The organism is Corynebacterium pseudodiphtheriticum, assembly GCF_023509295.1.
In the GTDB taxonomy this organism is placed as follows: Bacteria; Actinomycetota; Actinomycetes; order Mycobacteriales; family Mycobacteriaceae; genus Corynebacterium; species Corynebacterium pseudodiphtheriticum.
On record NZ_CP091864.1, the window covers coordinates 2,133,847 to 2,191,517 of the forward strand.

43 protein-coding genes (2 of these 43 only partly in view) are annotated in these 57,671 nt (G+C 55.8%); 16 read left to right on the plus strand and 27 right to left on the minus strand.

The genetic code is table 11. The features are described 5' to 3' along the window. A protein-coding gene (gene rarD / locus L9H78_RS09580) for an EamA family transporter RarD (protein WP_249617805.1) crosses the window boundary here: on the minus strand, window positions 1–107 show its start. Its footprint begins 862 nt before the window's first position; only the first 107 of its 969 coding nucleotides appear in the window; the start codon lies at window positions 105–107; its stop codon lies off the left edge, out of view. Between the two features lie 195 nt (window positions 108–302). Here rarD and L9H78_RS09585 point away from each other — a divergent pair, with 195 nt between their 5' ends. Genes L9H78_RS09585 through L9H78_RS09595 form a run of 3 tightly spaced genes read left to right on the plus strand, consistent with a single transcriptional unit; the run spans window position 303 to window position 10,185 of the window. Continuing rightward, window positions 303–3,896, plus strand: a complete 3,594-nt coding sequence (locus tag L9H78_RS09585; RefSeq protein ID WP_249619949.1) for a helicase-related protein — start codon at window positions 303–305, stop codon at window positions 3,894–3,896. 51 nt (window positions 3,897–3,947) lie between these two features. Then, window positions 3,948–6,767 (plus strand): DUF1156 domain-containing protein, encoded by a 2,820-nt coding sequence (locus L9H78_RS09590; protein ID WP_249619950.1) that lies wholly within the window; start codon window positions 3,948–3,950, stop codon window positions 6,765–6,767. A 43-nt stretch (window positions 6,768–6,810) separates the two neighbouring features. Beyond that, a complete protein-coding gene (locus L9H78_RS09595; RefSeq protein ID WP_249619951.1) occupies window positions 6,811–10,185 on the plus strand; it encodes a DUF499 family protein in 3,375 nt (1,124 codons plus the stop codon). Window positions 10,186–10,212: 27 nt separating this feature from the next. Here the strand turns inward: L9H78_RS09595 and L9H78_RS09600 are convergent, their stop codons facing one another. From L9H78_RS09600 to glf, 11 genes are all read right to left on the minus strand, one after another. Next, window positions 10,213–11,757 carry an acyl-CoA carboxylase subunit beta gene (locus tag L9H78_RS09600; RefSeq protein ID WP_249619952.1) on the minus strand — a complete coding sequence of 515 codons (1,545 nt, stop codon included), beginning with the start codon at window positions 11,755–11,757 and terminating at the stop codon, window positions 10,213–10,215. Next, window positions 11,758–16,812, minus strand: a complete 5,055-nt coding sequence (pks13, locus tag L9H78_RS09605; protein WP_249619953.1) for a polyketide synthase Pks13 — start codon at window positions 16,810–16,812, stop codon at window positions 11,758–11,760. Beyond that, the gene (locus tag L9H78_RS09610; RefSeq protein WP_249619954.1) at window positions 16,813–18,657 is read right to left on the minus strand and encodes a FadD32-like long-chain-fatty-acid--AMP ligase; all 1,845 of its coding nucleotides are present in this window, start codon (window positions 18,655–18,657) and stop codon (window positions 16,813–16,815) included. Window positions 18,658–18,929: 272 nt separating this feature from the next. Next, the gene (locus L9H78_RS09615) at window positions 18,930–19,841 is read right to left on the minus strand and encodes a cutinase family protein (protein WP_249617811.1); all 912 of its coding nucleotides are present in this window, start codon (window positions 19,839–19,841) and stop codon (window positions 18,930–18,932) included. A 64-nt stretch (window positions 19,842–19,905) separates the two neighbouring features. Beyond that, window positions 19,906–20,532: a hypothetical protein gene (locus tag L9H78_RS09620; RefSeq protein ID WP_249617812.1), complete on the minus strand. Its 627-nt coding sequence runs from the start codon at window positions 20,530–20,532 to the stop codon at window positions 19,906–19,908. Beyond that, a complete protein-coding gene (locus L9H78_RS09625; RefSeq protein ID WP_249617813.1) occupies window positions 20,532–22,529 on the minus strand; it encodes an alpha/beta hydrolase-fold protein in 1,998 nt (665 codons plus the stop codon). Before L9H78_RS09625 ends, L9H78_RS09620 begins: the two co-directional genes overlap by 1 nt. Window positions 22,530–22,858: 329 nt before the next feature. Beyond that, window positions 22,859–23,881, minus strand: coding sequence for an alpha/beta hydrolase (locus L9H78_RS09630; RefSeq protein ID WP_021353473.1), 1,023 nt, complete (start codon window positions 23,879–23,881; stop codon window positions 22,859–22,861). Between the two features lie 205 nt (window positions 23,882–24,086). After that, complete coding sequence (locus tag L9H78_RS09635; RefSeq protein WP_027017423.1) at window positions 24,087–25,070, minus strand: decaprenyl-phosphate phosphoribosyltransferase; 984 nt, start codon at window positions 25,068–25,070, stop codon at window positions 24,087–24,089. Next, window positions 25,071–25,601 (minus strand): phosphatase PAP2 family protein, encoded by a 531-nt coding sequence (locus L9H78_RS09640; RefSeq protein WP_023018795.1) that lies wholly within the window; start codon window positions 25,599–25,601, stop codon window positions 25,071–25,073. Further along, window positions 25,591–27,525: a glycosyltransferase gene (locus L9H78_RS09645; RefSeq protein WP_249617814.1), complete on the minus strand. Its 1,935-nt coding sequence runs from the start codon at window positions 27,523–27,525 to the stop codon at window positions 25,591–25,593. Before L9H78_RS09645 ends, L9H78_RS09640 begins: the two co-directional genes overlap by 11 nt. Window positions 27,526–27,619: 94 nt before the next feature. Next, on the minus strand, window positions 27,620–28,810 hold the full coding sequence (glf, locus tag L9H78_RS09650; protein ID WP_249617815.1) for a UDP-galactopyranose mutase: 1,191 nt from the start codon (window positions 28,808–28,810) through the stop codon (window positions 27,620–27,622). Window positions 28,811–29,026: 216 nt separating this feature from the next. On the opposite strand from glf, the gene L9H78_RS09655 reads away from it, so the two are divergent. Then, window positions 29,027–31,213, plus strand: coding sequence for an N-acetylmuramoyl-L-alanine amidase (locus L9H78_RS09655; RefSeq protein WP_249617816.1), 2,187 nt, complete (start codon window positions 29,027–29,029; stop codon window positions 31,211–31,213). On the opposite strand, the gene glpK is transcribed toward L9H78_RS09655, so the two are convergent. The 4 genes from glpK to serS are packed head-to-tail and all read right to left on the minus strand — an operon-like array spanning window position 31,210 to window position 35,753. Next, on the minus strand, window positions 31,210–32,769 hold the full coding sequence (glpK, locus tag L9H78_RS09660; protein ID WP_249617817.1) for a glycerol kinase GlpK: 1,560 nt from the start codon (window positions 32,767–32,769) through the stop codon (window positions 31,210–31,212). The two genes, L9H78_RS09655 and glpK, sit on opposite strands and share 4 nt — an antisense overlap. Window positions 32,770–32,776: 7 nt before the next feature. After that, window positions 32,777–33,610 (minus strand): HAD family hydrolase, encoded by an 834-nt coding sequence (locus L9H78_RS09665; RefSeq protein ID WP_249620789.1) that lies wholly within the window; start codon window positions 33,608–33,610, stop codon window positions 32,777–32,779. Between the two features lie 17 nt (window positions 33,611–33,627). Further along, window positions 33,628–34,506 (minus strand): lysophospholipid acyltransferase family protein, encoded by an 879-nt coding sequence (locus tag L9H78_RS09670; RefSeq protein ID WP_249617818.1) that lies wholly within the window; start codon window positions 34,504–34,506, stop codon window positions 33,628–33,630. After that, on the minus strand, window positions 34,503–35,753 hold the full coding sequence (gene serS, locus L9H78_RS09675; protein ID WP_024272848.1) for a serine--tRNA ligase: 1,251 nt from the start codon (window positions 35,751–35,753) through the stop codon (window positions 34,503–34,505). Before serS ends, L9H78_RS09670 begins: the two co-directional genes overlap by 4 nt. A 44-nt stretch (window positions 35,754–35,797) precedes the next feature. Here serS and L9H78_RS09680 point away from each other — a divergent pair, with 44 nt between their 5' ends. Together L9H78_RS09680 and L9H78_RS09685 are read left to right on the plus strand one after the other, a co-directional pair. Beyond that, window positions 35,798–36,820, plus strand: coding sequence for a septum formation family protein (locus L9H78_RS09680; protein ID WP_024272847.1), 1,023 nt, complete (start codon window positions 35,798–35,800; stop codon window positions 36,818–36,820). A 67-nt stretch (window positions 36,821–36,887) separates the two neighbouring features. Further along, window positions 36,888–37,235: a metallopeptidase family protein gene (locus L9H78_RS09685; RefSeq protein WP_023018787.1), complete on the plus strand. Its 348-nt coding sequence runs from the start codon at window positions 36,888–36,890 to the stop codon at window positions 37,233–37,235. Between the two features lie 46 nt (window positions 37,236–37,281). Here the strand turns inward: L9H78_RS09685 and L9H78_RS09690 are convergent, their stop codons facing one another. Further along, entirely contained in the window at window positions 37,282–37,935 is a 654-nt protein-coding gene (locus L9H78_RS09690; RefSeq protein ID WP_249617819.1) for a histidine phosphatase family protein, read from the minus strand. Window positions 37,936–37,973: 38 nt separating this feature from the next. Further along, window positions 37,974–38,894: a prephenate dehydratase gene (pheA, locus tag L9H78_RS09695; protein WP_249617820.1), complete on the minus strand. Its 921-nt coding sequence runs from the start codon at window positions 38,892–38,894 to the stop codon at window positions 37,974–37,976. 114 nt (window positions 38,895–39,008) lie between these two features. Between pheA and L9H78_RS09700 the strand changes: the two genes are divergently transcribed. From L9H78_RS09700 to L9H78_RS09715, 4 genes are all read left to right on the plus strand, one after another. After that, window positions 39,009–39,254 (plus strand): ribbon-helix-helix domain-containing protein, encoded by a 246-nt coding sequence (locus L9H78_RS09700; protein WP_018121569.1) that lies wholly within the window; start codon window positions 39,009–39,011, stop codon window positions 39,252–39,254. Continuing rightward, window positions 39,251–39,505: a toxin gene (locus L9H78_RS09705; protein ID WP_249617821.1), complete on the plus strand. Its 255-nt coding sequence runs from the start codon at window positions 39,251–39,253 to the stop codon at window positions 39,503–39,505. Before L9H78_RS09700 ends, L9H78_RS09705 begins: the two co-directional genes overlap by 4 nt. Next, complete coding sequence (locus L9H78_RS09710; protein ID WP_249619955.1) at window positions 39,506–40,621, plus strand: amidase family protein; 1,116 nt, start codon at window positions 39,506–39,508, stop codon at window positions 40,619–40,621. A 630-nt stretch (window positions 40,622–41,251) separates the two neighbouring features. Next, window positions 41,252–42,517: an LCP family protein gene (locus L9H78_RS09715; protein ID WP_430622753.1), complete on the plus strand. Its 1,266-nt coding sequence runs from the start codon at window positions 41,252–41,254 to the stop codon at window positions 42,515–42,517. Window positions 42,518–42,564: 47 nt separating this feature from the next. Here the strand turns inward: L9H78_RS09715 and L9H78_RS09720 are convergent, their stop codons facing one another. From L9H78_RS09720 to msrA, 4 genes are all read right to left on the minus strand, one after another. Continuing rightward, window positions 42,565–43,653 carry an alkene reductase gene (locus L9H78_RS09720; RefSeq protein WP_249619956.1) on the minus strand — a complete coding sequence of 363 codons (1,089 nt, stop codon included), beginning with the start codon at window positions 43,651–43,653 and terminating at the stop codon, window positions 42,565–42,567. A 119-nt stretch (window positions 43,654–43,772) separates the two neighbouring features. Then, on the minus strand, window positions 43,773–44,693 hold the full coding sequence (locus L9H78_RS09725) for a DUF5926 family protein (RefSeq protein ID WP_249619957.1): 921 nt from the start codon (window positions 44,691–44,693) through the stop codon (window positions 43,773–43,775). A gap of 10 nt (window positions 44,694–44,703) precedes the next feature. Next, on the minus strand, window positions 44,704–45,441 hold the full coding sequence (locus tag L9H78_RS09730; RefSeq protein WP_249619958.1) for a glycerophosphodiester phosphodiesterase family protein: 738 nt from the start codon (window positions 45,439–45,441) through the stop codon (window positions 44,704–44,706). A gap of 45 nt (window positions 45,442–45,486) precedes the next feature. Next, window positions 45,487–46,149, minus strand: a complete 663-nt coding sequence (msrA, locus tag L9H78_RS09735) for a peptide-methionine (S)-S-oxide reductase MsrA (protein ID WP_430622735.1) — start codon at window positions 46,147–46,149, stop codon at window positions 45,487–45,489. Window positions 46,150–46,351: 202 nt separating this feature from the next. Between msrA and L9H78_RS09740 the strand changes: the two genes are divergently transcribed. Next, entirely contained in the window at window positions 46,352–46,954 is a 603-nt protein-coding gene (locus L9H78_RS09740; protein ID WP_249619959.1) for a superoxide dismutase, read from the plus strand. 127 nt (window positions 46,955–47,081) lie between these two features. Here L9H78_RS09740 and L9H78_RS09745 read toward each other — a convergent pair whose 3' ends face one another. Then, complete coding sequence (locus L9H78_RS09745) at window positions 47,082–47,483, minus strand: hypothetical protein (RefSeq protein ID WP_249619960.1); 402 nt, start codon at window positions 47,481–47,483, stop codon at window positions 47,082–47,084. Between the two features lie 166 nt (window positions 47,484–47,649). Continuing rightward, window positions 47,650–48,165 carry an IS3 family transposase gene (locus L9H78_RS09750; RefSeq protein WP_249619961.1) on the minus strand — a complete coding sequence of 172 codons (516 nt, stop codon included), beginning with the start codon at window positions 48,163–48,165 and terminating at the stop codon, window positions 47,650–47,652. An 810-nt stretch (window positions 48,166–48,975) separates the two neighbouring features. Here L9H78_RS09750 and L9H78_RS09755 point away from each other — a divergent pair. The 3 genes from L9H78_RS09755 (at window position 48,976) to L9H78_RS09765 (ending at window position 52,492) form a co-directional block, all read left to right on the plus strand. Beyond that, window positions 48,976–50,346, plus strand: coding sequence for an FtsX-like permease family protein (locus L9H78_RS09755; RefSeq protein WP_249619962.1), 1,371 nt, complete (start codon window positions 48,976–48,978; stop codon window positions 50,344–50,346). A gap of 10 nt (window positions 50,347–50,356) precedes the next feature. Further along, window positions 50,357–51,097: an ABC transporter ATP-binding protein gene (locus L9H78_RS09760; RefSeq protein ID WP_249619963.1), complete on the plus strand. Its 741-nt coding sequence runs from the start codon at window positions 50,357–50,359 to the stop codon at window positions 51,095–51,097. Between the two features lie 186 nt (window positions 51,098–51,283). Next, on the plus strand, window positions 51,284–52,492 hold the full coding sequence (locus tag L9H78_RS09765; protein ID WP_249619964.1) for an MFS transporter: 1,209 nt from the start codon (window positions 51,284–51,286) through the stop codon (window positions 52,490–52,492). On the opposite strand, the gene L9H78_RS09770 is transcribed toward L9H78_RS09765, so the two are convergent. Further along, window positions 52,489–54,147, minus strand: coding sequence for a TM0106 family RecB-like putative nuclease (locus L9H78_RS09770; protein WP_249619965.1), 1,659 nt, complete (start codon window positions 54,145–54,147; stop codon window positions 52,489–52,491). The two genes, L9H78_RS09765 and L9H78_RS09770, sit on opposite strands and share 4 nt — an antisense overlap. Before the next feature lie 86 nt (window positions 54,148–54,233). Between L9H78_RS09770 and L9H78_RS09775 the strand changes: the two genes are divergently transcribed. Further along, window positions 54,234–54,869, plus strand: a complete 636-nt coding sequence (locus L9H78_RS09775; RefSeq protein WP_249619966.1) for a DUF6474 family protein — start codon at window positions 54,234–54,236, stop codon at window positions 54,867–54,869. Between the two features lie 9 nt (window positions 54,870–54,878). Here the strand turns inward: L9H78_RS09775 and L9H78_RS09780 are convergent, their stop codons facing one another. Then, window positions 54,879–55,517 (minus strand): LuxR C-terminal-related transcriptional regulator, encoded by a 639-nt coding sequence (locus L9H78_RS09780; protein WP_021353445.1) that lies wholly within the window; start codon window positions 55,515–55,517, stop codon window positions 54,879–54,881. A 53-nt stretch (window positions 55,518–55,570) separates the two neighbouring features. Further along, on the minus strand, window positions 55,571–56,893 hold the full coding sequence (locus L9H78_RS09785) for a sensor histidine kinase (protein ID WP_249619967.1): 1,323 nt from the start codon (window positions 56,891–56,893) through the stop codon (window positions 55,571–55,573). Window positions 56,894–57,002: 109 nt separating this feature from the next. Between L9H78_RS09785 and yidC the strand changes: the two genes are divergently transcribed. Further along, window positions 57,003–57,671, plus strand: the 5' portion of a protein-coding gene (gene yidC, locus L9H78_RS09790; protein WP_249619968.1) for a membrane protein insertase YidC. 594 nt of this gene lie beyond the right edge of the window; 669 of the gene's 1,263 nt are visible here — the first part of the coding sequence; the start codon lies at window positions 57,003–57,005; its stop codon lies off the right edge, out of view.

Here is a 57,671-nt window from a genome sequence, read left to right on the forward strand (position 1 = left end):
CAGATGATGCGGTGCGCCAGAATCTCGAGCGGGCTGGCAGGATCCAACAGTGGGAAGAACGCGGGAAACACACCCCACAGCACATAAGCGGCGACGATATATTGCATTCCACTACCGTAGCCGGGAATCGATCGTGCCGACGACTAGCTGAACGAAGACTGCCAGAGACAAGTAAGCGCACTATATCTATTTAGCGATTTCCAGATCGATACCTGTCTTGGAACCCCTATACTGACGTTTAATTAACCACCGTGCGTTACGCCAGATTCACACTTACTATCCTCTGCCGCCAGGAGACTTAGATGCACAACGAAGTTTCAACGATTTCGGACCTGAAACCAGGACAGCGTTTCAACAATGTGCTCACAGGCCAGCTAGTCACGCTGAAAAGCATGAGCCTGATCGGCGATGCCGCAGAAGTTATCTATACCGATGACACCGGTACCCTCCACGAAGAAATTGTCACGGACACAGACATTCGCCAGTGGCAGTTGATGCCCGAGGGCTCTCCAAGCAATCAGTTTGACGGGGATGCGAGAGGCTTTTTGCTGTCACTCGAAGCATTGCGTATTCAAAACGCAGCTCTGTATGACCCTATGACAGCTGTGCATAGTTCAACGGTTGACCCCCTGCCCCACCAAATACGTGCGGTGTATCAAGATCTACTCCCTAAAGTCCCTCTGCGCTTTCTGCTCGCTGATGACCCCGGCGCGGGCAAAACCATCATGGCTGGTCTGTACCTTAAAGAAATGATTCTACGGTCTAATTGCGATCGTGCAATCATCGTTGCTCCAGGGGGCCTGGTTGAACAATGGTGTGAAGAATTAAAGGACAAATTCAACCTTGACTTCGCCGTTTTTAACCCTCAGGTTGCTGACACTGCAACCAGTGAAAACCCCTTCGATGACCATCCATACTTAATTGCACGCATGGATCAGTTAGCGCGCAATGAAGAGCTAACTGAGCAACTCAAATCCACGTACTGGGATATCGCGATCGTCGACGAAGCCCATAGGATGTCTGCAACGTATAACATCTGGTCGGGGCAAACGGATGAGACCAAGCGCTTCCGTCTTGGCCGTATCTTGTCCAATACCGCGCATAATTTCCTTTTGATGACGGCAACACCGCATTCCGGGAACAACGATAACTTTCAGGCGTTTATGTCCTTATTAGATCGGGATCAATTCGAAGGCCCGGCTCGTAACAACTCGGTTGCGAGCACCAGCGGACTGATGCGACGCATGGTCAAAGAAGAGTTGCTTACTTTCGACGGGAAACCACTCTTCCCTGAGCGTCACGCATACACCGTTAGTTACAGTCTTAGCCCTTTGGAGCATAAGCTTTACGACGAAGTCACCCATTACGTGCGAAAAGAAATGAATCGTGCGGCACGAATGAATGAACAAAAAAGGGGGAATACGGTTGGATTTGCACTGACTGTACTGCAGCGTCGGCTTGCCTCGAGCCCAAATGCTATTTTGAGTTCTCTGCAACGCAGACATGCCCGGCTCCAAGAGAGCTTAAGCGAAATGAACCAAATTGCGGGTACCCAAATTCCTCACTGGGCCAAGATAAATCACTCACATCGCCTGTCACTTTGGGATGATCCGGACGTAACTGCCGAAGAACTCACCGAACTAGAAGCTGAAGTAGACACAGTTGTTGATTCAGCGACTGCAGCACGCACTGTTCCTGAGCTACAAGCTGAAATCAGTCATATTGAACAGCTAATTCATCTCGCGGATCGTGTGCATCGCGCGGGAAATGATCAAAAATGGGTGCACCTGAAAGGAATTCTTAATGACGAAATTCTGCGCAAAACAGATGGTGAGATCCGTAAGATCATCGTCTTCACCGAACACAAAGACACATTAGATTACCTCCACAACAAGATCACGAAGCTTTTCCGTTCTGACAATGCAGTCCTCACCATCCACGGTGGAATCTCGAGGCACGAACGCAAGCAAATTCGGGAGGATTTCACGCATGACCCATCGTGCATTGTCTTGCTTGCTACTGATGCTGCTGGCGAAGGCCTCAACCTGCAACGTGCACATTTGATGGTGAATTACGACCTGCCATGGAACCCCAACCGCATTGAACAACGTTTCGGCCGCATACACCGTATCGGCCAACAAGAAGTTTGCCATCTGTGGAATATGATCGCGACTGGCACTCGGGAAGGCGAAGTTTTTGAGCGCCTACTAGCAAAAATCCAGCAGATGGGAGAAGCGTATAGCGGCAAGCTATTCAATGTTTTAGGTGATGGTGCTGCATTTGCCGACAAACCATTGCGTGAACTGCTACTCGACGCAATCCGATACGGTGACCAGCCAGAGGTCAAAGCCAAACTGGATCAAGTTATCGACGATTCTGTCCGTAATGGCATCGAAGAACTCATGTCCACTAACGCGCTTGACCCAAGTATGAGTGCTACAGCCACCCTCGAAGAAGCCCGCGTTGAAATGGAAAAAGCACAAGCACGCCGCTTGCAGCCGGGCTATATTGAGGCTTTTTTCATACAAGCTTTTTCAGAGCTTGGTGGCCAAATCCGGAAACGAGAAACCGGACGTTGGGAAATCACGAGAGTGCCTTCAATTGTAATCACCCAGGCTAGACAATCCCACCATAGACAGCCGATTTCGCGACGCTACGAACGCATCACATTCGATCAGCAGCACCTCCGCCCGATATCCGAAGGACGGATTCTCCCTGCTGCCGAGCTCATTGCCCCTGGGCATCCATTATTAGAGGCAACCAGTGAACTGATCATAGAGAAGTTTCACGGTGATCTTTCCCAGGGAACGATACTGATTGACAACCGCGACGACCAGTTGGATTATCCTGCAATTCTGCACGTGGTCGAGCAAAGAATTACCACGCAGGATGCCCACAAAGATACTGTCGCGCATTATTTTGATTACGTCTTGGTTTCTGAGCCAGATGCCGACTGTCAATGTTCTTTGCCCGCTGGTCACAAAGCACGCAGACATCTTCGTTTTGAGTCCTCCGATAGCCCTGTTTTCTTAGAACTCGATGCACCCCGGGCTTCTGAACTCGAACTAATTAAACAAGTCCCATCTGCAGCACGACCCCAGGGCAACTACTCAAAAGATGTCCAGGCCCACACCCTTTCGCACCAGCTGAAAGACAAGAAGACGCGATTGTCAGCTATCCGTAAGTACACAGCGGAGAAAGCGGCTGCTGAAATTAAGAAACGTCTGAAGCAAGAAATCGTCCATTGGAATCAGACTTCTGCAGAATTAGAGCTAAAAGAACGAGATGGAAAATACGGTCGTATCAAGTCAGCAGACGCCCGGGCGAAAGCGAAAGATTTAAACCAGCGTATGCATAAGCGAGTTTCAGAGCTTGCAGGCTTCGAGCGTTTAGCGATAACCCCACCTCGGGTTCGGGCAAAGGCACTCGTGATTCCATCAGCATTCTTGGCGCACCGTTCGGCAGAGAGTTCAGATGGAGAATCACGCACGCGTTACGCCAAGAATACAAAGGAAGTAGAGCGCCGTGCGGTTGACCTCGTTCTAGATACTGAACGACGCCGAGGAAACACGCCAGAAGAAATGGCATTTAATAACCCTGGCTACGACATCCAATCCCGCAATCCAGCTGGAAAATTGCGATACATTGAGGTGAAAGGACGTATCGCTGGTTCTCGGAGTTTCACTATTACGCGAAATGAGATTCTGTTTGCACGTACCCACCCTGCAGATCATATTTTGGCTCTGGTTGAGGTATCTCCTGATGGACCAGATCGCGACCGTATCGTTTATATCAACAATGCATTTTCCCATCTGGATCCATCTGATTCCACAGAATCCCAGAACGAGATGTGGGGTCAGTACTGGAGTCGGGGTGGTGCACCGTTAAATAATTAAGCCTATGTACCCTGAATTTTGAAAGAAATACCGCCATTTGGAGGATCCACCGTGACGTCTGCTGCCCCAAAAAAGAAGCTCATCGAAGTCTCTCTACCTCTAGATGCGATTAATGAGCAGGCTTCCCGCGAGAAGTCTATTCGGCACGGACACCCTTCAACGCTGCACCTGTACTGGGCTCGGCGCCCACTGGCTACATCACGTGCGGTATTGTTCGCACAGCTTGTCGACGACCCTTCTTCACATCCAGATAAATTTCCCACTGTTGAAGAGCAAGAAATCGAACGCCGACGTTTACATGCATTAATGGAACGCCTTGTTATTTGGGAAAATTCCAACGACGAAGACCTATTGAAACAGGCCCAGCAGGAAATCCGCAATTCAAACAATGGCGAGCTACCTGCGGTTCTCGACCCATTCGCCGGTGGTGGCTCCATCCCTCTAGAGGCGCAACGCCTTGGCTTAGATGCCCACGCTAGCGATCTCAACCCCGTCGCGGTGCTCATTAATAAAGCACTGATTGAAATCCCTCCGAAATTCGCAGGACAGGCTCCCGTATTCCAACCAGACGATGGCTCAAGCGACGGCAGCTTCGAAAAATTACGTTCCCAAGGCTGGGAACGAGCCGCAGGTCTTGCAAAAGACGTAGAACTGTATGGCCAGTGGATGCTGGAGAAGGCTCGCGAACGTATTGGACATTTGTATCCGACTATTAAGGATGATGACGGTGTCGAGCACACAGTCATTGCATGGATTTGGGCACGCACTGTAACCAACCCGAACCCTGCCAATCCTATTGAAGTTCCGCTGGTCCGTTCGTGGTGGCTGAGCAAGAAAAAAGGCAAGGAGGCGTGGGTCGAGGCGAAAGTAGTCAACGGCGAAGTTCACTACACCGTCCATAATGATGCCGAAGGACCAACAGACGACGATGCCGGGACGATCGGCCGTCGGGGTGGTATCTCTATAGCCGATGGCACCCCGTTGGACTATAAATATATTCGGTCAGAAGCTCGTGCGGGAAGAATGGGCGAGCATCTGATTGCCGTCGTAGCTGATGGGGGGGGGAGAGGCCGGTTTTATTCTTCGCCCTCCGGTAATCACCTATATGCGTCAGATTTACCGGTGCCAACTTCTACTCCAACTGCGCTACTTCCTAAAGTCGCACCGAGTTTCCGTGTTCAGGCCTATGGATTTGAACTTTGGGCCGACTTATTCACCAATCGCCAGCTCACTGCGCTGACGACGCTCAGTGATCTTGTTTCTGAAGTCCGCGACAAAGTTCTGTCCGACGCGCGTGCTGCGGGATTCACAGACGGAGCTCGCCTTGAAAATGACGGGTCTGGAGCTGAAGCCTACGCGGATGCGGTCGCTACGCTCCTTGGATTCGCGGTCAGCCGCACCACTGACCGGAATTCATCTCTAGCATCGTGGGATTCATCCCGCTCTGCCATTAGAAATGCTTTCGGCCGTCAGGCACTACCCATGGTGTGGGATTTTGCAGAAGCTAATCCTTTGTCAGATTCATCGGGTAGCTTTTCGAGCCAGCTTGGGTACATCGCCAAATCCATACAACATGCGCCAACAAGTACTTCGGGTAAAGCAGTTCAAGCAGATGCGGCTACTCGAGAATACGGGAATTTCGTAATCTCCACTGATCCCCCGTATTACGACAACATCGGATACTCCGATCTTTCAGATTATTTTTACGTGTGGCTACGCCGTTCACTGAGGGATATCCACCCCCAAACCGTTGCTACCATGCTCACTCCTAAAGAAGAAGAACTAGTCGCTAACCCGTATCGTCATAACGGCAAGCAGGGTGCCGAGCAGTTCTTTATCAAGGGATTCAACTCTGTCTTTGCACGAATCCGGAAAACGGCCGCTGCCGGAGCGCCGCCACTGACGGTTTATTATGCCTATAAGCAGCAGGACACACGAGATGACGGCACAGCATCAACTGGTTGGCACACTCTACTCGATGGACTCATAGCGAGCGGCTGGGAGATCACCGCAACGTGGCCACTGCACACTGAGACGAAAAACCGGCTGATTGCCAGTGGCACCAACGCACTGGCATCATCCATCGTCCTAGCCTGTCGCCCACGACCAGAAACCTCGCATGCAATCACCCGGCGTGATTTTATTCGTATGCTCAAATCTGATCTACCAGCAGCTCTTCGTGCCCTCATGTCTGGAAACGTGGCGCCCGTAGACCTTGCTCAAGCTTCTATTGGCCCCGGCATCTCAATTTTTTCACGATACTCCAGCGTACGAAATGCTGATGGCACTGATATGACCGTGCGCGAAGCACTCTCCCTGATCAACACCACGTTGGATGCAGTGCTTGGAGAGCAAGAATCCGATTTCGATCCTGACACGCGCTTCTCCGTGAAGTGGTATCGCCAATACGGCTGGACTTCTGCCCAATCTGGGGTCGCTGACCAGCTGGCACGTGCTGCAAACACCACCCTTGGGTCACTAGAGCGTGGCGGGATTTTCGAAGCAAAAGGCGGAAAAGCTCGGCTTCTCTCACCACAAACGCTCGACGAGGACTGGGATCCGAATACCGACGAGCATATCAGTGTATGGGAATCCACGGTGCGTCTCGCCGCAGTTCTATATAGCGGTGGCGCCGAAGAAGTAGCAAAGCGGTTACCAGCGATTTCTGAGAGGGTTAGCCCAGAATCTATTAAAGAACTCGCATTCTTGCTCTTCCACGAAGCCGAAAAGAAAAAGGACACCAAAGATGCAGGTTTATTTAACGCATTAGTAAGCGCCTGGCCCGATCTGATGCACCAAGCACGAGCATATGATCCTGCGCAAGCTCATGTGTACGACAGGGCTGGGCAACAAGACACCCTCGATTTCTAAGAACCATTCGCCAAACACCACAATTAACTTCTGAGGAAACCAAATGGCTATTAATAACAGAGAGAAGCTCACCCGGGCATTCGACCTACTTGCCGAAGGGCTTTTTGACGTCGTCGATGAGGCCATGACAAGCGCACTTGGGCCCGACTGGAACGAGCAACAAGCCCGGTACTATGCACAAAAACACGGGACCGAGCCACGTCCACTAGCAAAAACCGATCCTAGTACCCAACTGAAAATGATTACTGAGCGCGGACGGGATTTCAATGATGTTCTTACAAGATCACAGCAAAGCTATGCATCCGAGCTACGGGAGACCCGCAATCTATGGGCCCACAATGAACCTCTCAGTTCTGCGGACACCATCCGTGCCCTGGACACCATGGAACGATTACTCCGCGTCATTGATGCAACCGACTCAGCTGATGACATCCAAAAAATGCGGGTGGATCTCGAACGCACGGTTTTTGAAGATAGAACCCGTAAACGGGCAAAAAGCCGCCAGGTAAACGTCACTGGTAGCGGGGATACCAAACCATGGCGAGAAGTTCTCCAACCGCATGATGATGTAGCCCGTGGTGATTTCACTGCATCAGAATTCGCGGCAGACCTCTACACCGTCGCAAATCCCAGCGCGAATAATATCGCAGGCAACGAATACACCGACCCTACCGAATTCTTCGAACGAACTTACCTCACCGAAGGTCTCAGTGACCTTTTGTCTCGCACGCTTCGCAGGGTCAATGGCGATGCTAATGCCAGCGCTGTGGTCAACCTGCAAACCAATTTCGGTGGTGGAAAAACTCACTCGATGCTGGCTCTTTATCATATCCTCAGCGGCACGCCAGCTAGTCACTTCCCTCAGCACGTAACTGAAGTAGTTCACAATGCCGGAATCAATGAGTTAGAAAACCTCGGCGTCAATCGTGTCGTTATCGTCGGCACATATCTCAAACCTGGATCAGCATCCATCAAAGACGACGGCACGAAAATTCACACAATGTGGGGCGAAATTGCCTGGCAACTTGGCGGTAAAGAAGCCTATTCCAAGATCGCTGCCGACGATATTGCTGGCACGAACCCTGGCAATACTCTTCGAGAAATCATTGCAGAGCACTCACCCGCCATTATCTTGATTGACGAGTGGGTCGCCTACGCTCGCCAGTTGCTAACCGAACGGCAATTACCGGCTGGCACCTTCGATACTCAATTCTCTTTTGCCCAGACACTAACCGAAACAATCGGCACGATTCCCGGCGCGATGCTAGTAATTTCCATCCCGGCATCAGATACTGCTGATGCAGATCGTGCTGGTAATGAACTCGAAATCGGTGGCAAAAACGGACAGGCAGCGTTGGATCGCCTACAAAATGTGGTCCGCAGGGTCGCTGATCAATGGCGTCCGTCATCAAAAAACGAATCATTCGAAATCGTGCGTCGGCGGTTGTTTAAAGAACCGGATGCACAACAGCTGGAGTCCATTGCCAGTACCGCACGCAAGTACTGGCTGATGTACAAAGACAACGGAACAGCATTCCCACAACACGTACTATCTGCGGGTGACCGCTATGAATCCCGGTTGCGTGCTTCGTACCCATTGCACCCAGAACTGCTCGACCGACTCTACGAAGACTGGTCTGCACTCGAACGCTTCCAACGCACTCGCGGAGTTCTTAAGCTGGTGTCGTCGATTGTGCACGAGCTCTGGAAAGCAGGAGATTCTTCTCCAATGATCATGCCAGGCAATGTGCCTTTGGACGCAGCGACGGTGAACACCGACCTGACGCAGTACCTTGAAGATTCCTGGAAACCCATCATTGATACCGATATCGACGGTGACAGCTCGACTGCAGCAACAATCGACCAAAACCGCCCCGACCTCGGACAACGGCATATCACCCGACGTCTCGCCCGCACGATTTTTGTGGGTGCAGCACCCCGGCAACGCAGCAACCAAAAAGGCTTAGACAAAAAAGATCTGTGGTTGGGCACCGCCATCCCCGGAGATGTCTTCAACAAGTACGGCAACGCGCTAGAACAGCTTGGCCAGCGGTCGATGTACTTCTACGAGGATAGTGGAAGCTATTGGTTTGATACTCAGCCATCAGTCAGCAAAACCGCACAAGATCGCGCTGACCAGCTGCGTGAAGATCTACCGACGATCTGGAACGAAATCATAGTGCGCCTTCGCGCTTCCGAGAGGGATACTGGTTTATTCGACCGCATCTACATTTGTCCTGAATCCACTGGAGAAATTCGTGATAACGAACAAGCCAGCTTGGTAATCACACATCCGGAATATTCGCACAGTAAAAACGACGGAAAAGATACTAAGACACAGGCGTGGGTGTCAGAAGCACTGACTCATAAAGGCAGCAGCCCCCGAATCCACAGAAACAGTTTGGTCTTCCTTGTTGCTGACAAACAAGAACTCAAAGCACTTGAGGAAGCTGCAGCGATGTATATGGGCTGGAAATCCGTCGCTGATCGTGCCGCAGAACTAAATCTTTCTGCTCAACAAACCACGCAAACTACGCAAAATGTTGAGCGCTACAACGAAATTGTCCACACTCGACTTCGCGATGCCTTCTACTGGATACTCACTCCAGAGCAATTCGATCCCAAACAAGATTTCGAGTTAGAAGTGACACGGTCAAGCAGTTCCGGCAACGCAAACTTGGCGGAACGCGCAAGTGAGCAACTCAACCGCGAGGAACAGCTCATCAACAAATTCGGTGCCACGCAACTGGGTATGCTCCTCACAGGATCATTACGCCCGATCTTCGATGAGAGGGGGGAGCTATCAATCGGAGAGCTGTGGAGCTATTTCACTCGTTATCCATACATGCCGCGTTTAACTAACCGAGCAGTCTTGGACCGTGCAATCGAAGAAGCTGTCCACACCCCTCTTAATCCATACGAGCGATTCGCTATCGCATCAGGAAAGGCTGACAACCGATATATCGATCTACTCATCCCACCTGTTGATGCCAGTCTCGCGGTCACCGACCACACACTGGTAGTGCGCGATGATATTGCACAACAGCAAGCAGAGAAAGAAAAAGAAGAAAAAACCACCGCCCCTAGTGCTGATGCTCCAGACAACCCTGAGATACCTCATTCCGTCAGCGCAGAAACTCCGACCCGGTCAGCCACGCATCCCGAGCCTGCAGCTGTTGCAAAAAAGACTCGGTATTTTGGCGCAGTCACAATCAACTCTGATGAATACTCCGGCCAGTACCTGGACATTAGCCGTGAAATTCTGAGCCTGCTGGACCGTGCCGGAGCAGATATCTCTATCACCGTAGATATTCAGGCAGATAAACCCGGCGGGTTTGAAAGCCACGAGATACGGGCAATCAGCGAGAACTGGAAAACACTCAACTTCGGGCCAAATTTCGGTTTCGAAGACGAATAGCAAACTGCAGTTCCCACTGAGCTCCACCTACATAGGCGCGATCGGGTGCTTTTTCGGCAAGTCTTCCACGTGCTTAGTCGCCAACTGGCGTAGCGCTTGCCGCAGCTTCAACCGGGTCTCCGAAGGCTGGATCATGGCATCAATATAGCCGCGCTCAGCAGCCACATATGGCGAAGTCATATTCTCGTCGTAAAAGTCCATAAACAGTTTCTTCATGTACCCACGTTGTTCCGGCGGGGTTTGCTCCAACTGCTTGCCCTGGATCATGACGACGGCCGCGGCCGCACCCATCACCGCGATCTGCGCGGTCGGCCATGCAAAGTTGATATCACCGGACAAGTTCTTCGACCCCATCACCGCATACGCACCGCCATAGGCTTTGCGCACCACCAACGAAACCTTCGGCACAGTGGCCTCCACCAAAGCGAAAGCAAAACCAGCGCCACGGTGAATCAACCCGGCCTTTTCTTGCTCCACACCCGGCAAATACCCAGGGGTGTCGGCAACGAAGATCAGCGGGATGTTGTAGGCATCGCAAATGCGGATAAACCGCGCGCCCTTATCGGCAGCATCGGCGTCGATACAACCAGCAAAATGCATCGGGTTATTTGCCACAAAACCCACGGCCTGACCATCAATACGCCCAAAAGCAGTGACCATATTCGGCGCGAAGTTTGCCTGCAGCTCAATCAGCTGATCATCATCACCCAGCAACTTCAGCACATCAATGATGTCGTAACCGGCATTCGTGTCATCCGGCATGAACTCGTCGAGCTCTGGGGTGTACGCGACTTCCTCGTCACTAGGCGCCAAAAACGACGGCGCCGGATCATGACACGTCAACGGCAGGTGATCCAACAGATCACGCACCAGCTCAAAGGCATCTTCTTCGCTGTCAACAACGGCCTGCACGTTACCGTTGCGCTCCTGCTGGCGCGCGCCACCGAGTTCCGCAGAGCTGACTTCCTCGCCGGTGACTTCTTTGATCACAGCCGGGCCGGTGACATACATTTCGGCCTCGCCATCCACCGCGATAACAAAGTCCGTGGTCACCGGGGCATACACCGCACCACCAGCGGATTTACCCAACATGATGGAAATCTGCGGCGCGTACCCCGACAGCGGCATCTGCCGACGCGCGATCTCGGAATACATCGCCAGCGACGTCACCGCATCCTGAATACGCGCACCACCAGAATCCTGAATACCAATCACCGGGCAGCCGATGCGGGCAGCCATATCCATCACCTGCGTGACTTTCTGGCCAAACGTCACACCAACGGAACCGCCATAGACCGTCTTATCGTGCGCATAGATACACACCGGGCGGCCGCCGATGCGCCCATACCCAGTGACCACACCATCCGAGTACACCGCATCGTCATCGCCCGGGGTCTTACCCAGCGCGCCGACCTCCATGAAGGAGCCGTCGTCAAGCAAAGCATTAATGCGCTCCCGGGGAGTAGTACGCCCTGCCTCATCACGCTTTGCCCGCGCCCGCTCCGAACCAGGATCCTGCGCCTTTTCTAAACGACGACGCAGGTCAGCGAGTTTCTCGGCGGTATTAGTCACCTAGTGCTCCTCCCGTGCAGCGGGGATCTTGCTCTTCATCCAACGGTCCATGTGCTCTGCGACGATGCCAATCGCTGGCTCATCCGGCACCGCCAGGTGATCACCCGGCAGCTGAACGATCTCTAACTCATCGACGATAGCACCCCAGCCGCCATCCGGATCAATATCGGCGTAGCGTGGCTCCAATTCAATTGCGCCATCATGCATACGTTCCGCGCGGAACAACAGCACCGGCAGGTCCACATCCGCCCAGCGCGCAAAATCAAGCTTGCCCAGAATCATGTTGTCCACGAAGCTGGCGCGCTGGTGTTCCAAAACCCCCGCGGATAGCCCATGCTCAGAAGCATCGGAGCTAGCCAGGAACTGCTCCAGCATCTGCATCAAGGCTTCCTCACCGGCGGTTTCTAGCAGCTCATACGGTACCGGGAAGTCCAAGCCGTAGGTACGTTCCGCGAATGCGGCGTAGCGCTCCCAGCGGGCCTTGGTCTCATCCAAGGTGTCCGGAATCGGCTCAGACGGCTGGGTGGTATCCAACAACGCAATATAGGCGAGGTCGACGCCGTGAGTGGAGTCGTCGGCGTTATCAGCATTGTCAGTGTTGCCAGCGTCGGCAAGCAACTGCGAAGCCGCCTCATACGCCAACGCTCCACCAAAGGACCAACCGCCCAGGATGACCGGGCGTCCCTTCGCATACTTGCGGATATCGCCCAGGTAATCCGCCACGCGCTCTTCCAAGCTGCCCTCGCGACGCTCCACGCCATAGACCGAAACCTCTTGCGGCAAGCGGCGCGCCAACGGCTGGTACACCACCGAACTACCACCGGCCGGGTGGAACATGAACACCACCGGCGCATCGGCACTGCCCTCACGCAGCACGCGAATATTGCCTTCGACGTCGGTTTCCAGGCCCTCGCGCACCACGTTGGCGATTTCTTCCAGGTTTTCTGCCTTGCCGACGAGCTCGGCCCCGATGCTCATGCCACTGCGCTCACTCAGACGCTCGGCGATCTTGCCTGCGACTTCGCTGTTGATCTCCGGCAACGTGCTGGTGACACCAGCGGCCGCGCGGCCAGTCAGGCTGGCCCAGGTAGCAAACACCAGGCGCTCAGCGGCATCGCGTGGCGCCACGCCGACGCCTTCTGCCTGGGTGGCATAGGACTGTTCGAGCTGATCTGACTGTTCAGACTGATCAGCAGATCCTTGCTCAGCAGAGCTCTTCGCAGAGGAGCTCTGGTCATCCCGCACGGCAGCACCGTTTTCCTGTGTTTGGCCAGCAGAGCCGTGTTTCTCCGCAACGGCCTGGTTGACCATCGCCACGACATCCGCCACCGACGCATCACGCAAAGCCTGCACCTGCAGCGGCGGGATTTGGAAATCGTTTTCCACGCGGTTTTTAATCCGCATGCCCATCAGCGAATCCAACCCCAGGTCAATCAGCGGCAACTCGCCGGGCAGGTCTTCTGCGTCATAGCCCATAGACTCAGAAACAATTAAGCGCAGGCGCTCCTCGACGGTTTCGGTCTCCGGATCCCAACGCACCGCCGAACCCGCACCAGGCATGCCCAGGTTGTTTCCGGCCGCCGCGGCAGCGGCTGCACCTTCGGCACCGGTTGCATCAGCAGCCAGCGGCGATTCTGGGATCGGCGCCACACCCAAATTCTGCGGTTGCGCGTGTGCACCAACGCCGCCGTCGGCAAGCGCCAACGTAGTGGCAAAACCTTCTGCAACCACAACGTCCGCTGTCATATCGTGCACAGTCAACGCCACACCACCGACATTGCGCTGGGCAATCGTCGTCAACTCATCCTGGGCGGGCAACGTGCGTGGTTCTTCTGCTGCTACCAGCTGCGCGCCCGGCTGCATCGCCTCGGCAGCTGCTTCCAGCAACGCCAGCGCCGAAGGCACCTGGTCAGCATCCACGGAAAACGCGGTGCGTCCATCCGGCAAATTCACCCGGGTGCCCGGCAACCCGGCAGCACCGGCGCTCGGGCGGGCATTCGTCCAATACCGTTGCTTCTTAAAGCGTGTGTTGGGCACCGCAGCGTACTCACCGCTGCCATACAGCTGCGAGAAATCGACCGGTTGGCCCAAAACATAAAGCTGCGCCAGCAGATCCACCAGGTTGTTTGCGGAATCTTCCTTGCGCTTCAGCGTCTTCAGCAGCTTCGCATTAGCCTTGTCGACGCTAAAAGCAGTGTTCATCATGCCCATCAGAGCAACCGGGTTCGGGCTAATTTCCACCATGGTGTTGTGACCGTGGGCAAAAGCACTGGTGACAACATCTTGGAAGTACACCGGCTGGCGTGTCATTTCCAGCCAATAATCCTCGTTATGCACCACCGCACCACGCTGGTGGTGGATTTTGTCCACTGAAGAGAACAACGGGGTGTGCAGCGGAGCAGGTTCGATGCCTGCGATGGCACCTTCGAGCTCGCCAAGCAACGGTTCCACCATGGAAGTGTGGCCGGCACCTTTGACGTCCAGCGCGCGGGCAAACTTGCCCTCTTCTTCCAGCTTTTCTACCAAACGCAGAATCGCGGCCCGTGGACCACCAACCGTCGTCATTCCCGGACCTGCGTACACGGCGGGTTCCACACCAGCAAATTCTTCTTGCTCGGCGTAGTCCGAAATCTGCTGTGCAGACAGCTCCACGACGGCCATCGCACCTTGTGCGTCGCCAGTCAGAGCATTTTCGCCTTCACCCATCAGCCGGGCGCGGTGGCAGGCGATCAACATGGCATCCTCGGCGCGCAAGCCACCGGCAGCATAGGCTGCGGCGATCTCGCCCATGGACATGCCAATCACGGCTGCCGGACGCGCACCGCACTGCGCCAGCAAATCCGTCAACGCGATCTGGATTGCGGTGATCGCGACCTGCGCGGTTTCGGTGTTATAGGTCTGCTCATCGTCCCGGACCAATTCCAGCACGGACCAGCCACCCTCAAAGTCCACGATCTCGTCGAGCTCCGTCATTCGCGCAGCAAAAAACGGCGACTGTTCCAGCAGGTCCTTCACCATTTTCCGGTGCTGGGAACCAAAACCGGAGTACACAAATACCGGGCCCGGGGTTTCCGGTGAGTCTCCGCTAAACGCAGACGTCGCAGCCTTGCCCTCGGCGAGCTTACGCAGGCGTTTCACAGCATCACCGGCATCCGCGGCAACAATGGCAGCCCGCGAACGGCCATGGTTGCGCTTTGCCAACGTGCGTGCCACAGCCTGCAGATCAAAATCCTTGTTGCTCTGGGCGTCTTCCAAATAATCAGCCAAATCGCCAGCTGCTTGCCGACGCCGCGATGGCACCAGGCCGGAAATCGGCAACACCACGTGGTCGCTATTCAGGCGCGCCTGAGTTTCCGTAGCCACGCCCGCAGCGCCATCGTGCGCCAACGCGTCCTGCGCTGTAGCGTCCTGCTCCACGGCCTTCTGCGCTGCAACATTCTCGGACGCCCGAGCACCATCGTATTTTTGCACTACGACGTGCGCGTTTGTCCCGCCGAAACCGAAGCCAGAAATACCGGCAATCTTGTTGTCCGAAGGCCATTCTCGTGGGTCTTCGACAACTTCCAGGCGTTCTTTCTCGAAGTCGATATAACGGTTCGGTTCCGAGAAGTTCACCGACGGCGGCACAGTGTCGTTCTGGATCGACAGCACTACCTTGATCAAGCTGGCAATACCGGCAGCAGATTCCGAATGGCCGATATTCGACTTCACCGAGCCAATCAAAGTGTCTGTTTCCCGGCGCGGGCCAAGCACCGCGCCCAACGCACTGGCTTCAATCGGATCACCGAGGATCGTGCCGGTGCCGTGTGTTTCCACGTAATCGACGGTCGCGGGATCAATCCCGGCATCAGCATAAGCCCGGCGCAGCACGTCAATCTGTGCTTCTGGGTTCGGCGCGGTCAAACCATTCGAGTGTCCATCGGAGTTGGTCGCGCTGCCCTTAATCACCGCCAAGATCTCATCACCAGCGGCTTCGGCGTCGGCAAGCCGCTTCAGCACCACTACACCGGCGCCGTCGGCACGCACGAAGCCGTCGGCATCATCGGAAAACGCATGGATAGCGCCCGACGGGGAAATCACGCCGAGCTCGCCAAAGGCAGTGGAAACAAACGGCGACGCCAGGATGTTCACGCCACCGGCAATAGCTACCTCGCACGAGCCATAACGCAACTCGCGCACCGCCTGGTGCACCGAAACCAGCGACGAAGAACACGCTGTGTCCACGTTCAACGAAGGCCCACGGAAATCAAAGGCATAGCTGATACGGTTCGGGATCACAGCCGAAGAAGTACCCGTCAGCGCGTATGGGTGGGCTTCTGCCGGGTCAGCGGCGATCAGCATGCCGTAGTCATTATTCGAGCTACCCATAAACACGCCGACCGGCTTGCCCTTGAGCTCATTCGCCGGCAGGTGTGCATTTTCCAGCGCGTGCCAGGTCAACTCCAGCATGATGCGCTGCTGCGGATCCATATTGGTGGCCTCAATGGGAGAAAGGCCAAAAAATTCCGGGTCAAAACTGGCTATATCGTCCAGGTAGCCACCGGTGAGATTGATCTTGCCCATCTTTTCCGACATCACCGGGTCGGACTGGTACTCACTCCAACGCCCCAGCGGCAGCTCGCCTGTGGCAGTGCGGCCTTCTGCTAGCAGCTTCCAGTATTCGTCCAAGCCATCTGCCTGCGGGAATCGGGCGGACATACCGACGATCGCGATATCACCACCGTAGGCACCGGCGCCGCCATGCGCACCGTTTCCAGCACCAGCGACGTCGGCACGCTCGTAAGACTGCTGGGCAGCCCCGGCCCGCGCGCTATCTTCCGCCGGACCGTCGACCAGCCGTTGAGCCAGCGAGGCGATAGTGGGGTATTCGTAAGCGATAGTCGGATCCAGCCGGGTATCCAGCAAGGTTTCCAATTCACCCGACAGAATCACCGCATCGCGCGAAGAAAGCCCCAGCGCTTCCAGCGGCTTGTTTTCCGATACCTCTTCAACAGGAAGGTCAGTAACCTTCACTACCCACTCGGTCAGCCAGCTCTTCAGCTGCTCAACTGTCATTTAGGCTTCTCCCTCAGATCCCTCATATTTCTTCTTTGCTACCTGCCGCGCGATCTTGCCTGCCGACGAACGGGAGAGCTCGCCAGGAGCCAGGAACTGAATATCATACGGACGCACACCATGGCGTGCGGTAACTTCCGCGCGGATGGCGGAAATTGCCTGTTCGTCTCCGGATTCTTCGGCTTGGTCGGCACGTTCTACCAGCAGCACGAGTTCCTCGGTGTTTTCTGCGGAGACCGCAAAGGCAGCCACGGAATCGCTACGCACGTGCTCGCTGGCGGTCATCACAGTGTGCTCAATATCCTGCGGGTAATGGTTGCGACCAGCAATGATGATCATATCTTTCAAACGACCAGTGATAAACAGCTCGCCGTCGATAAGCACGCCCAGGTCACCGGTAGCCATCCACTTATCCGCCGGAGCATCAGCCACGCGGGAGTCCTCCAGCCGCTCACCAATGGTGTTGTGGAAAGTAGCCGCAGTTTCTTCCGGACGGTTCAGGTAGCCCGCAGCCATGTTGTCACCGTGGCACCACACCTCTCCGACGGTGGAATCTGGCAATTCGGCTTTAGTTTCTGGGTCCACGATGGTCAGAAATTGTGGACGCACGACTTCGCCGTTGGAAATAAACGCCACGCCATCTTCGCTAGCAGTCTCCACAGCCTTGCCCTGCGCAATTTCGTCGCGCTCAAAGTACTTCACCTTTGGGCGATCCTCGGTCTGCGGGGTGGTCACCATCAGCGAGGCCTCTGCCAGACCATACGACGGACGCAGCATGCGACGAGTCAAGCCCTTCGGCTCAAAAGCATCCAGGAATGAGTTCAGCGCTTTCACCGTCACTGGCTCTGAACCAATGATAATGCCGTTAATATTCGAGAAATCCAGGCCGTCTTCATTGCCGTAACGAACTGCGAGATCCAATGCGAAGTTCGGAATCACAGTGTAGACACCATTGCTGTCGTCGCCTTCGCGAGCTGAGATCATGCGCGTCCAACGTGCTGGTTGCTGGATGAAATCTTTCGGCGACATGATCTCATTGCGCAGCCCCATGATCGTGGCGAACAAGCTCAGAATAATTCCCATGTCGTGGTGCAGCGGCAACCACGAGACCAAACGCAGCGGTAGGCGCAGGCGAGCTGCTTCGAAGATCTGCAATACGTTGGTCAGAATCGAACGGTTCGTCAGCTCCACACCAGCCGGGGTGCGCGTAGAGCCAGAGGTGTACTGCAAGAAAGCTGGTTCGTCGATAGGCATTACCGTCGACGAAGCCATGCGCTGCTGGCCTTCGATGGTCTGCTGTGGGTTGATGTAGGAATCAGCCAAGGAATCCGGCAGCGAATCTACCGCCAAGATACGGGGGCGTTCACGAGCCGGGAGTTTTTTGAAGTGATCACGCACCGCCGCTGCCGAAGGGCGGTTGGTAAGCACCAACTTCGGGCTGCAATCAGCGAAGACCGCCGTCAGGTGCCCTTCATGGCCTGGTTCATTCGGGTCGTAAAGAGGCACCGGAACCATACCGGCATACATCGCACCCACAAAGCCGAAAATGTATTCCGGAGAATTTCCCATCAAAATCGCGACCCGGTCGCCCATCTTGGCAACCTGCTGCAAACGCGCAGCCACAGATTTGATGCGAATGTTGATCTCTTGTCGAGTGAAATCAACCGCAGTGCCTTCGCGAGACTGGGAGTAATCCCAGAAGCGCAGACAATGCCGGTCTGCTCCACCGGTGTGCAGATCACCCTGATAGAGCAATTCCGCCAGCCCGACTAGCGACAATTGCGGGGCGAGTTTCAGGTTGCCCTGGCCGTCGTAAAACTGACTCATTGCTGCTTTAAGATCCATGGTGATTCCTTCTCTGAACTAACACCGGTGCAAGTAGTACCGGTCGGAAATTTTTGTTTATCTAAGATTCCAGCCTACGTTGGCGCAGAAGTCATGCAACTACCAGGTGCTATCGAAAACAAAATAAGAAACGTTAACATCTACAACATATACACCAAATGATATGAGTTCTAGTTCACAATCACGAATCGCCACGCCGAAAAACCGCCACGCCGAAAGGCTTTCAACGTGGCGGCGCTGGTGAGGTTCACATTCCGAGCAAACCTATCTGGCTAACCCTGATCAATGGTCTCGATAGCCCAATTCTTAATCCACTGATCCGCAGTGGTTCCGGGAATAACGTCCGTATTAGTGCCGTATTGCGCGTGCGAATTATTCGCCAGCTCCAAAGCCCGTCCTAAACCATCAATCACGCTTTCCGGTGCAGCGCAGATCGGGTCACTCGAAGCACAAATCTGGAAAGTACGATCCTGCAACGCACCAAAACCATCACGCGCACCACGCATTGACGCACCCGGAGTGACATTTTGCACCAGCCCCTCGACCGGTTTCAGCGACACCTCGGCACCAACCCCACCAACGGGATTGCCAGGGTTGATGCCCTGATCCGCAGTACGACGGCCGTCGGCAAGCAAAGCAACACCACGAACCCGCTCGGGAGGGATCGGGCCACGATGATTACCGATCTCATTGACGATATCGCCCAAAATTACCGCACCTTGAGAAAACCCGGTCATGGCAAAGTCCGTTAACGGGCATTCCCCGTGAGTGGAAAGCAAGCGCTCACGCACCTTCTGCGTACCTTCTTCACGAGATTGGTCATAAGTCAGTTGATCCTGATTCTGCACGTTGGCAAACTGCGCAGAATACGGCAAAGTCCATACACGCACATCGTCTGGAGCATAACGCTCCTGCAGTGGGCGGGTGACATTCAGCAAGAATGAATGGGGCTTCGCCTGTGGATTGAACGGGTCATCATCCGCAGCAGATTCCCACGTGCCCGGCGCAGCAATAAACTCCACGCGCGGGCACCATTCCGGTTGCACTGGCCCTTCCGCTTCTTCGGCAGGACGAGCCTGGTCGTCCGGGGCCATCGGATCATCACCGCTCAGGTATTGCACTACCCCGGCACCGATCAGAACGATCAGGACGATCACGGCGACAACCGTGAGCACTTTTCTCATAGCTTCACATTTCTTGATTGAGCACGACTGCGGAATTTTCTAGCACATAACTACCGCACTAGCACTAGCAAAAGCGCCCGCGCGCGGATTCCGTCAACTTATCAACCAAATCTTCAAATTCTCTGTCAGTGCGCTCCTGCCCGATCAGCTGCCCAGCCACTGCCTGTAAGATCGCGGTCTGCTCATCACAGACCAGATAGCCAGCAGAAACCACCTGACCTTCGACACCTGCAACATCAACTCCGAGAGCGCGAACATCATCGAGGAAGGCGGCGTTCTCGCCCTCGAAAGGGTTCGTCTCAGGAATTTCGTCGATTTCCTGCGCGCCACGGTCACGGCCACCGGCAGCTTGCGGCGCCGGTTCAGCGTTATTATTCCCGGCATTATTCTGCCCGGAACCAGACTTAGCCGTCGTAGAACCCTCGCTGGATTTTTTGCCATCCTTACCGTCTTTGCCGTCCTTATCGGCCCCCGGCGAGGTTGTAGAACTGGCTGCGGTGGATTTCGTAGTCTGTGTCGAGGATTTGCTCAGGGTTTCTGGTGCTTCGTCTTCTACGGTCGCTGAACCACAGGCGGCCAAAACCAGGGCACCGGTGGTCAACGCCGCTACCAACGACGCTTTCCGACGCCGCACCCCAGTGTTGCGAGGAGCTTCAACGCTACGAATACCTGTGCTTCGAGTAAATCGCATTACTTCTCCCGTACGCCACCGTTGATCTCTTGCAGGGTTCCGTTCTGGAACTTCTGCTCATTCACGCCCGGCTTCGACTCGAAGTCCGCAGTAGGCCAGCCGAATTTGCCCTTCTCATAACCGTGCTTACCCCATTCGTCGAAAATCTTTCCGTACTTGATCACCTGGGCGCCGGATTCTGGCGAGAAATAAATATTGCCGTTTTCGAACTGCTGGAACCAACCGCCATCGATCTTGTACTCATTGCTGATCGGCAGACCCAAGTCAGCCTTGTCCACGGTCGCATACTTCTTAGCGATTGCGCCGAAGACCAGGTGGGTCTTGCCCTCACGGTTCCGCGCTAGGAAGCCACCTTGCATCGGCTGTAGCTTGCCGCCATTGATGTGTTCATCCTTGCCGGTAGGGTACCCGGAACGGCCACGCTCGTAGTCGTATTCTTTCCAGCCTTCCAACAAATCATTCGGCACTTCCCAAGCACCAGTATCTGGGTGCCAATAAATGTTGCCGTTTTCGAACTGTACCAACCGGCCCTTGCCGTCTGGAGTACCCAGTTCAGTGGACTTCGGGAAGCCCAACCACGAGGTTGCTCCACCCAGCTGCGCATAACGCGCGTTGATCGCGCCGTAAACCCCATGCGCACCGGTTTCTGGCGACCAATAAGCAGTACCGCCGGTGAAATCCTGCGCCACACCACTGGTCTCGCCCACCTGGTATTCATTAGTCAAGCATTCTTCGAAGTGCGCCTGGCCAGCAACGCTGGCTCCAATGGCTCCCTTAACTTCGCACTCCGCCGCGCGGCCTTCTTGTGGGATGCTCAGAGAGTTCGCGATGTACGGCCAGGCCTGCTTCAGCTCAAATTCCCAGTATTCCCAAGTGTGAATACCGGTTGGGCGGAACTTCGCGACGACATCCACGTTTTGGGCCTTGGCACGGTCCACGAAGGTTTGCGTCGACATGCGCGAAATAACTTCCAGGCCCACACCTGGCAAGCTTGGGCCGTGCTTGGCAACGGAGTTCGGGTCGCCGAAGTCCGGCTGTCCGCTACCGGAAGAAACATAGACTGTCATATCACGCAATTGCTCGATACCCAGCTTCGGATCGTGGTCGATCCAGCCCTGGCTGTACAGCGGCCCCCACATTGCTTCAGCGTTGTAGCCGCCACCGTCGGAAAGCGCCATCTGAATCGCTTCCGGCATACCTTTGCTTGTCGTATCCAAGTATCCGGAGAACGAACCTGCGAAATTAAACAGGTGTGGGTTCCGCTCTGCCATGTTGATAGCAGAAGTTGCGCCCATGGACAGACCAGCGACTGCCCGCTGCTTGTTGGAGCGGAACTTGTTATCCATGATTGGGATGACTTCCTTGGTCAGGAAAGATTCCCACTTATAGTGCTTACCATTGTCTGGTTGCTGCCAGTCAGAATAGAACGACGACTCACCACCGACTGGCAACACAACGTTGACATTCTTGTCGGCGAAATACTGCTCGACATCAGTCGCGATGGTCCAGCCTGATTCGGTTTCACGGGCACGCAAACCGTCCATCAACCACAATTCCGGGAACTGCTGGTTCGGCTTAGCGTAATAGTCACGGGCCAGCAGAATCTGGAACTTCATTTCCTGGTCTGGCATGGCAGCGGACTTCACGTATACGAAGGCGTGGCGGGGCGATTTGTATTCCACACGATCAATTTCCACGCCTGCTGGCAGCCCATCGGAACTCGGGTATTCCGTTTCGATGGTGCTGCGCTGTGGAGCTTCGCCCGGAAGAACTGAGTCAGTCAGGCCATCGTTTTTTGGCAGTAGGTTCGAGCTTCCTGGTAGCGAGCTTTGGGCATGCGCCACCGGAGCCTGCGTCGAAATAGGTACGACAGCCAAGCCGGTAGCGACGGCGGTAGGCACAGCCAAGGCCTTAAACCAGGCACGACCGCGAGTACCGCGTGACTGACCGGCAGTCTGTGATTGAACGTGCGGGGAACGAGACGAGTCTAGTCGCATAATGATTCCTTGAAAGTGTGTACAGGGTAGGCAAAATTCAGGCCCGTCCTCACCCCGGAAGTTCCCCGCTTCCGGGATGCGGCTGGCCTACTCGCGTAGTTATCAAGTCTAAAGTTTAGGTTTAACTTGGCGATGGTTGGGAAGACACTCCGGTACTTCTCAGAAAAATACACAAAGATCCTCAGCCCAGAAATGATTCAGTCCTAGAAATCATTAGATCATTCAGCTCCAGAATTATTTCAGCAGCAGAGAGCACGCTAGAAATAAAAAAACCGGACTGGTGTCGCTGTGTTGCGACATCCAGTCCGGCTACGAGCTCAGGCTTGTTTTTAACGAGCTCCCATAACATCCAAGATACGGTCATAAGTGCGATCCAACTGGTAGTTGAACTGGTACCAGTTGTGCAGACCAACGCCCGGGTAATCGGTGGTGATAGGAACACCATTCAAGCGAGCATTTGCTTCAAAGGCTCGGGTGCCGATCATAGACATAAATTCCAAAACGATGCCCGGAGTCTGGTGCTGCGGCGCCAAGTTATGATCCGCTGGCCCAGGAATACCGGAAGCGGCAGAAACGTAAACGTCGGTGTTACGCAAGTTGCCCACCAAGTGGAATGGGTCGTTCTGGAAACGAGCTGGGTTAATGATCGTGCCGTACATCGCGTTGATGTTGTAGCCACCTGCATCAAGCAACGCCACCCGCATCATGGTCTGCATTCCCGGTGCGGTGGTGAAAAGGTAACCGGAATAAGACAGGGCCTGACGGAATTGGTTTGGGTGCTTGCCAGCCAGGTTCATCGCCGCAGTCGCCCCCATCGACAGTCCGGCAATCGAGTTGTTGTTCGGAGCAACACCGAAGTGCTGCTGCAGATAGCCAGGAAGCTCAGCAGTCAGGAAAGTCTCCCACTTGTAGCTGCCGTCTTCTTCACCCGGGAAGTACTTCGGGGTGCCTTTCCAGTCTGCGTAGAACGATGCCTCGCCACCGACTGGCATTACCAGGGTGATGTTGTTGTCAACAAATTTCTTGTGGGCGTTGCCCTCGCGGTTCCAACCATTTTGTTGGTTGTTCGCCCGCAAACCATCTAGAAGATATAGGCCTGCGTTGCCACCACGAGAAGCAGGCTGGATCTGCACGGGAATATTACGCCCCATCGCTGGCGAATATACGTCACAGCGTTGCACAAAATAAGCTACATGCGGGTCCCAATCACAGGTACCCGTAGCATCCGGGCGCAACCAGCCCCGGTTGTCTTGTGCGGTCGCCACCGATGGGCTAGCCATCATTCCGAGCGCCACCGCCACAGCAGCCACCGCAGCGACCACCGCACGACGCATATTCACGATCGACGTCATTGCTCCCCTTCACGGAAATTTTTCCAAGCTGCCTTTATGCTCCAAGCTTTTCGATCGAACGCTAGCAAGCAACCGTATGCGGTGATCAGCCAAAACCAGAGCGGCAGCAGATTCTAGTAAGTGTATCGAAAACCGAGACAATTTCGTTACACAGCTAAAAAGCAGTCTAGGGGGAGGCAAAAATAATCGCTACTTGAAAATGATTTTAAATTGCAGGGACGATGTACACAGCCAACACGATGCAAGCGATCCACAGCAATGCCAGCACCTGCAGCGCGCGATCTTCCAACGCAATCTCATCCGGAGCTCCACCTTCACCCCGGTCCACATTGGAGGCATAACGCAAAATAGCAATGGTAAACGGAACCAGGGAAACCTGGTACATGATCGATGCCAAGCCTTCAGTAGCCTGCGAGAGTTCAAATCCCCACAGCGCATAGGACATAACGACGGCGGTAGCAGCCAAAGTCCAAACGAAGCGCAGGTACGTCGGCGTGTAGCCCTCCAATGCCTTGCGGATCTTAGCACCCGTGCGTTCCGAGAGCAGCAGCTCCGCATAACGCTTACCAGAAGCCATAAACAAGGAACCGAATGCCGCCACCAGCAGGAACCATTGTGAAAGTTCGATGCCGGCAGCTACACCACCTGCCATCGCACGCAGCATGAACCCAGAAGACACCAAGCCGATATCAATCACCGGCATGTGCTTCCAGCCAAAGCAATAGCCCAGCTGCAAGGCGATATACACCGCAATCACCGAGGCCAGACCTACCCCATCAGAGGCCAAGAAGGACAGGCCAACGGCCGCAATAATGAGCCCGACAGCCATGGCATAGGCCAGGCCGACCGGCAGCACCCCAGCGGCAATCGGGCGGAAGCGCTTAGTCGGGTGCTCGCGGTCAGAAGCGACATCGCGGGCATCATTGACCAAGTAGATCGAGGACGCACCCATGCAGAAGACGATAAAAGCCAAGGCGACGTCGGCAAGCGTGCGCCCATCAAGCAAGACACCCGCACCGGCAGCAGCCGGTGCCGCGATAACCAGGCTGTTTTTTACCCACTGCTTCGGACGCAGCGCCTTGATCATGCCATCAAGCAAGTTTTTCGGAGGTTGCCGCTTCCGGCCGGTATCCACGCCGGAGGTATGCGGTTCCGAATGAAACACGCTTTGGTGACCGTCGTTTTCCATCTAGCCTTGCCTCATCATTCGCTTAGCGGTCGCATAACCAATCATTGCACCCAGCAGAGTATCTGTCGGGTAATGAACCCCCAACACCATACGCGATGCCATCATTACTGGGATACCTGCCAACGGTATTTTTGTACCCGTCAATTCTGAAATCCCAGTACAAAACGCCGCTGTGGACGTCGAATGTGACGACGGAAACGACAACTTCGATGGCGTAGACACCCCCACGCGCACATACGGATAATCCGGGCGACGCCGACGCACGATGCGTTTCAGCACCACCGATGCGGCATGCGCGGTCAATGCCGAGGCACCAACTCGCACCCACTGGCCACGACGCTGCTTGTCGACGGCAGCACCTACTCCTGCGCTGGCAACCCAGCCTGCAGCATGTTCACCGAAATGCGATAGCCCACGAGCAGCCGACAGCACACCCGGCGCATCGAAAGCCACCGCCTGAATACGCTGCAGAACCCGAGATTCTGCCCGGCTCAGTTGATTGGGTTCGTTTTTGCTGGGTTTATTGGGCATCAAACACCTTCTTCCACGATTCACGTGCGGTCAATTGCGGGCGCGCACTTCGATAAGTTTCCTGCAGCTCATCGAAACGAGCGTCAATATCTTTCAATAGCTGCCGGGTTTGTGAGAGCAACTCACTGGTTAACTGCTTATCGCGTTTGCGGAAGGCAACCCCGGTACCACCAGCGGTGGTCACAGTCGCCGAATCAACTCGTGACAGGTTATACCACCGCGCATCCTTCGGATTTAGGTTGATCTGCGGCGCTTCATAGTGCGCCGGGTCAGCTTCCCGCGACATGTGGCGCAGGGTTTTCAACAGCCACGGAATCTTTTTCACCTTGCCCAAACGACCACCAACGTTGCGTAAAGGCACATTGGCACCGGTCGGCGCTGGCAGATCTGCCGCAGACTCGTATATAACAGCATCATCGTAGTTCTGTCGGATCTTTTGGATGCGTGGCAGCGACGATTCTAAGACATCAAAGAGTTGCGCTGGGCCAGACAGGAAATCCCGCATGGCTTCAATTTGGATAGCCATGGTGGAATACTCCATGCACAGCGCGTGTTTGTAGCTTGATTTCATGATCGAGCGTGCCACGCCCTTGAAGCTGCCGCGATGATACATAGCAGCAGTGATCAGACGGTTACGCAGGTGGAAATACGCCTGCCAGTCGATCGCATCGTCCTTATCTGCCCAGGCCATGTGCCAAATTGCGGCACCCGGCCAGGTGACCGTCGGGAAGCCGAACTCGGAAGCACGCAAGGAATATTCCGTATCATCCCACTTGATAAACAGAGGCAGTGGCTGGCCGACGGTTTCGGCAACCACGCGTGGGAACAAGCACATCCACCAGCCGTTGTAGCTGACATCGACACGCCGGTGTAAGTCTGCACTGCTTTTCGCGTGCGGGTTGCGCTGTTGTTCTTCGGTGAGCGTGTAGCCCAGCGGGTATTCAGAAAAGTCGTGGTCGTAGACACCATATGGGGCTGGCCCCCACATAAAGTCGTGGCCTTGGATCATTTCGCCTGTGGTACGCAATTGTGCGCGCTGTTGCAGGTTCAACATTTGTCCACCAACGACAATCGGGCTGGCCGCAAAACGGGCTGCCTGCACGGCACGCAAAATGGAATCCGGTTCGATGGCAATATCGTCGTCCATGAACAACACGAACGGCGCGTCAGTATTTTCCACAAACTCGTACATGATGCGCGAATAACCACCAGAACCACCCAGGTTGCCCTGTCGGAATTCGCGGAAACGTTCGCCGAATACAGCTACCGCGTCGTCATAGCCGGGCTCGTCAGCTGGGTGCTGGTTGCCCTGGTCCGGCATGAGCACGTGAGAAATAGCTTGTTCGACGACAGGATCCTCCCCCAGCGCCTGCAACGCAGCAACGGCGTCGGCTGGGCGGTTGAACGTCGGGATGCCGACAGCGACTTTTTTCGCAGCAGGCTCGATGGTGGACCCGTCGGGAAGCGTTTGTGGCTTCGGCGCGTGTGGAGCACACCAGGCGGCTTCGCTAATAATGGTGTCTGTTTCTGCGGTGACATCAAACCAGTACCAACCACCGTCTTCAAAATTCTTCAGTGGCAGCTCGATGTCCAGGGTGTCATCGGCAATCAAATGGTTGCTCACCCCAACTCGGGTGCCATCGACTTTGGAGCGGTACACCGCGATATTGGCAGTACCGACGACCTTCATGGTCAATACGACGGAGTCCAGCTGTGACCAGCGGCGCCAATACGATGCGGGGAAGGCATTGAAGTAGGTTTCGAAGCTAGCTTCCGCACCGGCCGGCACGGTGACATCAGTGCGGGTATTCCAGTTCAAGCGTTCTTTGTTTTGCGCGGATTCGATGAGATACAGCATGCAGACATCGAAAGGTTCGCCACGTTTCGGCAAAAGGATGCGTTGCAGGGCTTCGCGATGGTTCACGGTTCTCCAGTTCACAGAAGTTGATTCACGGTAATGAGTGCAGAGTGCTTAGTTCAGGGCGCTGGGTCCAGCGTGCCAGCCCAGCGGTTATTTCTTAGTGGCCACGTTCTTGTTCCAACGGCTTCCCGTCCTGGAAATACGGCACCAGTTTATTGTCGAACATGGACAGCGCCGCACCAATGGCCATGTGCATGTCCAGGTACTGGTAGGTGCCTAGACGGCCGCCAAAGAGCACATTGTTGTCTGTAACCTCTTTTGCCGCATGCTTGCGGTAAGCAGCGAGTTTTTCGCGATCTTCTGGGGTGTTGATCGGGTAATACGGTTCGTCATCGGCACCAGCGAAACGGGAATATTCTTTGAAAATCACCGTCTTGTTGCGCTGATAATTGCGCTCTGGGTGGAAGTGACGGAATTCCAGGATGCGAGTGTAGTCCACATCCTGGTCGTTGTAATTCATGACCGCGGTGCCCTGGAAATCTTCCACATCGTGGACCTCTTTGTCGAAGTCCACGGTACGCCAGCCCAAACGGCCCTCGCAGTAGTCGAAATAGCGGTCCAATGGGCCGGTGTAGACCACAGGAGCATCCGGTGACTGCGCCCGGATGTCATCCCGAACTTCGAACCAATCCGTGTCCAATCGGACATCGATGTTGTCCGAAGCCGCCATATTCTCTAGCCAGGCGGTATACCCGTTGACCGGCAGTCCTTCGTAGGTGTCATTGAAGTAGCGGTTGTTGAAGGTATAGCGCACTGGCAGTCGGGTGATATTGCCAGCTGGGAGGTTTTTCGGGTCAGTTTGCCACTGTTTAGCGGTATAGCCTTTCACAAATGCCTCGTAAAGCGGGCGCCCAATCAGCGAAATGGCTTTTTCCTCTAGGTTTTCGGCTTGATCCGAGTCGAATTCCGAGGCTTGCTCAGCGATGAGTTGTTTGGCTTCTTCCGGGCTGTAATAGCGGCCAAAGAATTGGTTAATCAGGCCCAGCCCCATCGGGAATTGGTAGGCGGTGCCGTCGTGCATAGCGAATACCCGGTGCTGGTAATCAGTGAAATCGGTAAATTTGTTGACGTAATCCCACACCCGCTTATTGGAGGTGTGGAACAGGTGCGCACCGTATTTATGCACCTCAATGCCGGTTTCTTCATCAGTTTCGGTGTAGCAGTTTCCGCCCAGATGGGAGCGCTTTTCGACGATGAGCACTTTCTTGCCCAACTCATTGGCCGCGCGTTCTGCGATGGTGAGGCCGAAAAATCCGGATCCGACAATGATGAGGTCATATGCAGTCATGCATTACAGACTAGTGGAGCACCACCCGCACTAGTGGGAGCAACCCATTCCGAATAATCCTTCCCGATACGCGTGTCGCAACATGATTAACATTTTTCCCATATGTAACTTCGCATATGTATCTTCACCTCTGACACACGGCTTACACACGCGTGCATGTTTCAGGGGTGTGTTGCTGATTGATTCGCTGGATCATTCAAAGAAACAGGAGTATTCATGCACTTACGTCGCCGTATAAGCACCTCCGGGTCGCTGCGAAGCTGGGCTAGTGCCAGCCCAGTCGTCGCTGTCACCGCGACGGCAGCCCTCGTGGTCACCGCAGCATTCGGAGGCCACCAGGTATTGCAAACCCAAAATGCTGGTTCTGATCAGGCCGAAGCCAGCATCAGCACCGCCAGCTTCAGTAGCGGCACCGCCACCGTTGTGGATGATCCAGCCGTGGCCACCCAAGGCGACGGCCCCGCCCCGTCCCGCGCGGTCCAGGAGTTCACGAAGGATGAGGAATTCGATTCTTTCGCCCTGACCTGGAGCGGCGAGCGTGATATCAATGCGCACTTCCGTTCCAAGCGTGCCGACGGCAGCTGGACGGAATGGTTCGAAGCCGACGCGCTACCCAACCCGGAAGAAGCCACGCAGCAAGGCACCGAACTGATCTACGTCGAACCAACTCACACCGTGCAGGTGTCAGTTGCCGGATTAGATCTGTTCACTGGCGACGAAGCCACTGCGGGCACCACCGAAACCAGCGGTACACAGGCTGATGCGCAACCTGGCACACAATCCGACCCGCAACCTGGCGCACAATCCGATACGGAACCTGATGCGCAATCAACCGAAAACAAAACCGACGCAGCGCCCGGAACAGGCAACTCCCTACCAAAAGCCGGTTTGGAGACCTCCGCTGGGCTTATCCAGCCTGTCGCTGATGACGTCGACCTCACCGACAACGCCGACAGCACCACTGCCGCTACGGCTAATTCAGGTGCAGCGGGTGGCGCAACCAGCGCTGATGATCTAAGCGCGGTTTTCGTCAACGGCAACGCCGCAGCTGGCGCAGCCCAAGCAGAAAACACCATTGAACACACCGCAAACCTATCCGTCGGCATGCCGACCCTAGTCACTCGCCAAGGCTGGGGCGCGAACGAGTCCTACCGTGGCAATTGCGGCGCAACCGGCATGGACTACAACGCCCTGACTCTGCACCACACGGCAGGCTCTAATAACTACGACGCTGCCAGCGCTGCCGCACAGGTTCGCGGCGCCTACCAGTACCACACCCAGACCCTGGGTTGGTGCGATATCGGGTACCACGCACTCGTCGACAAGTTCGGCACCATCTACGAGGGCCGTCGTGGCGGACTCAGTGAGGGTGTCATGGGCGCGCACGCAGGCGGCTATAACCACGGAACCTTCGGTATCTCCATGGTCGGTAACTACGAAATTGCACCGATCAACGAAGCCATCATCCAATCCGTCGGCCAGATCGCTGGATGGCGCGCTGCGCAGTCTGGTTTTGACCCAGCAGGCACCATCCAGATGACATCCGGTGGCAGCAGCTACGCAAAATATCCTGCCGGTGATACACGTACCTTCCAGCGTTTCCACGGCCACCGCGACGTTGGCGCCACGACATGCCCAGGTAGCCACGCCGTGGCACGGTGGAGCGATATCCGCAACGCCACGAACAAAAAATACCAGCAGGTTGCTGGCCTACTCGCGGGCAACGCAACCAGCCAGCCGCAGTCGGGCAACCAATCCGGCACCGCAAATTCCAACAGCACCACCAGCACCCAAACACCCCCGCAGAGCGCTCCCCAAAGCAACACCCAAAACAACACGCAGAGCAATACGCAGAATGCGCCTAGCAATGCCAACTCACAAGGGCCTCTGCAAACTGCAATCAAGGCAATCGGCATCATCGCGCCGCTAGTCATGGCAATTCTGCAGCAGACCAGCAGCGCTGCCGAGAAAACACCGAATGAGTCCCCTGAGGCAACGATTAAGCGCTTGGCGACGTCTTCCGGTATCGAACTGGGCGATGTTCCCACGATGATCACGCAAGTCGTGAAACTGACGGGTAACAGCGATATCGAACAAACCTGGGCGCGGATCAATAAGCTGATTGGCCCAGTCCTGGGGTCACCAGCCACTGGTATCGTGCGAGCCTCCGATGATGTCGACTTTGCCTTGTTCGACAACGGAGTCATCGTTGATTCCGCGGCAACCGGCACCCAGGCGCTCTGGGGAGAAATCGCTCGTGCCTGGGCCAACGGCGGCTTCGAAAAGCTGGGGCTACCAACCAGTGAGCAATACCAGCATGGTCAGAAAATCCGTGTGAATTTCCAGGGTGGCAATATCACCTTCGATCCATCCACTGGACAAATAGAAATTACCGAGGGCTAATCAGCTTCAGCCCGGCAGGCATCTTCCCAGCCCAGCGTGCGTTCTACTGCTTGATTCCACATGCGGTAGAGCTGCTCACGCTGGGCTTCGGGCATTTTTGGCTCCCAGACGCGGTCAGCGGCGTAGTCATCGTCCGAAAAATCCCACCAGCCAATTCCGATACCCGCCGCAAGTGCCGCGCCCCAGACAGTCGTTTCGATCATCTCCGGGCGCTGCACAGACGAGCCGAGGATATCCGCTTGCATCTGCATCAACAGATCGTTGGCCACCATGCCACCGTCGACGCAGAGGCCCGATAATTCCCGGCCGGCATCTTTCTGCATTGCTTCGACAACCTCGCGGGTTTGAAAGCAGGTCGCTTCCAACGCCGCTCGCGTAATATGGCTGCGATCTGCATAACGAGTCAATCCCACGATCACACCAGCTGCATCCGGGCGCCAACGTGGAGCAAAAAGCCCAGAGAATGCTGGGACGATATAAACCCCGCCGTTATCGTCGGCAGCAATCGACTCACTGGAAGCAGCATCCGGAATAATTCCCAATTGATCCCGCAGCCATTGGATCAACGATCCACCAACCGCGACTGATCCTTCTAGCGCATACACCGGCTTTTCGCCTTGTTGTTGGTAGGCGATGGTGGTCAGCAAACCATGCTCGGAAAACTTCGGTTCCGTTCCGGTATTGAGCAGCAAAAACAATCCGGTGCCGTAGGTGTTTTTCGCATCCCCGGGCCGGAAACACCGCTGCCCAAACATGGCGGCCTGCTGGTCTCCCAAAATGCCGGTTATCTGCACCCCGGTGAGTGAACCGCGGTGGCGCACCTCACCGAGTGCACCAATCGAGGGGACGATCGTCGGCAAGATTTTCTTCGGCACCCGCAGCGCCTCACAAAGTTCGTCGTCCCAATCCAGCGTGTGTAAATCCAACAAGAGAGTACGCGATGCATTGGTCACGTCCGTAATATGCTGCGCTTGGTAGGTGGCATCGCCACTGCTTCCAGGGGTATTTTCCTCAGCAGCGCCATCTGTCTCATCGGCGTTTTCTCCTTGTTCCGCACCGCCGCTTAAGTTCCACACCAGCCAGGAATCAATGGTGCCGGCTAGTAATTCGCCGCGTTCGGCGCGCTCGCGAGCACCGTCGACGTGATCCAAAATCCAGGCAATTTTCGGGCCAGCAGGGTAAGAATTGGCCAATAACCCGGTTTTTGCTTGCCACGCCGTGGCATCGTCGAATTCGCCACCAGTGCGGGTGTCTTGCCAGACGATTGCGTTATAGATTGGTTCACCGGTAGCTTTTTCCCAAACAACGGCAGTCTCACGCTGGTTGGTCACCCCCAAAGCTTGCACATCACGGGCGGTGATATCCAGTTCCACCATTGCCGAAGAAATTACCCGGCGCGTGTTGGCCCAAATCTCGTTCGGATCATGCTCCACCCAACCTTTGCGCGGCATAATTTGCTGGTGTTCCAACTGAGCCTGCGAGACCACGTTTCCGTCGCGGTCAAAAATAAGGCACCGCGTGGACGTGGTGCCTTGGTCGAGTGCAGCAATAAACATGGTTGTTCTACAGCCACCGTTCTATGATCTGGGCTATCCCGGCATCGTCATTAGACCCAGTTACCATATCAGCTGCCTGGCGCACCGCCGGGTGCGCATTTTCTACTGCTACCCCACGCCCGGCCCAGCGCAGCATCTCAATGTCATTTGGCATATCGCCGAAGGCGATGACTTCCGCAGCCGCCACTCCCAAGTGGTTGGCAAGGAATTCCAGGCCAGCGGCCTTGTTTACCCCCGGTGCCGCGACTTCCAGCAATCCCGCGTCAATCGAATACGTAACGTGAGCGCGTCGGCTATCAATATGTTCAGCCAACAGCTCATACATCTGGTTCGCGGACATCGCCGGATTGCGCAATAAAAACTTCACGGCGGGCTTGTGCCAGACTTGTTCTGTCGGTTTAGAAATAAATTGCGAATCGGCCCAAGTGTGTGCGTAATTATCCGCGGCCACAAACAGCTCGGTTGGGTCTTGCCGTACGGAATAGCCTGCGTATTCTGCAGCGATACTTACCCCGCCGTAGGGGGCAAAAATTTCTTGCGCAGTGTGATAGACCTCTTCCATCAGTTCCGGCGAGATCTCTGCGGCGGTGAGCACCTCGTCGGCAGCACAGTCGTAAATCACCGCTCCATTGGAAGTGACGCACACTGGCCGGGCCGCTATTTGCTCTAATACCGGCTGCAACCAGCGGAAAGGGCGCCCAGTCGCTAAAGCAAAATGCATCCCCTGCGCGGTTGCTTTGTGTATAGCGTCGCGTACCCGCGGCGGCACACGATCGGCCGAATTAATGAAGGTACCGTCAATATCGCTGACGATTAGTCGCGGGGCGGGCCCGATGGCCATTGCATCATCTGCCTGGCTCACTTGCGGTCTTTCTTTTCCGCCTTTGCTGCCTTCGCAGCTTTTTTACGTGCGCGTTCGGCACGCGCGGCAGCATCAATTTCAGCGGCTTGTTCCAGGGTTGGAGCGCTCCCGCCCAAAGAAGCCGGCATCCACGGTAAGCCAGGTTCGAATGGCCCATGACGCTCGGCGTATTTTTCCCGGGTGGTTTCTAGTAGCTTTTCCATCGCTTTTTTCAGCGCTGCAGTATCTTCTTCTACGGAACCGCTGAGTTCGATGGGCTTGCCGACGGCTACCCGCACCGGCGCATTGGCACGCCAGAGGTTTTTGGGCAGGTCTTTGGTCCAGATGCGCTGCGATCCCCAAATAATCACCGGAAGCAACGGCGCATCTGCTTCATCTGCGATGCGCACTGCACCGGTTTTCAGATCTTTGATTTCAAATGCGCGTGAGATCGTAGCCTCTGGGAAAATGCCGACCAATTTCCCTTCCCGCAATTTCTGCACCGCTGCATCCTTGGATGCAGCACCTTTTCCTGCAGAACGGTCCACGCTGATGTGGCCCATCATTCGCAGCACAGTACCGACAATCGGCGTATCAAAAATCGCCTTTTTCGCCATCATGCGCACGATGCGACGCCCCCGCAGGTACGCAGGATATCCGCCCAGGATGAAGTCGTAATAGCCAGTGTGGTTGATCGCCAGAAGCGCGCCACCATCAGCAGGGATATTTTCGGCACCGTCCACGGTCACTTCGATGCCCTGCAGAAACATCAGCCAGCGAGCCAGCGGCACCACCGGGGTGCCGTAGGGAATTTCGCGGGCTTCAGATGAGTGCTTTTTCAGCTTCGGCAGGTTTTCCGGCACGCGTAGCCCGGCACGGCTGCGGTATTCGGTCACTCCAAAATCTCCTTGCCGACGAATGGGCGTAGGGCTTCTGGGACCACCACGGTGCCGTCGGCCTGCTGGTGATTTTCCAGGATCGCAACCAGCCAACGAGTGGTGGCTAGCGTGCCGTTGAGCGTCGCAGCAGTCTGGGTTTTGCCCTGTTCATCGCGGTAACGCGTCGACAAGCGTCGGGCTTGGAAGGTAGTGCAGTTCGAGGTGGAAGTCAGCTCACGGAAAGTCTGCTGAGATGGCACCCAGGCCTCGTTGTCGAATTTGCGTGCTGCGGAGCTGCCCAAATCGCCCCCGGCAACGTCGATGGTGCGGTATGGAACCTCGATGGCGGCAAGCATGTCTTTTTCCAGGTTCAGCAAAGCCTGATGTTCCGCTGCTGCGTCTTCCGGCTTGCAGTAGCTGAACATCTCTACCTTGTCGAACTGGTGCACACGCAAAATACCGCGGGTGTCTTTACCGTGCGAACCGGCTTCCCGACGGAAGCACGAAGACCAGCCAGCATAGCGGATTGGGCCGTCGGCAAGATCGATGATCTCGTCTTTGTGGTAGCCCGCCAGCGCCACCTCCGAGGTACCGACCAGATACATGTCATCGCGTTCCAGGTAATAAATTTCGTCGGAGTGTTCACCCAAAAAGCCCGTGCCAGACATGATCTCTGGGCGCACCAAAACCGGAGGCACCATCAGCTGGAATCCGGCTTCGCGCGCTTTTTGCGCAGCGAGCATCATCATGCCCAGTTGCAAGAAAGCACCATCACCGGTGAGGTAATAAAAACGTGCGCCACCGACCTTCGAACCGCGAGTCATGTCGATAAGCCCGAGCTTTTCCCCAAGCTCCAGGTGGTCTTTCGGCTCGAAATCGAAGCTAGGGATTTCGCCAACGCGCTCGATCTCGATGAAGTTTTCTTCACCGCCCGCCGGTGCGCCCTCCACGATGTTCGACAAACGGTACTGGATGGCGGCTACTTCATCCTCAGCGGCCTTTTGCTCTTCCTGCGCCTGCTTGACCTTTAGTTTCAGCTCGGAAGATCCCTCGAGCAGCGCTGGGCGTTCTTCTGCGGAAGCCTGACCGATCTTTTTACCAAAAGCCTTTTGTTCCGCGCGCAGATCATCTGCGGTGGCAATAGCGCGACGGCGCTTTTCGTCTGCAGCCAGCAACTCGTCGACAAGCTGCGGGTCCTCGCCGCGGGTGCGCTGCGACTGTCGGACAAGGTCAGGGTTTTCGCGCAAAAGCTTCAGATCAATCACGCCTCCAGAGTCTAGCGTGAAACGACAAGGTAAACTAGCTGCCGATGAGTACTCAGTCACCATGGCGATCAGCAGCAGCAGTGCGCACGGCACTGGTGACTGCCCTTGCCAGCGCAACGGCATTAACCGGCTATGGGCTGTTTTCGGATTCCGGTTCCAGCAGCACTGGCCAGGCAAACGACACCACCGTCAACGCCAGCCCTGCAACCGAATCGACGCAGAAACCAAAGCCAAAGGTGGCATCGTTCACCACCGCTGATGCTGGCGCCTGTCTGAGCTGGGATATTACCCCGGAAGGTAAAATCACCAATTTCGAACAAGCCGACTGCGCGGAAGAACACCGTTTTGAAGTCTCCGCGCGCGAGGATTTGAGTGCTTATCCTACTGCCGAGTTCGGCCCGGAAGCGGGGGTTCCCGGCACCGCACGCCAAGCCCAGCTACGCGAAGAACTCTGCCGCGCACCCACCCTGCGCTACTTAGATGGTCGTTTTGACCCGACCGGCAAATATTCCATCGCCCCTATCCTCCCGCCGGCTCCTGCCTGGGAGAATGGCGATCGCACCATGCTGTGCGGCCTGCAAACCACAGATGCGCGCGGTGTGCCGCAGCTGACCACCGGCAAGGTTTCGGAGCGCGATCAAGCCCGGGTTTATAGCGCACAGTCCTGCCTACGCATCGAGGAATCACAAACCCTGACCGAGGTCGCCTGCGGCGAACCGCACCACATGGAGGTCACCTCAACGGTCAATTTGCGGGAGAATTTCCCGGATGGTTACCCAGCCGGCGAAGCCCAAGATGAATTTCTTGCCGACGTCTGCACCCGCGCGGGCGAGGATTACCTGGGTGGCGAGGAAAACCTGTACCAGTCCACGCTGCAACCATACTGGGGCGCGATTAGCGAGGATTCCTGGCGTAATGGTTCCTATTCGGTGAATTGCACGCTGGTGCACGCCCGTGATGGCGGCGGTTTTTCCACCATTGAAGGCACAGCACGCGAAGGCCGCGGGGCGTTGACTATCGATGGCGGCCCACCAGAGGAACGTCCAGAGCGTAATCCACGGCGCTAACAACTGCGGTGACAGCGGAAATCATCCCGCTTCCGGCAACGGTGCAAAGGTACAAAGGTGATGGGCAATGGTTGAAATTAGCGACGAGGATTTCGAGGAGCTAGTGCTTGATGCGCTGGATAAAATCCCGGATGACTTCGCGTATCGCCTGCGCAATGTGGCCATTTTGATTGAGGATTTTCACCCGGAAAACCCCGAGATTTTAGGCCTGTATGAGGGCGTGTCCTTGGTGGAGCGCACCCACCACCACACGGGGTTTTTACCGGACGCGATTTTTGTGTACCGCGAAGCCCTGAAGCGTTATTGCAGCAGTATCCAGCAGCTTGCCGACGAAGTCGAGGTGACTGTGTTTCATGAGGTCGGGCATTATTTCGGTATGGACGAAGAGCAGCTGCATGCCGCTGGTTTTGGCTAAAACTTCCGCACCGCCCAGCTCTTTCGGCTGCCGTAAGCAGCACGGCTCAGGTATGCAGCACCCCCAGATCATAATCGCCCCAGCGGTCGAGCTTCCACTGCCCAAACTCCCGCCCTGCCGGGTCCAGCACGATGTAACGGCAGTTCGGCAGATACCATTCGAATGCTTGCTTCGGGTCCAGGCCCGTGAGGTAGCGCGCCACGACTCTGATAACGGTGCCGTGACTGGCAATGACCGTGGTGTTATCGCTGGCTGCGGCTTGTTCCATCACTGGTAAATAGCGCGCCAAGATCTCTGGATAGGTTTCGCCGCCCGGGGTCGCTGCCTGTTCATCGCCTTCCAGCCAGCGCAGCAAGCACTGGTGATATTCCGCGATTTTCCCCATGTCTTGGCTCATTTCGTAGTCACCAGCGAAGACCTCATACAACCCCGGGGTCACCTGTACCGGGATGGTGTAGGGTTCTAGCCCACGGAATTGCTCGAAGGCACGGGCAGCGATCTCCGAGGTTTGCTGTGTACGGATCGCCATCGACGACCACCACTGCGGGATCTCTCCCAAAGCACGGGCGAATTCCTCACCGACAGCGTGGGCTTGCCGACGCCCCAACTCGCTGAGTTCTGCTCCCGGCGGGCGGGTATCCAGGTAGCCGTGGATATTGGAGTGCGTTTGCCCGTGGCGGAGCAAAATAATTTTTCCCATGCTTAAACCCCCTGCTTATGAGTTGCCGTGCCTGTGAATTACTGTGCCTTGGGCCAGGAACCGAGGAATTGTACTTTCTCGCACCGCTGCTCCAGGGCGGCGACTGCCGCGGCCACCGGTGCATCGTCGATATGGCCATGCATATCGATATGAAAGCGGTAAGTTCCTAGTCCGGTGCGCGTCGGCCGGGATTCAATGCGGGACAAATCTACCCCGTGGCCAGCAATTTCTTGCAACACGCCAGCCAGTGCGCCGGGTTCGTTGTGCACGTGAAAAATGATTCCGGTGCGATCGTTGCCCGTGCGGGGTGCAACGCTTCGCTGCAAGGCGGTGGTGTCCGCAGCAGCCCCAGCGTCCACAGGATCCGTGGAAACCGCAGTAAGTGCAATAAAACGAGTCTGGGCACCGGAAACATCAGCCACCCCTTGTGCTAGTCGCGCGAGCCCATGCAGATCCGCAGCATTATCCGGGGCGGCAGCGGCGTCAACGTGGCCTTGTGCGACCATGCGTGCTGCTTCCCCGTTGGATGAGGCCGGGATGAACTCGGCATTCGGCAGGTGGTTTTCCACCCAGGTGCGGATTTGCTGATACGCCACCGGGTGCGTCGCAATGCTGGTAATCGCGTGCGGCTTTGCCGCGATTTCCTCGGTACCAGTCAGGATGCTGAATTGGATATCCAGTGTGGCCTCGGCGAAAATCTGCAATCCGGGGTTTTCCACCAATGCATCGTGCGTGGCAGTCACTGCGCCTTCGACGGAGCTTTCTGCGGCTACGACGGCATAGTCGGCCTCGCCTGTGCTGACGCGTCGTAAAGCCTCACCCGGCGAAGCCACCGGAACAGCGGTAACACCAGCCTCTCCATCGTGTCCCGCACCAGCAAACGCCCCGGCGCGCTGTAGCTTGTGCAGTGCAGCCTCGGTGAAAGTTCCGGCGGGTCCCAGGTATGCCACGGTGCTCATGCCCGCTAGATTACCCTGCCACTTCACATCGTTCTGAGATTTCACATTGTTGTGCGATTGAAAAGCACGGAAGCAAATAGTGCCTTGAGGATATTTTCGTTATACGATATAGTCATGCCCGTTAAAGCAACAGAACATCAAATTGATGCCTGGGTTTCTGAAGCCGAGGCCGGTTATGACGTGGAAGCACTAAAAAAACGTGGTCGCGGCCGACCAGGTCGAGGTGCTCAACCCTCCCAAGTAATCGCCGTTCGATTAACCGCCGAAGAACTAAAAATGTTAGACCAACTCGCTGCAGAAAAGCACTTATCACGCTCAGAACTCATGCGACAAGCGATTACTTCAATGACAGCTGCATGAGAGTTACAAAATCAGCTTCTAAACATGGCATCAGCATAGAAGATGGAATTCAAGCAGCGACATGGCCTGCATGGGTCGAACCGCTTGATGACGACAACGAACAATGGCGCGAGCTCAGACTAGGGTTTGATACCCATGCTCGACTACTCGAAACTGTCGTGATTGTTGCTTCTGATGGCGATGAGCTCCTTATTCATGTCATGAAGGCACGACCAAAATATGCCCAGCTCCTGGACCTGAAGGGGCTTTAATTGCAAAGGTTGCCTCGCCACCTCCCTAACCCCGAGCGGCTAGCGGGTTGGTCGATTCCGGCAAAGGATCTTTACGACGTCGCCGGGCTTCCCACCACCTTGGGCAATATCGCCCGCAGTTATATTGCCCAGCGCACCGAGCCGTTTCTAGCTCATCTGCAAGCCCAGGGCGCACATATAGGGTCGAAAACCGCATCTTCTGAGCTCGGCTTACGCATTGATTGCGAGCCGGTAGGCCTGCCCGCCCCGACGAATCCCTTGTGGCCGGGCGCGACCGCGGGTGGCTCGTCCGGAGGTGCTGCCGAACAGGTCGCACTCGGTACTGTGCGCGCCGCGCATGCCTCGGACGGCGGTGGTTCGATCCGCGTTCCGGCTGCGGCCTGCGGGCTTGTCGGTTTCAAACCCACCACTCCGCGGCCACCGGGAATGCCGAACGGGTCGTTGGCGGTGCAGGGGTTTGTCACGACCACGGTGGCCGATTCCGCTTTCTTGCACGCTCTCAATCCCAGCGTTTCTCGTGTGCGCGTCGGCCTGTTGACGGACCCAATTTTGACGGACGCCGAGGTTGCCGACCCCATGTTGCAGGCCACAGAGCTAGCCGCCGAAGCGCTTGATTCCGCGGGCCACCAGATTATCCCGATCACTGCGTTTCCCGGTGAGCGTACCCTAGACGCCTTCCGCACGATTTTTAGCTCCGCGCTCGCCACCGCGCTTGCCGACGACACATTAGCACCAGGCTCAGGCACCGTCGGCTACCCGCACTGGGTGGTGGAGCTAGGGCGTCGGCAAGCACCAACGGATGTGCAGGCAGCGAAAAAACACGCCTTCGCACTGAATGGTCTGCTGCATTCTTTTTGGAACGTTGATGTGGTGTTATCGCCCACGCTCACCCACGATCCACCGCCGGTGGGGCATTTTGCCGCGATGGAGCACGACCGTTGTTTTGCCGCGCAAACCCGCTGGTCGCCATGGTGTTCGGTATTTAATATGACGGGAAGGCCCGCCATCTCGATTCCAGTGGCTTTGCCTGGACGCCCACCAGTGGGGATTCATTTAGGGTCAATCACGCTTGCCGACGACGAATTGTTGGGGCTCGCGCTCGATCTGCATGCGTGATTGCTTGCTAAAGGACACTAAGCGGGCACTGCACGAGCAAGGGTAGGTAAAATATCTGCCATGACAGATCGCGGAGAACGGCCAGCTGGACGGCACGGGGCATCCCACGGGCCTGCAGAAGGTGAAGTTGTCCTGGGGCGCGACGGTAAACCGCTGCTGGATCGCTATGGTCGGCCGGTACGACGGCGTCCGCAGCCAGCGCCCGATCGTGTACGGCAAAGCGGCCGTCGTTCCGCTGGTGGCGGGCGGCATGCCAAGCCCGAAGCCCCGCAAGAACCTTCGCGTGCCCCTCGTGCTGCACGTCCGCCGCGTTCCGAACGGTCTGAGCGGCCTGAACGTTCCGAGCGTTCTGCACATTCTGCGCGCTCTGAACACCCTGCGCGCCCGGCGCGCACCAACCGGCAAGATTCGCGGGCGAACCGCCCGCCGATTGACCGGGAAAAGCTGCGCCGTGAACGCGCTATTTATGATGCGCAACGGGCTAATTCTGCTCGGCAGAGCGCAAATCACGATGCTGGGCATGGTGCACGTTCGGTCTCCGGGCACAAACACCCGGGTGCTCGCCCGGGCAACCGCGAGCAACTGCACCAGGCGCGCAACCAACAGCGGATCCCTTCGGAACCGACCCGCATGGACTTGGGCGGACCAGTAGCGGGCGGTGTTACTGGTGCCGCGGCAGGATACGCACAGGGCCGCACTGCAGGGCAGGACCGTCACGGTGAAGTGCCGCCTCGTTCCGCACAGCAATTTCCACAGCAGCCAGGGCAGCAATCTCCGTATCAGCAGCCACCACAGCAACGGCCGCCACAAAATTATGTGGGGCAACCGTATGCCCAACAGCCTGGACAGTACTATCCACACCCCGGTGGCGGATATGGGCAGCCGGGCCAGCAGTACCAGCAAGCCTACGCCGATGTACGCAATCCACACCCTGGCGCGGGCGGCGGCCGTGGTTTCGGAAAGTTTAGTGCGGCCGGGTTGCGCTCGAAGCTGCGCCGCCCGAAATTCGGCTGCGTGGGGTGTCTGGGCTGGCCATTAGCTGTGCTCGTGGTGTTACTGCTGGTCATTGCTTTTTGGGCGGATACCCAGCTCACTCGCGTGGCTTCGGAGCCTGAGGCACCTATCGGATCCACCAAAGGCACGAACTGGTTGCTGGTTGGTTCGGATTCACGCGTGGGCTTAAGCGAGGAAGATATCGCACGCCTGGGTACCGGCGGTGATATTGGAACGGGCCGTACCGACGCGATCATGCTGTTGCACCTGGAAGGCACCAGCGCACAACTAATTTCCATCCCTCGCGACAGTTACGTCGACGTGCCTGGTTTTGGGCAAGACAAAATCAACGCGGCGTTTACTTATGGCGGACCGCAGCTATTGACGCACACCGTGGAGGCCAACACCGGAGTCAGCATTGATCACTACGCCGAAGTGGGCATGGGCGGTTTGGCCAATATTGTCGACGCTATCGGCGGAGTGGAATTGTGCCCATCCGAACCGATCGATGATCCGCTGGCGAATCTCAATGTTGGTGCAGGATGCCAAGAAATGGATGGTGCCAACGCACTGGGCTATGTGCGTACCCGCGCCACTGCGATGGGAGATTTGGATCGTGTAGAACGGCAGCGCGAGTTTTTCTCTGCGCTGATGCACGAGGCCACCAACCCGTCGACGCTGCTCAACCCTTTTGACGTATTCCCGATGATCAGCTCGGTATCGAAGTCATTTACCGTCGGCGAAAGCGATCACGTATGGCACCTGGCCCGCCTGGCATTGTCGATGGGTACCGGGGTGGAAACCAAGACGGTACCGGTCGGTGGTTTTGCTGATACCGACGTCGGAAACGTGGTGCTATGGGACGAGATTGAGGCAGAAAACCTCTGGAACTCACTGCGCTAACCCCCTGCTCGGTGCAGGGGCGCATTCATCGGTTACAGAGCTAGTGGTTAATCCGCGATAGTCTCGTAGTCTGTATAGCCACGTTCGCCGCCCATATAGAACGTGGCTTGATCTGGTTCGTTCAACGCCAAATCTTCGTGCCACCGCCGCACCAAGTCTGGGTTAGCAATGAACTGTCGCCCGATTACGGCAGCATCTACGTAGTCTAATTCCAGCTCACGCTGGGCATCTTCCTTTGTTGTAACGGTGCCAAAACCATCATTCATCAGTACCTTGGTCACACCGTTAGCGCGCGCTTTGTTCGCTAAGGTCGACATCAGCTCGCCTTCCGGCTCCGCGTGCAGGAAGGAGACATAAGCCAGGTTTAGTGGCGTGATGGCATCTATGAGTCCGCCATATGTAGCCACCATGTCTGCTTCGTCTTCTTCGATGACTCCTTGCACGTTGTGCCCTGGGGAAAAGCGCACTCCAACGCGGTCGGCACCGATTTCATCAACAACCGCGCGGATGACCATTTCAGGCAATCGCCATCGGTTTTCGGGGCTACCACCGAATTCATCGTCACGCTGGTTGGCTGATGGTGCCAAAAACTCATGCAACAGGTATCCATTGGCGTTGTGAATCTCCACGCCATCGACTCCGGCGTCTACGGCGCGACGTGCAGCAGCACGGAATTCTTCGACGATGCGTGGGATTTCTTTGGTCTCCAGTGCACGTGGCACCGGCGCGTCCATCTTGCCGGAAAACCCACGGACTTCTCCGCCCCAATCCAGTGCACTGGGTGCTTCTGCTTGGGCTCCATCGATGAGATCCGGGTGGCTTGTGCGGCCACCGTGCATGAGCTGCATGAAAATGATACCGCCGATGTCGTGCACTTCGTTGGCTACCTCGCGCCAACCGGCCGCCTGTTCATCATCTGCGATGCCTGCTTGGCCCGGAAACGCGCGATTTGTCCATGCGGGGAAGGTACCCTCTGTGACTACGAGGCCTGCGCTCGCACGCTGAGAATAGTACCGAACATGCATATCGCTCGGCACCCCGCTATGGCCTGCGCGCTGACGCGTCAGCGCAGCCATGGTCATGCGGTTTTTCAATCTGAAGCGGCCAAGTTCCAGAGTCGTAAATAATGATGTCATATCAACTACAACAATCTTTGGCGCGTCTTTGTTCCACGCACTTCCGGCAGGACGCTAAGCCGCAGATCACTGCGGCCGCGGCCCACTACTTTGAGGTTGCAGCCAGCTGCCCCGCGGCACTAGCGGATGGTGACCTGCCGCGATTTAATGTTTTGCAGCTGCTTGCGCTCGTCGGCAGAAAGCTGCGCGTCGTTGGAGATTTCTTCTTCCAAAGCCTGGTTCACGCGCTCTAGCTGCTCGCGGTAGGAATCCGCGGCTGGCTCCGGGGTGACATCAAAAACTGGGGCAATCACGCCATGCGTACGGAACACACCGGCGAATTTGGTGTCTTCACCAACGTGCAGGTCACCGCGAGCGGCCACGCGTGCCAGGGCGTTCAGGAAATCATTTTCGTTGTCCACCGGGCGTACCCAGCGGATATGTGCCTTGCCGCTACCGGTATCCGACCACCACAAAGCACCCGGCGCGTCGGCATCGATCGCGTGGGTTTCAATGACGGAATCGTTGGCCATCTGCATCGACTGCGCAACCTGCTCCGGCATGGGCGCGCCTTCTGGCATCCACCAGGAAAAGTCCTGCTCTAACTGGATATCCAGCGTGGTGTCGTGCGGCAGCAGTTCCGTGAGTTCCGGCTGGTTGCCGTCGGCCGCCGTGGACACCAGCGATTCGCCCGCCGAATGCTCCTTGACCCAGTTCAGGGCGTAGGCCAGGTCGTGGTGCGGGTTCGTGCCGTGGGCTTGCACCTGCAGGGCGACGAAGGCATCGCCGCCGTACTGTTCATCGCGGATCATCGCAGCGGATGCTCCTGGCAAAACGCTGCACAACCACACGGTACGGTCAATGCCAGCGATATCGACTTTCGCGTAGCCAGACGGCACGAACTCCTGCAATGCGATCAGTTCGGCCTCGCACGCAAACCCACAGAATGGACGTGGGTCTTTTTCCAGCTTGGCACGTTCTGCGGCGCGAGCTGCAAGTTTTGCTTGCCGACGCGACATTCCCTCTGGGAGGTCTTCTTTGTTCTTTTTCTTCTTCGCCATGCACGCCAGTTTACTGGTCGCCTATCACCTCGAGCGCAACCTCCGGCCAATTCGTCGCCAAGATGTTCACCCCGTTATCTCTAGCCCAGCGCATGTCATCCGGATCATCCACGGTCCACATGTACGTCCGACGGTCCCCCACACCAATCGCAGCCGGGTTGGCTTTGCCGTGGTCCAGAGAAAGCCCCAGCGCATGCGGGCGCGAAAGCATCAAATCACGGCTATTCCATCGGCGCTCCCAGCCGCGGCGCAAATAAATCCGATCCACCTGCGGCACGAGACTCGCGAGCCTGCGCAGCGAGGCATGCGAGAAAGAAATAATGTGCACACGTGGGTCTGCGACCATCCCGGTGCGATGCAGCGCCCGTGCGAGAGCCTTTTCTAGCGCTGCCCCGTGGCGCATCAGTGGTTTGGTTTCAATATAAAGATGGTGTGGATTATCACCCGGGGCGCCGAGCATGCGCAGCAAATCGTCGACAAGCATGAGTTGCTGCGGCGCATCCTCGGTACCGATATTTAGCCGCTGCAGCTCGGGCCAGGTCATGCGCGCAACCATCCCAGTGCCATTGCTGGTGCGATCGACGCTGGGATCGTGAATCACCACTGCTTGCCCATCACGGCTGACCCGAATATCGCATTCCACACCGTGAATGGGCAGTTGCAGCGCCTGCGCAAACGCTTCGGGTGAATTTTCCGGGTACTTGCCGGAATACCCGCGGTGGGCGACGATGTTACAGCCGGTCAACATAGTGTTCGCGAACTCCCAGGGAAAACGAAGACACAGCGAGCAAGCCTAAATGCTGCAGGCAATACCCGTGCCGTGGTGCGGGCAGTAGCCTTGCGGGTTTTTCTCCAGGTACTGCTGGTGTTCGTCCTCAGCCAAGTAGTATTCGCCCGCCGGGGTTTCGGCCAGAGTGGCGATCTCCGTGGTGACTTCACCGTAGCCGTTGGCCTGCAATTTCTTGCCGTAGGCGTCGACAAGCTTGTCGACGGTCTGCTTTTCTTCCGCCGCGTTCGGGCCTTCGGTATAAAACGCCGAGCGATACTGCGTGCCCACGTCGTTACCTTGGCGGTAGCCCTGGGTTGGATCATGCGCTTCCAGGCCGACGCGCACCAGATCCTCCAAGGACACACGCGACGGGTCATAAACCACGCGCACAACCTCCACATGATTGGTACGCCCCGTGCACACCTCCCGGTACGTCGGATTCGGAGTTACGCCACCGGCATAACCAGCCGAGGTAGAAAGCACGCCATCCAGGTTCCAGTAGAGCTTTTCGACGCCCCAGAAACAGCCCAACCCCACGATCAAGCTGGCCTGGCCGTCTTCCCAAATGCCGGTAATGGGCGTACCCAACACGGCGTGCGGGCGGGGGTTTTCTAGGACCGGGTGCTTTCCGCCATGCAGGGCGTCTTCTTCAGCGACGAGTTCTGGGTTCTTTCCAAACATCCACATGCCGATATTCTACGCGGGCCAAGCTCGCGGAAAGCTGTGGAAATAATACCGAGCGCATGTCAGCTGGCGCCCGGATGTCATGTCAGCCGACGCACGGAAGAAGATGTGCACGAGCGGTCAGGGATTTATGTCATAAAAATGTTGCAATATTCTTATACGTGCCTATTATGGGCGATGTACCCAACGAAAGGATTTAGCGATAATGGCTGTTTACGAACTCCCAGAACTCGATTACGACTACAACGCTCTGGAACCACACATCTCCGGTGAAATCATGGAGCTGCACCACTCCAAGCACCACAACACTTACGTTCAGGGTGCTAACGCAGCTTTGGATGCCCTGGAAGAAGAGCGCAACGGCGAAGCTAACCCAGACCGCATCCGTGCACTGTCCAAGAACTTGGCTTTCAACCTGGGTGGCCACACCAACCACTCCATCTTCTGGAAGAACCTGAGCCCTAACGGTGGCGGCGAGCCAACCGGTGAGCTGGCAGAAGCCATTGACCGCGACTTTGGCTCCTTCGAGAAGTTCAAGGCGCACTTCTCCGCAGCAGCACTCGGCCTGCAGGGTTCCGGCTGGGCCGTTTTAGGTTATGACCACATCGCTGGCCGCCTGCTCGTTGAGCAGCTGACCGATCAGCAGGGCAACACCTCCGTGAACTTCACCCCACTGCTGATGCTGGATATGTGGGAGCACGCTTTCTACCTGCAGTACAAGAACGTTAAGCCTGATTACGTCAAGGCAGTCTGGAACGTCTTCAACTGGGACGACGTTGCAGAGCGTTTCGCCGCAGCGAAGAAGTAAACCTTCCGCCGCAGCATCGCTGTGGCTTGCAGGAACGCCGTGCCCGCGCACTTTACGTGCCGGACACGGCGTTTTTCATGGCGGTTTTTATCTTCGGTGGTTTTATCTCGCGGGCAACCGTTCTGGCTTAGCGAATTCTCCCGGAAGCCAGAAGAAGAATAAACCCCAGCCATAGTAATCCGGTGGCTGCGGTTATTACCCATAAGAGCTCGCTAAATAGCGGTTCCCAAAAACCACCGGCGCGAAACAGCTGGGTAATAACAGCAGCAACTGCAATAACAATTCCTGTGGTAATTATCCATGCGCCGATTTTTCCTATCGCAGATGAACGATACCGCGCTCGCTTGTGGCTCCAGAGCGCAATGTTTGTCCCGATAAGCACAACCGCGATAGTGGTGGCCAGAAGAAATAATGCACCAACAAGAAACGGAAAACCGTCATTAGCGCCAGCAATGATGCTAATAAATACATAGAGTGTGACGGCCCCGAGGACCGAAAAAATTGTGATGCTTTCCAGGGGTTTCAGCATATCTATTCCACTCCTAACCGTATAAGAACGTCGCAGCTCTCAGCTTCTAATTTGTTGTGTGTTGTTAATACGACGATTGCTCTGAAGTGTACTAGGTTTTGTTCCTAGGCATTTGCCTTATTTTTTTATTATTTCTCAGGCCGGTTGATGGCTCCAAAACTCTGATTCAATCTCCGTTGGTGTGCGGTAGCCAGGGCTCTGATGAAGCCTTGCGTCGTTCCACCAATTCACCCAGTCGAAGGTCGCATCGCACCTGCCAGGACCCAACCGACAATCCACCGGAGAACGCATCGGTGGCAAACGCAGTGTAGACAAAACCTTTCTTCGTGTGCACGTAAGTAATATCGGCGACCCACAGCTCATTCGGTGCTTCGGCATTGAATTCGCGTTGCACTAAATCCGGGCGCGTATCCACCGTCTTTGACCTACGAGTGGTCACCGGTGACCGGCCTTTGCCTTTGCCAGAAACACCAGCCAAACGCATCAGTCTGGCGGTGTGCTCACGACCGATATTAATTCCTTCACGACGTAGAGCATGCCACATTTTCCGCACACCGCAAGCACCGTAGTTAGCTTGATGAAAAGCACTAATGCGCTCATTCAGCACCGCGTCACGAAGGCGACGAGCACTTAAGTCCTCGGGCCTTGGACTGGCGATAACCACGCGAGGTAATAAAGCCACCTTCGCGATTGTTCTTCAACGTCGTGCATATGAACTCGACTGAGAAACGATTCCGGTATTCATCGATGAACCGAATCATAACTAAGGTTTCGGGGCTACTGCCTGAAACGCGGGGTGCATCGACATATTTTCCGCCAAGATGCGATCTTCCACGAGACAGACCACGCGGTCCTTCGCATCCTGGTCAAATTCTTTTCGGCATGTTCCAGATTTTCCCATCCACTCAAACGGAACAAAACCTGGGACACTTCAACTCAGGCGGAACAGGACCTGGGCAATCCCAGCCCTATCCGGGGGGGTATATACCTCAATAATGATCGTATCTATTACCTGAATAACTATTGAGCATGACTATAATTTAGGCCACAAGAACAAGTTAATGGCGAATTCAGGAAGGAGGTGGAGAAAATGATTCAGGAACTTAATCTGGAGGTTGAAACAGTGCAGCTGGCAGACCAAGATGACCACTGGCATTTTGTTACTTGTGGAGTCATCCTTGGTTCTGGTGATTACCGCAGTTGAGACTATTGCCTATGTTTTTGGCGTCATTATTTAACTTACTGGAATTCTTATAGCTGAGTAGCGTTGCGTTTATCTTATATACATTCGGAATCTGTGTTAATTTTCTTCCGTTTTACAATTCAGACGGTTACAAAACGTTATTGTGCATGCTGGGAATAAAAGAAAAAGCCGAAGGAGTGAGTGGAACGCTAAAAGGCGTACGCCTGGCTAGCGTCCTATTTATTCTGATTTATATTATCTATACATTATATGCGATAGTAAAATTTTATGAATGAGCGAGAGTAGCGTATGCATAAAGAAATTCGAGACCTTAAACCGGTTTCTATGGCGGTTCTACTGTTAACTCTAGTATCTTCGTGGATGCTTTCTCTTTCCCTTGGCGTTATAGTCGTTGGCGCTCAGGCTTCTGAAGCGGAATCGGGTGAACAGTTCGCGGCTATGGGAGGTCTTCAAATAGCCCTAACATGTTTGGCGGTGCTGATGTGCCTTCCGTCTGTTGTCAAAGTAGCTATTCGACGAGATTCTCGGCGCATAGCACTTTGGCAGGTTATCGGTGCCTCTCCTCACAAAGCGAGGTTGAGATACATAGGAATAGCTACTATTAGTTCCTTAGCAGGATCTCTGATGGGAAGTGTTCTAGCATTCTTATCGTGGCCAGCTCTCGGGCGCATGATTGACCACACAGGGTTCCTAGTACTGCCTGCGCTATCAGAGCCTTTGACTGTGTGGGCTTGGACTTTTGGGCCGGGGATAGCTTTTGTTGTGTTGTTCTTAGCATTGATTTTGGGAACACGACAGCTGAAAAAGGTAGAGCCGGTAGAGGCCGTGATGGACATGCCTGAGCAAGCGCCTTCTCGAAGCATTGTCAGACTAATAATCTCAGGCCTCATCATAACAGGAATCATTATTGGGTATATAGGTATTGCATCAACTCCACCAATTGATGACATGGAGCGTCTCAGCGGATTACTCTCCTCTTATTGGGGTGCAGGGCTTGGATTGTTGCTCGCCTATGGCTTGTCAGACCGAGTGGTGGTGAAGCCAGTTGTTACCTTGATAGGTCGACTATTGCCACTGAACGGGCTGGACAGCTGGGTACTTGCCAGAACATCGGCTCGTCGACGAGCCACGTTGTCCACCTCTGTTGTTACCCCATTGGTTGTGGCAGCGGCGTCGGTTGGCTGTATCTTCGGCATGATTAACCAAACTGAGAACATTATGTTTGTCTCGGGTGCAAACGAATCAGACCTTCAGGTCAGTCCAACAAGCCAAATCATCCTGATCTTTGGTGCGCCCGTCATTATCGCCGCTTTTTCTGGTGTGATTGCCGTGTCTCTCACGAATGAGTGGAGACGACATGACGTTGCCTTGCTGCAAACCTTGGGCGCAACTGCAGCTTCAATTCGGTGGTCTTCTGTATTTGAATGCATAATTTATTTCTTATCGGCTGCTGTAATTTCCTCGATTATTCTAGGATTTAATGCTTTGGCCATCGGTGTCGCATTTGGACAAGGTCCGGTTCCAGACGCAAGCCCCGTATGGATTGGAAACGAAACCTATTTCCTGCTTATTGCCGGGTTTTCGCTACTTGCAGTATCTATTGTGATTCCAACATTTAAGGAATCCAGAAAGCTCAATATTACCGCAATCTCGCATTAAGGAAAATAAAATGACTAATATTATCGAGACACAAGAACTAAAAAAATCATTTTTGATCAATAAAAAAGAAAAAGAACAAGTCATTAAGGGGATCAACTTTTCTGTGATTGAGAACGAGTTTATCTCAATCGTTGGCCCTTCTGGATCGGGAAAATCAACGTTTCTTTACTGCATTTCTGGACTCATGCAAGCTGACTCTGGGCACAGTGTTTTGTGTGGAGTTGATTTGGTGACTGCCTCCAAAAAGCAGCGGAGCGATATTCGTCGTAAAAACGCAAGCTTCGTTTTTCAAGATTATAATTTGGTAGATTCCATGACAGCCCTGGAAAACGTCCAGCTGGGCTTACGATTCGTATCTAAAAAAATAGCGAAAAAAGAGCTGAATAACCTTTTTGAAAAGTTTGGGTTAGCCGAACGGAAGAACTATTATCCTGCCCAACTTTCTGGTGGCCAACGCCAACGAGTGGCGATTATCAGAGCCTTAGCCACGAAGCCTCGAGTGTTGTTCGCCGATGAGCCGACGGGTGCGTTGGACTCTCGGTCTGGGAGCTTAGTCATGAACGAACTTGCAGAGCTCAGCCGACAAGGCGCTGCTGTGGTCATGGTGACGCATGATTTAGATGTGGCAGCACAGGCACAGCGTGCCGTTGTCTTGTCGGATGGAAGGTTGATAAAGAACCTTGAGAACCCAACAAGGCAAGAGCTGTTCCAAGCACTTGATGCGAATAACGGAAATGAGGAGAAGTTATAGTTTGCATTTCATGAAGAGGATAGGTGCATTTGGGTTTTGTATGCGGGGTATGCAAAGGGACTATTGGGAATGAAGTGCCTCGTTTTCTTCGGCTTTTGCCTAGGTTTCCATTGTCTCGTGCCCTGAAGTGCCAGGTCTAAAACTCTTCTTCAACCGCATAGTGAAAAACGTGGCACCATGTAATATATGGCACAAACAGTACCCGCACGCGGCCTACAACGGGGAGAACGCAACTACCGGTTAGCCACCGTCGCGGTCCTGGCAGCGGGGCTGGCCGTATTCAACGGGCTGTATGTCACCCAGGCTATGCTGCCTGCGCTTGTCGACGCCTTCGACACCACACCAACCGTCGCAGCGCTGACAGTCTCCGTCGCCACGGGAATGCTGGCAATCTGCGTGGTTCCGGCCTCGATCCTCTCGGAGCGCTTTGGCCGCAACCGAGTCCTGATTATCTCCGCCATCGCGGCCTCGCTCATCGGGCTGACGCTTCCGCTCGCCCAAACCATCCACCAACTCATCGCCTTGCGGTTGCTGCATGGTGCTTTCATCGCTGGCACGCCCGCGGTGGCCATGGCTTGGCTCGCTGAAGAGCTCGACCACCGTTTCCTGGCCCGCGCCATGGGCGTCTACGTCGCAGGTAATTCCGTCGGTGGGCTCACCGGCCGGTTGCTCCCGTCGATGCTGCTAGAAGTCACCGACTGGCGCGTAGCAATCTTCTGTGCATCCCTCCTAGCTCTCGGCTTCGCCATCATCGTGGCGCTCACCCTGCCGCGCCAGCAGTTCTTCGAACCGAAAGCCCTGCGGTTTCGCACCGAATACGAATCCATGGTCACGCACTGGAAAAACCCGTCGCTGGCAGCCATGTTTCTCATCGCGTTCTTAGCTATGGGCGTGTTCGTCTCGCTGTATAACTTCCTGGCCTTCCGCTTGATCGACTATTTCGAGCTCTCCCCAGGCATCGTCGCGCTAGCATTTTTGGCCTACCTCAGCGGCACTTACTCGGCAGCCCGGGCAGGCGTGCTGGCGGAAAAATTCTCCCGCGGCACCGTGCTGGTGTTTTCCACCGCAGCATTCATCATCGGACTGCTCCTTACCGCCACCCCGTGGCTGTGGCTTAGCCTGACCGGCTTGCTGATTTTCACCGCATCCTTTTTCGCCGCCCATTCCATCGCGTCCGGCTGGGTTGGCGCCATCGCAGAGCACAACCGCGCCGAGGCGTCCAGCATGTACGTGCTGTGCTACTACCTGGGTTCGTCGGTCGTCGGCGCGCTGGCCGGCTTGATTTTTACTGCCCTGCCGTGGTGGGGTTTCGTCGGCACGCTTGCGCTGTTGGCCGGTGCGATGCTGGCGCTTGGTATTTTCGCGCACGTCAAGGAAACACCTAACGCTGACTAGCGAACACTCCGCATCCGCGGCACGCCCGGCGCACCCACGCACAACCAATCCCGCACCACCCGCGTGGCCTGGCAATCGCCCTGGTTATAACCCAAAAGCTGCTCCCGGCAGCGGGTTGCCTCCGGCCCATCGCCCACGGCTTTCCGGCGCGCATTCACCGACTGCTCGCCATCCACATCCTCGTCTGGCCAACGCTGCCCGGCCGTCGCCGCCACCTGCTTGAGTCCCATGCCTGCGGTATCGGCCAAAAACTGCTTGGCATAGCGGAACACATCCACCCACTGCTCAGAGGCAATAAACGCGCTGACCTCTTCCATGCTCGGAATACCTGGCTGGCCTGCAAAACGTCGCGCTGACATGCGCATCCAATGGTTTTCCCCATGCGCGGAGTAGCAATATGCCCGAAAGCTAAGGCCCACCGATTCTGCTTGCCGACGCCGCTGGCACAGATATTCCCAGAACTTCGCGAAATTCCGGGTTTCTGCCGCCCCACCGAGCTCGTCCCAGGTGACAAACGGGTGGTAATCCGCGCCATCCCACACGCCCCACAAGTACGCGCCTTGGTCGAGGTAGGCTTCCATGTCGATGTCCAGCTCGACGTCGGCACGCGGTATCCGCATCTCTTCTGCTGGCCTGCGGGCTAAAAAGGTGATTCCACGCCGCCACGCATCCGCCAACTGGGCATAATCACCGGCCACAGCGGGATCAGCCCGGCGCAGCGCCTCGACAGTGGTGATCCCACGTTCGCGCAAGTAATCAGCCCGATCACCCGATAAAAACAGACTGATGTCGTCGGTGGCCTGCAACTCTTGCTCGCAATAAACCCAAAACCGACAGCTCGCGCATTCTTTTCGACGCCGCGGCCCCTGTGGTAATTCCTCCGGTTGCACAGCAGCAAGCGCATTCGACAACCCTCGCTGGAACCGTTGGGTATCCATCAGGAAAATCCGGCGACGATCCTGCCCGATCAAACCACCACGACCGGTAGCCAGCCCGAGTTCGTCGAGCGCACGTGCTGCCAGGCCCAACCGATAACCGTCAACGGAATGCTGACGCAAGGCAAATTGCTCGATGATGGGTTGGCCCAGCCCGGCGCGGTGAGTGGGAAGAACGGCTACCGCGCCACCGGCTTTTTCTCGCGCCACGCGGTGGTTGCTGACCATCACCGGCAGGTACGCGTTGTCCCCGGTGCGCACCAGAGCGTCGACGGAAACTTTCCACTCCACAGGTGTGTTGCCGTCCTTGCAAGCCTGCCCGTTACGCGGAATATCAGCCCCGCCAGGCGTACCCATGCCTCCGGCGGTGTCCCCGGTTTCAGGATTGCCCGTGGTTCCTGCCAGCACCGCACCGGTCACCAGATCCGGCTGCCAAGCAAGGGCTTCTAAGGTGTCAAACTCCCGGCGTTCCACCGCCGCAGCATCACCAGCGGGCAGCGGACCTAAATCTATTCGCCGGAAATTCCGGCGGCGGCCGTCGCCAAGCGCGGGGGCTACCGGCAATAAAGCAGCCACCTCCGCCCGGGCATCGGCGCTGCGCAACGCACGTTCTTGCGCAGCTTCCGTCGCCGGGGTCTCGGGGTAACGGCGGGCTTGCACCAGGCGATAATGGCAGCCGACGAGGTCATGCGCTTCCACAAAATCCCGACGGCTGATCACAGGTGGTCAGCCTAGTCGAGACCACCAGGTATTGTTGAATCAGCAACAGGTAAAAATACGCAATTTTCAGCAAAGGTGAGCACACCATGGGCTTGATGAAGTCACTCCGTAAGCGCCGTAGCGATGCCAAAGCCGCCGTCAAAGCCGCCAAGGCCCGCGCGAAAGCAGAGATCAAAGCTGATTCGAAGGCACGCGCACGCCGCGAAAAGCTGCTGGCGAAGCAAAAACGCGCGATTATTAAAGACGAAAACAAGGGCTTGAAATCCAAACGCAAGCACCAAGAAAAGATGGCGAAGATGGAGCTGGATAAGCTGCAAACCGGCAAATTCAACGCCGATAACGTCAAGCGTTTCGCCGGTGCTTCCCGCGTGCTGCTGCCGCTGGCGCTGCCACTCATTTACCGCGGTATTACTGCTGCACAGGATCAGTTCAGCAAACGCACCGCACAGCGTTCTGGTGTCACCCCAGAACAGATGGCGCGGTTTAGTGGCCACGGTGCGGATTTGAAGGCACGCATCCAGGGCATCCGCAATTCGCTGCAGGACACCAGCGTGAAGCCAGGATACAAACGCGATATTAACGAGCGCTTGGACGAGCTGAAAGCAGCCGTCGACAACGCTGAGTTCATGACCGACCAGCAGCGTCGTCGCGCGCACCGCAGCGTCAGCAACGATATTGACTTAATCACCGAAGATATTCAGCGCAATATCGCCGAAGGATAACACGCGCTGTTAAAGCACTCCCTGCTCCCGGGCAGCGGCCACCGCCGAGGTTCGGGAGCGCACACCCAGTTTGTCGTAGATGTGCACCAGATGTGATTTCACGGTGGCTTCCGACAGCATCAGCTCAGTGCCGATGTCGCGGTTCGACGACCCCGAGGCCACCAGCTTCAGCACCTCCAATTCACGCGGGGTCAGCGAACTGCGCGGGGTGCGCACGCGCGTCATCAAACGATCCGCAACCACCGGCGACAGCGCAGAATCGCCTTCTGCTGCTGAACGCACCGCAGCCAATAACTCCGCCGGCGGGGAATCTTTCAACAAATAGCCCACTGCCCCGGCCTCAATCGCACCGAGGATATCTGCGTCCGTGTCATAATTCGTTACCACCAGTACTTTTGGTGGGTGTGGCACTGAAGTTTTAATCGTGCGCGTGGCTTCTGCCCCACCAGTTACCCGGTGACCTTCCGCGCCAGCGCCAAATCGAAGATCCATCAACAGCACGTCAATGCCACCAGCATGCGCGGCAGAAATCGCGGCCTCGGCGGTGGCAACTTCGCCAACAACTTCGATGTCTTCCGCATCATCCAAAATTGCGCGCAGCCCAAGGCGCACGATCTCGTGGTCGTCTGCCAGCAAGACTCTGATCATGGTGGACAACTACCCCTTTTCTGACGGTTACTTAGCTTTATCTTACTCCCCGGCTATTCCGTGCACGGCATCGTCACCGATACCGCGGTCCCGCGCCCAGGTTCGGTTTCAATTTCCATCTGTCCGCCTTGCTCGGCGGCCCGCTGTCGCATAGCTGCCAAGCCCACATGCCCCAACCCACTGGGGCGCTTGTCGACGTCGGCAAGATCAAAACCAGCTCCATTATCCACCACGTCCAAACGCACTATGTCCTCGTCGTAAGTCAGGGTAATGCGCGCCCGGCTAGCCCCAGCATGCTTGACGACGTTGCCGGTCGCCCCCTGCGCGATACGCAACAACGCGGCCTCGGTTTTCATCGGCAGCTGCCGCGCTGTACCGTCCACCTCTACGTCAATGACGATCTCGCTGGTGTCTGCCCAATTCTGCGCAACACGTTCCAAGGCTTGTTGCAAGGAAGTCTCCGCCAATGTGGCCGGCTGCAACGCGGCGATCATGGCCCGGGCCTCTTGCAAGTTATCAGCGGCCACGGTGCGAGCAAGTTCAATGTGGTGGCGCGGTTGAGACGAATCCACTGCCTCATCGCCCTCATGCGCTGCGTCGATACGATCTAAGCCCCGGTCCGCCGCGTGCAGCAACATTTGAATGGAGGACAACCCCTGCGCCAGGGTGTCGTGAATTTCGTGGGCGATACGCTGGCGTTCGGCATTAATCCCGGCTTCGCGTTCGGATTCCGCTAGCTGCTCACGAGTCTCCATTAACTCATGGATCAACTGCGCGCGTTGGCGGCTGATGTGGGACAGCGTCGTAAAGGCAAAATAGATTGCGACGGTAACAATAGCGGAGACCGTCGGCCCCATGATGCCGCCCAGAGTAAGCCCCGACGGTATCTGCATGATCACCGTGATGCTGGTGGCAAACATGACGGAGACAATCCCACGCACCCCATCGAGCACCCGCAGAAACAAAAAGAAAATAGTAAACGCCAGGTAGGCTCCCATGGGGGTGACGAACATAATCGCCATCCACACAGCTAGGAGACCGAAAAGCCAAAATAGTTGGACGCTTTCTTCTTTCTCATCCAGATACACCGAACCGGCGAAATAGATTGCGGCAAAAGCAGTGTACAAAATGAGGTTCAAACTGGCTTCGGGCAACGGCATACGCAATGAACCAACCACACCAACCACTAACAACACGGCGGTGAGTACATGAATGCCATCACCCAGCACATCACGATCAGCTACTACATCGGCAATCGCGGCCTCTGCCTCTGCCGCGGAATCAGGCGTCACCGCTACCGAGCGCGGTACACGTAAATCGGGTTCGGACTCAACTTCAGTACCACCGTTTTTTGCAACAAGATCCGGGCTGCTCATGCCCACAGCTTACCCAGTGCAGCCGTACGGCTAGACTTTAAACGGCCGGTATTTTTCTGCCTAATCCCCGGCAGAAACGATCCTCGTCGGAAGGAAGCGCGCTCTTTCTATGGAAGCTTTATATGACTTGTTCATGTACCCGGTTTCGGCGGTCATGAAACTATGGCACCTGATCTTTCAAAATATCTTTGGGCTAGAAGACTCCGTGTCATGGCTGGTCTCCATTCCATTTCTCATCGTCACTGTCCGCGGGCTGATCGCACCACTGACCTGGTATTCCGCCCGTTCTGGGCGCGTCATCGCATTACTTCGGCCGCGCCTAAACGCTCTTGAGGAACAATACGCGGAAGTAACCAGCACCGACGAGATTCGCGAATATCAAAAGAAAAAACAAGCGCTTTACGACGAATACCGTTACAGCCCAATAATGGGGTGTATACCGCCATTAATCATGATTCCGGTTTTCATCGGTTTATATCGGCTGCTGTTGTTAATGGCGAACCCGCTAGAAGGCGGTTCCGGACAAGCAGGCGCTGCGGGCAGCTCTGGCGCAGAAATGGGCATTGTGCCGGCAGAATCAATCGGCTTATTAACTGCCGCGGAGGTCAGCGATTTCCGCCACACAGAATTTTTAGGCATTCCACTTCCGGCATTCGCCTCGATGGGCCCAGACCTAGAGCAGGCCTTTGGTATTAGCACCGCGGAAGTCGTTTCTGGGATGATGCCCGCGCTGCTATTGGCTATTGCTTTTACCACGATCAACTTGGTGATCAGTACC

Excerpts from the sequence above, each read along its gene's own strand:
- L9H78_RS09585 (WP_249619949.1), top strand. The coding sequence starts at position 303 with ATGCACAACGAAGTTTCAACGATTTCGGACCTGAAACCAGGACAGCGT.
- L9H78_RS09595 (WP_249619951.1), top strand. The coding sequence starts at position 6,811 with ATGGCTATTAATAACAGAGAGAAGCTCACCCGGGCATTCGACCTACTT.
- pks13 (WP_249619953.1), bottom strand. The coding sequence starts at position 16,812 with ATGACAGTTGAGCAGCTGAAGAGCTGGCTGACCGAGTGGGTAGTGAAG.
- L9H78_RS09610 (WP_249619954.1), bottom strand. The coding sequence starts at position 18,657 with ATGGATCTTAAAGCAGCAATGAGTCAGTTTTACGACGGCCAGGGCAAC.
- L9H78_RS09615 (WP_249617811.1), bottom strand. The coding sequence starts at position 19,841 with ATGAGAAAAGTGCTCACGGTTGTCGCCGTGATCGTCCTGATCGTTCTG.
- L9H78_RS09620 (WP_249617812.1), bottom strand. The coding sequence starts at position 20,532 with ATGCGATTTACTCGAAGCACAGGTATTCGTAGCGTTGAAGCTCCTCGC.
- L9H78_RS09625 (WP_249617813.1), bottom strand. The coding sequence starts at position 22,529 with ATGCGACTAGACTCGTCTCGTTCCCCGCACGTTCAATCACAGACTGCC.
- L9H78_RS09630 (WP_021353473.1), bottom strand. The coding sequence starts at position 23,881 with ATGACGTCGATCGTGAATATGCGTCGTGCGGTGGTCGCTGCGGTGGCT.
- L9H78_RS09635 (WP_027017423.1), bottom strand. The coding sequence starts at position 25,070 with ATGGAAAACGACGGTCACCAAAGCGTGTTTCATTCGGAACCGCATACC.
- L9H78_RS09640 (WP_023018795.1), bottom strand. The coding sequence starts at position 25,601 with ATGCCCAATAAACCCAGCAAAAACGAACCCAATCAACTGAGCCGGGCA.
- glf (WP_249617815.1), bottom strand. The coding sequence starts at position 28,810 with ATGACTGCATATGACCTCATCATTGTCGGATCCGGATTTTTCGGCCTC.
- L9H78_RS09655 (WP_249617816.1), top strand. The coding sequence starts at position 29,027 with ATGCACTTACGTCGCCGTATAAGCACCTCCGGGTCGCTGCGAAGCTGG.
- glpK (WP_249617817.1), bottom strand. The coding sequence starts at position 32,769 with ATGTTTATTGCTGCACTCGACCAAGGCACCACGTCCACGCGGTGCCTT.
- L9H78_RS09665 (WP_249620789.1), bottom strand. The coding sequence starts at position 33,610 with ATGGCCATCGGGCCCGCCCCGCGACTAATCGTCAGCGATATTGACGGT.
- L9H78_RS09680 (WP_024272847.1), top strand. The coding sequence starts at position 35,798 with ATGAGTACTCAGTCACCATGGCGATCAGCAGCAGCAGTGCGCACGGCA.
- L9H78_RS09685 (WP_023018787.1), top strand. The coding sequence starts at position 36,888 with ATGGTTGAAATTAGCGACGAGGATTTCGAGGAGCTAGTGCTTGATGCG.
- L9H78_RS09690 (WP_249617819.1), bottom strand. The coding sequence starts at position 37,935 with ATGGGAAAAATTATTTTGCTCCGCCACGGGCAAACGCACTCCAATATC.
- pheA (WP_249617820.1), bottom strand. The coding sequence starts at position 38,894 with ATGAGCACCGTGGCATACCTGGGACCCGCCGGAACTTTCACCGAGGCT.
- L9H78_RS09700 (WP_018121569.1), top strand. The coding sequence starts at position 39,009 with ATGCCCGTTAAAGCAACAGAACATCAAATTGATGCCTGGGTTTCTGAA.
- L9H78_RS09705 (WP_249617821.1), top strand. The coding sequence starts at position 39,251 with ATGAGAGTTACAAAATCAGCTTCTAAACATGGCATCAGCATAGAAGAT.
- L9H78_RS09715 (WP_430622753.1), top strand. The coding sequence starts at position 41,252 with ATGGACTTGGGCGGACCAGTAGCGGGCGGTGTTACTGGTGCCGCGGCA.
- L9H78_RS09720 (WP_249619956.1), bottom strand. The coding sequence starts at position 43,653 with ATGACATCATTATTTACGACTCTGGAACTTGGCCGCTTCAGATTGAAA.
- L9H78_RS09725 (WP_249619957.1), bottom strand. The coding sequence starts at position 44,693 with ATGGCGAAGAAGAAAAAGAACAAAGAAGACCTCCCAGAGGGAATGTCG.
- L9H78_RS09730 (WP_249619958.1), bottom strand. The coding sequence starts at position 45,441 with ATGTTGACCGGCTGTAACATCGTCGCCCACCGCGGGTATTCCGGCAAG.
- msrA (WP_430622735.1), bottom strand. The coding sequence starts at position 46,149 with ATGTGGATGTTTGGAAAGAACCCAGAACTCGTCGCTGAAGAAGACGCC.
- L9H78_RS09740 (WP_249619959.1), top strand. The coding sequence starts at position 46,352 with ATGGCTGTTTACGAACTCCCAGAACTCGATTACGACTACAACGCTCTG.
- L9H78_RS09745 (WP_249619960.1), bottom strand. The coding sequence starts at position 47,483 with ATGCTGAAACCCCTGGAAAGCATCACAATTTTTTCGGTCCTCGGGGCC.
- L9H78_RS09755 (WP_249619962.1), top strand. The coding sequence starts at position 48,976 with ATGCATAAAGAAATTCGAGACCTTAAACCGGTTTCTATGGCGGTTCTA.
- L9H78_RS09760 (WP_249619963.1), top strand. The coding sequence starts at position 50,357 with ATGACTAATATTATCGAGACACAAGAACTAAAAAAATCATTTTTGATC.
- L9H78_RS09765 (WP_249619964.1), top strand. The coding sequence starts at position 51,284 with ATGGCACAAACAGTACCCGCACGCGGCCTACAACGGGGAGAACGCAAC.
- L9H78_RS09775 (WP_249619966.1), top strand. The coding sequence starts at position 54,234 with ATGGGCTTGATGAAGTCACTCCGTAAGCGCCGTAGCGATGCCAAAGCC.
- L9H78_RS09780 (WP_021353445.1), bottom strand. The coding sequence starts at position 55,517 with ATGATCAGAGTCTTGCTGGCAGACGACCACGAGATCGTGCGCCTTGGG.
- L9H78_RS09785 (WP_249619967.1), bottom strand. The coding sequence starts at position 56,893 with ATGAGCAGCCCGGATCTTGTTGCAAAAAACGGTGGTACTGAAGTTGAG.